Raw genomic sequence first — 57413 nt, forward strand, 5'->3', positions numbered from 1 at the left:
CGCCCCGCTCCTCGCCGCCGGCCTGCTCGGTGCCCTCGGGCGCCGGCGTCGCCAGGCGCTGTGGCAGTCGGCGCTCGGTGCCGTCGGCGGACGGCGCGGCATGGAGCCGCCCACGCCGACCGGGGACGCCCAGGACGTGCAGGACGCGCTGCTGGTCGGCGCCGACCCCGAGGGCGTACGACTCCTCGACCGGTCGCTGCGCGGCCTCGCCGCCTCCCTCGCCGCCGAGTCCCGCGCCCTGCCCGTCGTCTACGCCGCCTGGCTGAGCAACGGCGACCTGCACCTCCAGCTCGCCCAGCCCGCCGGCAAGCCGCCCACGCCCTGGCAGCTGGGCCAGGACCAGACGTTCTGGCTGCTCGCCCGGTCCGACGCCGAGCGGTACGAGGACGTCGACACCGCGGCCCCGTACCCCGGTCTCGTCAGCCTCGGCACCATGGACGACTCGCGGCTGCTCCTCAACCTGGAGGCCGTGCCCGGCCTCGTCTCCCTGAGCGGACGCGAGGCCGACCGGGCCGCCGTGTTCGCCTCCGTCGCCGCCGAACTCGCCACCAACGGCTGGTCCGACCGCATGACGATCACCCTCGTCGGCTTCGGCGAGGACCTCACCGCGCTCGCGCCCAACCGGCTGCGCCACCTCGACGGCATCGAGGCCCTCCTCGAAACCATGGAGGCGGAGACGCGGCAGCGGCGCGGTGCGCTCGGTGCCGCCGGGCACGACTCGGTCCTGACCGGCCGAACCGGGCCCGCCCAGCACACCCGTTGGGCCCCGCACCTCGTCCTGCTCGCCGCCCAGCCGCCCGCCGAGGACGCGGTCAGGCTCGCCGAACTCGCCGCCGACGCGAGCCGGCTCGGCATCGGCTACCTCGTCGGCGCCGAGAGCGGCGATCTGCCCGGCGCCGCCTGGGAGATGGAGATCACGGCCGCGGGCAAGCTGCTCGCCCCGCTGCTCGGCCTGGAGCTCGACGCGCAGCTCCTGCCCGCCACCCAACAGCGCGCCGTCGTCGAGCTGTTCGTCGAGGCCGACCCCGAGCGGGACCCGGACGGGCCCACCAACGCCCCGCCGTTCCTCGTCGACATCAGCGAGCAGGGGCGGCCCGCGGTGTACGCGCGCCTGGTCGGCCCGTACGAGATCATCGGCCTCGACACCCCGGACGGCGAACGCAGCGCCCTGCTCCACGAGGCGCTCGCCCTGCTGCTCCTGCACCGCGAGGGTGTGCACCCGCGGGTGCTCGCCTCCGCGCTGTGGCCGCGCGGGGTCACCGAGGACGTACGGGACGCGCTCGTCGAGCGGCTGCGCGCCTGGCTCGGCGCCGACCCGGACGGCACGCCCCGCCTCACCACCGACGAGACGGGCCGGCTCACGCTCGCCAAGTCCGTCGTCTCCGACCTGGACGTGCTGCGCTCCCTCTACTACGAGGCCACGCAGGGCAAGGGCGTCGACAACCGTGCCGTGCGCGGGCGGACGCTCACCGACGCGCTGGTCCTGGTCCGCGGACCGCTGCTCGCCGGCCGGCCCGAGGGCCGCTACCGCTGGCTCACCCACGAGATCATCGACGCCCAACTCCCGATGCTGGTCGCCGACATCGGCCTCGCCCTGTCCGCGTTCCACCTGGAGAAGGACCGCGCCGAGCGGGCGATCGAGGCGCTGAACGCCGCCCTGAACTCCGCCCCGGCCGACGAGCGCCTGTTCAACGAGCTGCTGCGCGCCACCCACGCCACCGGCGACACCGACCGGCTCCGCTCGCTCGCCGCCGACCTCGTCGGCCGCAGCGGGGCGCGCGGCCTGCCGCCGCGCACGGAGGCGCTCCTCGACGAACTGCTCCCGACCTGGCGCGACAGCGTCGCCGCGGCCGGATGACCGACCTGCTGCCGGTCGTCGCCGCCGCGCTGTGGGGCGCGGTGGCCGGCGCCCTCCTGCTGCCTCGGGCCGCCTACCGTCTCTCGGTCCCTGCGCAGGAGCCGTGGCGGGACCAGTGCCCGGGCGGGCATCCGGTCCGCGGGTGGATCGGCCCGGCACGATGCGGGCAGTGCGACGAGGCCTCGTACGGCCCGAACGCCCTCCTCCTCGCTGCGGCCACCGCCCTGGTGTGCGCCGCCCTCGCCGCCGCCACCGGCACCCGCCCCGAACTCGCCGTCTGGCTGCTGCTGTCGCCCGTCGGGGTGCTGCTGGCGGCCGTGGACTTCCGGGTGCGGCGGCTGCCGGACCCGGTGACGCTGCCGCTCGCGGCCGCCGCCCTCGGCCTGCTCGGCCTGGCCGCCCTGCTGCCCGAGCACGCCGGCGACTGGTTCACCGCGCTGTACGGCGCCCTCGCCCTCGGCGCGGGCTACTTCGTGCTGTTCCTCATCAACCCCGCCGGCATGGGCTTCGGCGACGTGAAGCTGGCGCTGGGGACGGGCGCCGCCCTGGGCTGGTACGGCTGGCCGACGGTGATGCTCGGCACCTTCGCCGGGTTCCTGCTGGGCGCGCTGTACGGGGGCGCCCTCGTCGCCCTGGGCCGGGCCGGCCGCAAGACGGCGATCCCGTTCGGCCCGTTCCTGATCGCGGGCGCGTTCGTGGGGGTCCTGATCGGCGCGTACACAGCCTGAGGTCGGACGGTTGAACACCCTGGCGTAGGCTGGTTCGGTCCGTCCACAACCCTTGACGAAAGGGACGCCCCGGTGACCGAGAAGGCCGACCTCCAGTCTGTGCTCGACCGTGCCGCAGCGGGCGGACGCATCACGCCCGAGGAGGCGCTCGACCTCTACCGCGACGCCCCGCTGCACGCGCTGGGCGCCGCCGCCGACGCAGTGCGCCGCCGCAAGTACGCCGGCACCGAGCACATCGCGACGTACATCATCGAGCGCAACATCAACTACACGAACGTGTGCGTCACGGCGTGCAAGTTCTGCGCCTTCTACGCCGCCCCCAAGGACACCGCCAAGGGCTGGACCCGCGACCTCGACGACATCCTGCGCCGCTGCGCGGAGACCGTCGAGCTGGGCGGCACGCAGATCATGTTCCAGGGCGGCCACCACCCGGACTACGGCGTCGAGTACTACGAGAAGCACTTCGCCGCCATCAAGAAGGAGTTCCCGCAGCTCGTCATCCACAGCCTGGGGGCGAGCGAGGTCGAGCACATGGCCCGGATCTCGAAGGTGCCGGTCGAGGAGGCCATCACCCGGATCCACCGGGCCGGTCTGGACTCCTTCGCCGGCGCCGGTGCCGAGCTGCTGCCCGAGCGCCCGCGCAAGGCCATCGCCCCGCTGAAGGAGAGCGGTGAGCGCTGGCTGGAGATCATGGAGATCGCGCACAAGCTGGGTGTGGAGTCGACGTCCACGATGCTCATGGGCACCGGCGAGACCAACGCCGAGCGCATCGAGCACCTGCGGATGATCCGGGAGGTGCAGGACCGCACGGGCGGCTTCCGCGCCTTCATCCCGTACACCTACCAGCCCGAGAACAACCACCTGAAGGGCCGCACGCAGGCCACGCTCTTCGAGTACCTGCGGATGATCGCGATCGCCCGGCTCTTCCTGGACAACGTCCAGCACATCCAGGGCTCCTGGCTGACCACGGGCAAGGAGGTCGGCCAGCTGTCGCTGCACTACGGCGCCGACGACCTCGGCTCGATCATGCTGGAGGAGAACGTCGTCTCCTCGGCCGGCGCCAAGCACCGCTCCAACCGCCTGGAGATCATCGACCTGATCCGCAAGGCGGGCCGGGTCCCGGCGCAGCGCTCGACGACGTACGAACACCTCGTCGTCCACGACGACCCGGCGAACGACCCGGTCGACGAGCGGGTGATGTCGCACATCTCGTCCACGGCGATCGAGGGCGGCACGGCGCATCCCGAGCTGAAGCTGCTCGCGTCCAACTAGAGCCGATCAGGGGTTCCGTGCTGACACTTCACGTCGCCGCGCAGTCGCCCGAGGCGGCGGTCCTGGTCGACGGGGCGTCCGTCGCCGCCGTCGGCCCGTACCAGGAACTGGCCGACGCCCACCCGCAGGCGAGGGTGCGGCGGTGGCCCGGCATCCTCACGCCCGGACTGCTGAACCCGTACGGCCCGGAGCTCCTCGAGGCCACCTACCATCCCGACCCGCGCGAGGCCGATGCCCTCGGCACCGAGCCCATCGGCGGACCGCGGGCCCGGGAGATCTTCCGCGCCGACCCCGCACGCCTCGGCGCGAGCGCGCGGCGCGGGATCCAGCGGATGCTGGCGCACGGAACGGTCGCGGTGGCCGGGGAGTTGCGGTCCCGGGCGGTGGTCGACGCGGTGCGCAGGGCCGGACTCGCGGTCGGACAGCGGCCGGACCGGCTCCCGGGCCCGGCGGCGCTCTCCCCGACCCCGCTGATCCTGCTGCCGCGGCTGGTGCCGGGCGGTCCCGCCCGGTTCGCCGTCTTCGACGTCGCGGACCGCGCCGAACTGGTCCGGCGCGGCGCCGGGACCTGCGTGGCGACCGTGATCGGCGGGCGGCTGGTGTACCGGGGCCGCTGACCGGGTTCAGCCGGACAAGCTCCGCCCGAAGGCGCCCGAACTCTGTTTCACGCCGCTGCAGTTGGTCGCCGGGTCGTCCCGCCCGGACCGTCCGTGCGCGCACTGCCGGTCGCGGAAGGAGGACCACATCGACACCCAGGCGATCTCCTTCTCCTCGGCGAACGCCCGCACCTGGGCCGCGTCGGAGAGCGTGAACGTCTCGCCCGCCACGTCGTTGACGCCGATCATCGAAGTGAGCGCCATGCCCCGCCAGGCGTCCGCGTCGGACAGTGCGAAGACCTTCTTCAGCTGGGCGTGGGTGGCCCTGGCCGAGGTGAGGGCGTAGCCGCCCATGTCGCCGTCGTACGACTCGGCGTAGTTCATCGTCATGATGTTGACGGTGGAGACCTGCACGTCGTACGTGTTCGCGGACTCCAGCAGCGCGAGGCCGTCGGAGTCGAGGCCGGACGGCATCACGGGCAGGGTGAAGCTGACCTCCAGGTCCGGGCGGTCCCGTTGGAGCTCCGCTATCGCCTTCGACCGCAGGGCGACCGAGTCGGAGTCGGTCAGCGTGGCGCCCTCGATGTCGAAGTCGGCCAGGGCGGAGCCCGCAGCGTCCAGCGCCTTGCCGTAGGCCGCCGCCAGCTCGGACGCGGAGTCGCAGGCCTGCGCCAGCTCCTTGCCGGACGCCCCGCCGAAGGACACCCGCACCGTCGCGCCGTCCCGTTTCAGCCGCGCGATACGGGACTGGACCGCCGGGTCGCCGATGGCCTCCGACCCGTCCCACTTCGGCGTGCAGCCGCTGCCGTCCGAGATCACGAAGGCCAGGTTGTACGTCGCCGGGGAGCCGGCGGAGTCGGTGGCGGACGCGTCCGTGGCACTGACGTAGGGGGCGTACGACGTGCCGCCGGAGGCGTGCGACGTGCCGCCGGAGTCCGCGGAGCATCCCGTGACCGCCAGTGCGAACGTGCAAATGAGCCCGGCCGCCGGCCTCAGGAAACCCCTCATCGCGTACGTACCCGCTCTCGTCGTCTCTGGCCCAGGACGGAACCGCCTCGCATCTCCCGGAGGGAAATGTTGCCAGGGGCCGCCGGGGGGCTGCCCGGGGCCCGCGCCGTGACGATGCCGAGGGGGCTGCCCGGGCGTCGTACCCCCTGCTGCCACAATGGGCGGGTGACCCGCGCATCCCTGGACAAGCAGCCGCACGAAGTCGCCTCGATGTTCGACAACGTGGCGGAACGGTACGACCTGACGAACGACGTCCTGTCGCTCGGCCAGGACCGGCGGTGGCGCAAGGAGGTCGCGAGGGCGGTCGACGCGCGCCCCGCGCAGAAGATCCTGGACCTCGCCGCCGGCACGGGCACCTCGTCGCTGCCCTTCGCGCAGACGGGCGCGTACGTCGTCCCCTGCGACTTCTCCCTCGGCATGCTCCAGGTCGGCAAGAAGCGCAACGCCTGGCTGCCGTTCACGGCCGGCGACGCGACCCGGCTGCCGTTCAAGGACGGCACCTTCGACGCGGTGTCGATCTCCTTCGGGCTGCGCAATGTGCAGGACACGGACGCCGCGCTGCGCGAGTTGTACCGGGTGACCCGCCCCGGCGGGCGCGTGGTGATCTGCGAGTTCTCGCACCCGACGTGGGCGCCCTTCAGGACCGTCTACACCGAGTATCTGATGCGGGCCCTGCCGCCGGTCGCGCGCACCGTCTCCTCCAACCCGGACGCGTACGTCTACCTCGCCGAGTCCATCCGCGCCTGGCCCGACCAGCCCGCGCTGGCCGAGCGGCTGCGCGGGGCGGGCTGGTCGAAGGTCGCCTGGCGGAACCTCACCGGCGGGGTGGTCGCCCTGCACCGCGGCTTCAAGGAGAGCTGAGCCCCCGGCTCACCGGTTGATCATCTCGAAGGCGTCACCGGGCTCGTCGAGCTCGCGTCGCAGCCCGCCCCGGGGCGGCCGCGGAATGCGTGGCTCGCGGATGCCTCCGCCGCCCTCTCCCTCACCGAAGTCGAACCACACGTAGACCATGGAGTCCCGCGGCACCTCGGCACCGGGCTGCGGGTACTGGCGGACGACGTAGTCGACGACGGTGTGGTGGAAGTCCGGCCGGTCCGGCGCGTTCAACGACAGCCCCCACGCCTGGGCGGTCTCGCGCGCGTCCACGGCCATCAGGCCGACAAGGCGTGGTACGCGCACTTCGGGCGTTTTGGGTGTTATAAGCACAGATGTCACCCCCAGCGGTACTGGAAGGGTAACGCCGCCGCGCCAACAGCCGGAAGCGGCAGGTGCCTTTCTGTGACAGATCGTCACTTTGAGTTACGAGTCACAGATCAAGGCGGTAGCAGTGCCCCTGCCGCGCTCTCTGCCGTTCCGTCTCCGGCGTCACGTACGTCTGCGCGAGACGCATCCCCAGCCGCCGGGTGACCGCGATGGAGCGCTCGTTACGGGCGTCCACCATCGCCACCACGCTCGGCACGCCCGCCGCCCGCAGCCGCTCCAGGGTCTCCCGCGCGGCCGCCGTCACATACCCCTTGCCCCAGTGCGCCCGCCCGAGCCGCCAGCCGACCTCGATCTCGCCCGTCGGGCCCCACTTGCGCTCCCACGGCTGGGCGCCCGTGAAACCGATGACCTCGCCGCTCTCGTCGAGCACGGACCACAGGCAGAAACCGCGCTCCGCGTCGTGCCGGCGCTGGCGGGCGGTGAGCTCCTCGTAGACGGACAACTCCGCGGCCCTGCCGCCCTGGAACTCCATGACCTGCGGGTCGGCGAAGGCCCGGTGCCAGGTGAACGCGTCCTCGTGGGTGGGGACACGCAGCCGTACTGCGGGGAGAGCTCGTTTCACGGGGGCAGCCCTTCAGCCGGGTGATCAATTCTGCTGAATAGACTGCCCATGTCCAGTGCCCGTCAGCACGCAGATTTCGAACTCAGGGGAGATCCCGCCGTGACCGAGCCCCTCTCCGACCACACCGCCGATGTGATCGTCGTGGGCGCGGGGCCAGCCGGCTCCGCGACCGCTTACCACCTCGCCCGGGCCGGCCTCGACGTACTCCTGCTGGAGAAGACCGAGTTCCCGCGGGAGAAGGTCTGCGGCGACGGCCTCACCCCGCGCGCCGTCAAGCAGCTCGTGGCCATGGGCATCGACATCTCCGAAGAGGCCGGCTGGCTGCGCAACAAGGGCCTGAGGATCATCGGCGGTGGCTCCCGGCTCCAGCTGGACTGGCCTGATCTTGCCTCGTTCCCCGACTACGGACTCGTCCGCAAGCGCGACGACTTCGACGAGCAGCTGGCCCGCAACGCCCAGAAGGCGGGCGCGCGGTTGTACGAGCGCTGCAACGTCTCCGGCCCGATCGTCGACGACCGCACCGGCCGCATCACCGGCGTCACGGCCAAGCTCGGCGAGGAGAAGCGGGAAGTCACCTTCCACGCGCCCCTCGTGGTCGCCGCCGACGGCAACTCCACCCGGCTGTCCCTGGCGATGGGCCTGCACCGCCGCGAGGACCGCCCGATGGGCGTCGCGGTCCGTACGTACTTCACCTCCCCGCGCCACGAGGACGACTACCTGGAGTCCTGGCTGGAGCTGTGGGACCGGCGCGGCGCCCAGGACCGCCTGCTGCCGGGCTACGGCTGGATCTTCGGCATGGGCGACGGCACGTCCAACGTCGGCCTGGGCGTCCTGAACACCTCCGGCTCCTTCAAGGAGCTGGACTGGCGCGAGGTTTTGAAGGCCTGGTGCGCCTCCATGCCGGAGGACTGGGGCTACACCCCGGAGAACATGACCGGCCCCATCCGCGGCGCCGCGCTCCCGATGGCCTTCAACCGCCAGCCGCACTACACCAAGGGCCTGCTGCTCGTCGGCGACGCGGGCGGCCTGGTGAACCCCTTCAACGGCGAGGGCATCGCCTACGCCATGGAGTCCGGCCAGATCGCCGCCGACGTCATCGTCCAGGCGCACGCGCGGGCGACGGCGGGCCAGCGCGAACTGGCCCTGCAGCGCTACCCGCGCGTCCTCAAGGACACCTACGGCGGCTACTACACGCTGGGCCGCGCCTTCGTGAAGCTCATCGGCAACCCGAAGGTCATGCAGATCGCCGCCCAGCGCGGCCTCACCCACCCGCTCCTGATGAAGTTCACCCTCAAGCTCCTGGCCAACCTCACCGACCCGACGGGCGGCGACGCGATGGACCGGATCATCAACGGCCTGAGCAAGGTGGCACCGAAGGCCTGACCCGCCACGTGCCCTGGGCCTGTCGTTCGACGACAGGCCTAGCCGCTCAGCGCCTCGGTGTTGGCGGCCCGGCGGGCGAACACCTCGTCGCGCCGGTCCGTCACCTGCCGCAGCGCCTGCGCGCGCTCCCGCCGGGACAGCCGGTCCAGGTACACCTGCCCGTTCACGTGGTCGGTCTCGTGGGCGAGGCAGCGGGCGAAGTACCCCGTGCCCTCGATCACGAGCGGCCGGCCGTCCCTGTCCTGCCCGCGCACGACGGCCCGGTCGGGGCGCGGTACGTCCATGACCGCGCCCGGCACCGACAGGCACCCCTCGCCCTCGTCGAGCAGCCGGCGCCCGGCCGGGTCGAGCGGGTCCAGGACGGGATTCACGATGTGCCCGACATGCCGGACACCGTCGTCGTCGGGGCAGTCGTACACGAACAGGCGTAGATCGACCCCGACTTGGTTCGCCGCCAGTCCCGCGCCGTCGGCGACGTACATGGTCAGGAACATGTCGTCGATGAGCGCGGCGAGATCGGGCCCGAACTCGGTGACGTCCCGGCACGGCTTGTGCAGGACCTCCTCGCCGACCTCGGTGATGCGCCGCACCGACCCGCGCCGGGCCTCCGGGGCGAGCGGGGGATAGGACGCGACGGGCCGGCCCTGGACGAACACGCTTGGCATCACTGTCTCCTTGTGATTGTGAGGATGCTGTGGGTGACGGGTAAACCGGGTTCCGGCATCCGGAGCCCCTCCCTACCCTCCGGGTCTCATGACAGCAGAACTCGCGCAGCAGTCCCAGGAGCACGTCGGACACTCCCGCAGACGCATCCTCGCGACCGCCGGCGGAGCGGTTGCCGCGGGAGCGGTCGGCGCCACCACCTCGGCCGCCGCCGCGCACGCGGCCGGAGCCTCTTTAGGGGGCAAGCGGGTCGCGGTGCTCGGCGGCGGCGTCTCCGGCCTCAGCGCCGCCCACGAACTCGCCGAACGCGGCTACGCCGTCACCGTCTACGAGTACTACGACGTCCTCGGCGGCAAGGCCCGCTCGATGGACGTCCCCGGAACGGGCACCGACGGCCGGAGGCCGCTCCCCGGCGAGCACGGCTTCCGCTTCTTCCCCGGCTTCTACCGGAACCTGCCCGACACCCTGCGCCGCATCCCGTTCCCCGGGAACGCGGGCGGCGTCCACGACAACCTCCGCAGCGGCACCGAGGTCCTGTTCGCCCGCGCCGCCGGCCGCCCGGACCTGCACTTCCCGCTGCGCAGGGCGACGACCCCGCCCGCTCCCGGCGACATCACGCCGTCCTGGCTCCGTGACCAGATCCTGTCCGTGCTCGACCTCGGCACCCGGCTGCCCGCCCACGAGGTCGCCTATTTCGCCAATCGCCTCCTGGTCCACCTCACCAGCTGCGACGCCCGCCGCGAGGACCAGTGGGAGAAGACGGCGTGGTGGGACTTCATCCGCGCCGGGCAGATGAGCACGGAGTACCAGGTGCTCCTCGGCATCGGCCAGACCCGCAACCTGGTCGCCACCCGCGCCGAGATCGCCTCCACCCGCACGGTGGGCCGCGTCATCATCGAGGCCCTGCTGCTGTGGGGCCTGCTCGGCCGGGGCATGGACGGCGACGCCGAGGTCGACCGCGTCCTCAACGCCCCGACGAGCGAGGCCTGGATCGACCCCTGGGAGACGCATCTGCGCTCCCTCGGGGTCCGGTTCGCGCTCGGGACACAGGTGCGGGAGGTGGTGTACGAGGGCGGGCGGGTGACCGGCGTACGCGTCTCGGCCCGCGACGGCGGCCAGGAGCGCGTGATCACCGCCGACCACTACGTCAGCGCGATGCCCGTCGAGCACGCCCGCGCGACCTGGGGCCGGGCCCTGCGCGCGGCCGACCCGCAGCTCGGCCGGTGCGACGCCCTGAAGACGGACTGGATGACCGGCGTGATGTTCTACCTGCGCACGCCCACACCCGTCGTGCACGGGCACATCAACTGCCTCGACTCACCCTGGGCGGTGACCGGCATCGGCCAGTCCCAGTTCTGGGACGTCAGGGACTTCTCGCGCGATTACGGAGACGGCCGGGCCCACGAATGCCTGTCCACGATCATCTCCGAGTGGGACAAACCCGGCATCCTGTACGGCAAGACGGCCCGCGAGTGCACAAAGGACGAGATCGTCGCCGAACTCTGGGCCCAGCTGAAGGACGGGCTGAACGACTCCGGCAAGACGACCCTCACCGACGAGGACCGGCTGGGCTGGTTCATGGACCCGGCCGTGACGGGCCTGGGCGGCCCCGACCCGCAGAACCGCGAACAACTCCTCATCCACCCCACGGGCACCCTCTACAACCGCCCCTCGGCCCGTACGAAGGTGCCGAACTTCTTCCTCGCGGGCGACTACGTCCGCACGGACGTGGACCTGGCGACGATGGAGGGCGCCAGCGAGTCCGCGCGCCGCGCCGTCAACGCGCTCCTGGATGCGGACAATTCGGGCGCCGAGCGATGCCGCGTCCTGGACCTTTTCCGACCGCCGGAGCTGGAGCCCCTGAAGCGGGTCGACGAACTGCGCCACCGGCTCGGACTGCCCAACACCTTCGACCTGGGATGAGCCCGAAGCGCCCGGAATGGTCCTGAACGTCCCGGGATGTGCCCGAAGGGCCGCTGCCCCCGAGCGGCTGCGGCCCTTCACGCGTCGAGACTCGGTGCTCTCAGAGCACCCGTACCGCGCCGGTCGGCGGGTCGTAGGAGAGGGGCTTCTCCACGACGCCGGTGGACGGGTTCTGCGCACCGACGAACATACCGTCGCCCACGTACACCGCCACGTGGTACGCGCTGCCCGCGCTGCCCCAGTAGAGGATGTCGCCCGGCTGCAGGTTGCTCAGCGAGACCTGGGTGCCGGCGGTCGACTGGTCCTGCGAGACGCGCGGCAGGCTGATGCCGACCTGCTTGAAGGCGGCCTGCACCAGGCCGGAGCAGTCCCAGGTGTTCGGGCCGGTGCCGCCGGAGATGTAGGTGTCGCCGATCTGGGCCTTCACGAAGGAGACGATCGCCGCGGCCGAACCGGTGGCCGTCGACGAGCCCGTGGAGGTGCTGGAGCCCGCGTGGGCGGTCGTGCTGGTGGTGCTGAGGGTCGTCCGCGCGGTGCTGCGCGAGGCGCGCTCGGCAGCGGCCTTGCGGGCGGCCTCGGCGGCGGCCTTCTTCCGGGCCTCCGCCTTCTTCTTCGCGTCGGCCAAGTCCGACTTGGCCTGCTTCGCGGCCTTTGTGGCGGCCGCGTCACGCTCGGCCTGCAGTTGGTAGTTCGCGGCCGCCTGCTGCGTGGCGTCCGCGGACTGGGCGACCTGAGCGGACAGGTCGGCCGTCAGGGTGGGCAGTTCGAGCGTCTGCGTCACCGGCTCGGCGGCGTTCGCCGACGCCGACGCGCCGGCAGCGGCGAGGCTGAGGACGCCACCGGCTACTCCGGCCCGCATCGCGATGGTCGACGCGCTGCGGTTGCGGGGCTTCCGGTGGCTGCGTATGTGAGCGGTGTGGGGCATGAGAACAACCGGTATCAGGGGCTCCTTCATATCTTCAAGAAACGTGTGCTGCGCCACAGTTGTTCAATCGAGACCGTGAATCCCGGGCGCGTCGTTCTTTATTGACGCCGTAACGGACATAGCGGACGTGGGTGATCAAGCCCATGATCACGGGTTTTCATCATTACGCCCGAATTGCCCTCCGCTTACCACCGGTTGCGGTCGGTGGCCAAGCCCGGTTCTCAGACGGTTCTCATGGATGTGGCGGAGGTCACGGAACGGTCACCGGAGGGGCGGCGTCTCGCGCGTGACCGACTTCGTGAACGCGTGCACGCGTCCACACCCCGCCCGGGATCTCCTCCTGATGTGTGAACGGGCTCCTCTAGCAGGACGTGGCACCCGATGCCAATTTGCATGCAAGGGAAGCCTCTTGGTATGGAGGCACGCCCTCTGGCCTGCGGCGTTGAGCGAAAATGTCACTTCTGGTGATCAGGTGAACGCTTCGCGTACGAAGATCACTGCTCATCCGACTTCATGATCCTTCGTCAGGTGGTGGAGATCACAAAGCTTGTGTAATACCCCGTGTCGCAGATCACAGAGCGGCGGGCATAAGATGCGAGGCAGTTGGGCTTGTGACCTGCTTCACATGTTCTCGATCTTCGCCCGTGACGCGCGGGGCTCGTGGGACCGATGGGGCGGAGTGGGCCCGACATGACCGCCACCAGTCAGTGCCGACTGAGAGGAGCGAGGAGCGGTGAACGCCTATGCGCCCATCCTCGTACTGGGAGCCCTCGGGGCAGGCTTTGCGATCTTCTCCGTGGTCATGGCCACGCTGATCGGTCCGAAGCGGTACAACCGCGCCAAGCTCGAAGCCTACGAGTGCGGCATCGAGCCGACCCCCACGCCGGCCGGCGGCGGGCGCTTCCCGATCAAGTACTACCTGACGGCGATGCTCTTCATCGTCTTCGACATCGAGATCGTCTTCCTCTACCCCTGGGCCGTCACCTTCGACGCCCTGGGTGTTTTCGGGCTCGTGGAGATGCTGCTCTTCGTGCTCACCGTCTTCGTCGCGTACGCGTACGTATGGCGGCGCGGCGGCCTGGAATGGGACTGAGGGGCCTAAGGACATGGGACTCGAAGAAAAGCTGCCGAGCGGATTCCTGCTGACCACCGTCGAGCAGGCCGCGGGCTGGGTGCGCAAGGCGTCCGTCTTCCCTGCGACGTTCGGCCTCGCCTGCTGCGCCATCGAGATGATGACGACCGGCGCCGGCCGTTACGACCTGGCGCGCTTCGGCATGGAGGTCTTCCGCGGCTCACCGCGGCAGGCGGACCTGATGATCGTCGCGGGTCGGGTGAGCCAGAAGATGGCGCCGGTGCTGAGGCAGGTCTACGACCAGATGCCCAACCCGAAGTGGGTGATCTCCATGGGCGTCTGCGCCTCCTCGGGCGGCATGTTCAACAACTACGCGATCGTCCAGGGCGTCGACCACATCGTCCCGGTCGACATCTATCTCCCCGGCTGCCCGCCCCGGCCCGAGATGCTGATGGACGCCATCCTCAAGCTCCACCAGAAGATCCAGACCTCCAAGCTCGGCGTGAACGCCCAGGAGGCGGCCCGCGAGGCGGAGGAGGCGGCGCTCAAGGCCCTGCCCACCATCGAGATGAAGGGGCTGCTGCGGTGAGCGACGCGAACGGCACCAACGGCGCGAACGGGTCCTCGAACGGGGTGAACCCCGAGAAGGACCTCTCCGCCTCCAACCTCCCCGGCCAGCGCGGCCAGGGCGGCGAGGAGATCCGCGTCCAGCGCGGCATGTTCGGCGCCGACAACGGCGGCGACACCTCCGGCTACGGCGGCCTGGTCCGCTCGGTCCGACTCCCGGGACCGGCGAACCGCCCCTACGGCGGCTGGTTCGACGAGGTCGCCGACGAGCTGGAGGGCGCCCTGGAGGAGCAGGGACTCCTCCCCGAGAACGTCGTCGAGAAGACGGTCGTCGACCGCGGCGAGCTCACCTTCCACATCGAGCGCGAGCACCTGCTGCGCGTCGCCCAGACCCTGCGCGACGACCCCGCCCTGCGCTTCGAGCTCTGCACCGGCGTCAGCGGCGTCCACTATCTCCACGACAAGGGACGCGAGCTGCACGCCATCTACCACCTGCGCTCGATCACCCACAACCGGCTGATCCGCCTCGAAGTCAGCGCCCCCGACAGCGACCCGCACATCCCGTCGCTGGTCTCCGTCTATCCGACGAACGACTGGCACGAGCGCGAGACCTACGACTTCTTCGGGATCGTCTTCGACGGTCACCCGGCCCTGACGCGGATCATGATGCCGGACGACTGGCAGGGCCATCCGCAGCGCAAGGACTACCCCCTCGGCGGCATCCCCATCGAATACAAGGGTGCCCAGATCCCGGCTCCGGACCAGCGGAGGTCGTACTCGTGAGCAGCACGCAGTCAGCAGCCGCGGCCGCCTCGGCCCGCGAGACCACCGAGGGCACCGTATATACGGTCACCGGCGGCGACTGGGACGAGGTCGTCGAGTCCGCGACCCGTGCCGACGACGAGCGCATCGTCGTCAACATGGGTCCTCAGCACCCGTCCACCCACGGAGTGCTCCGGCTGATCCTGGAGATCGACGGCGAGACGGTCACCGAGGCCCGCTGCGGCATCGGCTACCTCCACACCGGTATCGAGAAGAACCTCGAATACCGCACGTGGACGCAGGGCACCACGTTCGTGACGCGCATGGACTACCTGACGTCCTTCTTCAACGAGACCGCCTACTGTCTCGCCGTCGAGAAGCTCCTCGGCATCGAGGACGACATCACCGAGCGCGCCAAGATCATCCGGGTGCTCCTGATGGAGCTGAACCGGATGTCCTCCCACCTGGTGTGCATCGCCACCGGAGGCATGGAGCTCGGCGCCACCACGATCATGATCTACGGATTCCGTGATCGTGAAATGATTCTCGACATCTACGAGCTCATCACGGGCCTCAGGATGAACCACGCGTACATCCGGCCCGGCGGACTCGCCCAGGACCTGCCGCCCGGCGCGGTGGACCAGATCCGCGAGTTCGTGAAGAAGATGAAGAAGAACCTCCCGGAGTACGACAAGCTCGCCACCGGGAACCCCATCTTCAAGGCCCGCATGCAGGACATCGGCTATCTCGACCTGGCCGGCTGCATGGCCCTCGGTGCCACCGGCCCGATCCTGCGCTCCACCGGCCTGCCGCACGACCTGCGCAAGGCGCAGCCGTACTGCGACTACGAGACGTACGACTTCGACGTCCCGACCGCCGACAGCTGCGACTCCTACGGCCGCTTCCTGATCCGCCTGGAGGAGATGCGCCAGTCGCTCAGGATCGTCGAGCAGTGCCTGGACCGGCTCCAGCCCGGCCCGGTCATGGTCGCCGACAAGAAGATCGCCTGGCCCGCCCAGCTCGCCCTGGGACCGGACGGACTGGGCAACTCCCTCGACCACATCAAGAAGATCATGGGCACCTCCATGGAGGCCCTGATCCACCACTTCAAGCTGGTCACCGAAGGCTTCCGCGTCCCGCCGGGACAGGTGTACGCGGCCGTCGAGTCGCCCAAGGGCGAACTCGGCGTGCACGCCGTCTCCGACGGCGGCACCCGCCCCTTCCGGGTCCACTTCCGTGACCCGTCCTTCACCAACCTGCAAGCCATGGCGGCGATGTGCGAGGGCGGCCAGGTCGCCGACGTCATCGTCGCCGTCGCGTCCATCGACCCCGTGATGGGAGGCGTCGACCGGTGACCACCAGTTCTTCGGAGCAGGGCGTCAGCCTGGGCATGCCCGAGCTGCCCGCGCCCGGCTACCCGGACGACGTCCGAGCCCGGCTGGAGACGGACGCGCGCGAGATCATCGCGCGCTACCCGGACTCCCGCTCGGCCCTGCTGCCGCTGCTGCACCTCGTGCAGTCGGAGGAGGGCCACGTCACGCGCACCGGGATGCGGTTCTGCGCGGACATGCTGGACCTGACCACGGCCGAGGTGACCGCGGTCGCCACCTTCTACACCATGTACCGGCGCAAGCCCTCCGGTGACTACCAGGTGGGCGTCTGCACCAACACGCTGTGCGCGGTGATGGGCGGCGACGCGATCTTCGAGCAGCTCCAGGAGCACCTGGGCGTCGGCAACGGCGAGACCACCGACGACGGCAAGGTCACCCTGGAGCACATCGAGTGCAACGCGGCCTGCGACTACGCGCCGGTCGTGATGGTCAACTGGGAGTTCTTCGACAACCAGAATCCGGCGAGCGCCAAGCGTCTGGTCGACGACCTGCGCGCCGGACGCCCCGTCGAGCCCACGCGCGGGGCACGGCTGTGCACCTTCAAGGAGACCTCCCGGATCCTGGCGGGCTTCCCCGACGAGCGGCCCGGGGCCGTCGAGGAGAGCGGCAGCGCGGGACCCGCTTCGCTGGTGGGTCTTCGCCTGGCGAGGGGAGAGACCGCACCCGCGCGCGTGGTGCATCCGCGTGCCCAGGAGTCCCAGGGATCCCAGGACGCGCCGTCCGCGGGCCAGGTCGCAGAAGAGGAGGGGGAGTGATGACCGTGGCAGCCGAACTCAAGGACACGAGCCCGGAGAAGCTGCTCGCACCCGTGCTGTCGGCCTTCTGGGACGAGGACAGGTCCTGGACGCTGGACGTCTACCGGAGGCACGAGGGGTACGAGGGGCTGCGCAAGGCGCTCGCCATGTCGCCGGACGACCTGATCGCGTACGTCAAGGACTCCGGTCTGCGCGGGCGCGGCGGCGCGGGATTCCCGACCGGAATGAAATGGCAGTTCATTCCTCAGGGTGATGGGAAACCGCACTATCTAGTTGTCAACGCCGACGAGTCGGAGCCGGGAACCTGCAAGGACATCCCGCTCCTCTTCGCGAACCCGCACAGCCTCATCGAGGGCATTGTGATCGCGTGCTATGCCATCAGGTCGTCGCATGCCTTCATCTATCTGCGTGGTGAAGTCGTCCCCGTTCTGCGGCGGTTGCACGAGGCCGTGCGCGAGGCCCACGCGGCGGGCTACCTCGGCGAGAACATCCTGGGCAGTGGACTCGACCTCCAGCTCACCGTGCACGCCGGCGCCGGCGCGTACATCTGCGGTGAGGAGACCGCACTGCTCGACTCGCTCGAAGGCCGCCGTGGTCAACCGCGGCTCCGTCCCCCCTTCCCTGCTGTCGAAGGGCTCTATGCCTGCCCGACTGTTGTGAACAACGTCGAGTCGATCGCGTCGGTTCCCGCCATCCTGCAAAACGGCAAGGAATGGTTCAGGGCGATGGGAAGCGAGAAGTCTCCCGGCTTCACGCTCTACTCGCTCAGCGGCCACGTCGCGAGCCCCGGCCAGTACGAGGCGCCGCTCGGCATCACGCTCCGCCAGCTCCTCGACATGAGCGGCGGCATGCGCCCCGGGCATCGCCTCAAGTTCTGGACGCCGGGCGGTTCCTCCACGCCGATGTTCACCGACGAGCACCTCGACGTCCCTCTTGATTACGAAGGAGTGGGTGCCGCGGGTTCCATGCTGGGCACGAAAGCCCTGCAGTGCTTCGACGAGACCACCTGCGTCGTGCGCGCCGTGACCCGCTGGACCGAGTTCTACGCCCACGAGTCCTGCGGCAAGTGCACGCCCTGCCGCGAAGGCACCTACTGGCTCGTCCAGTTGCTGCGTGACATCGAGGCCGGCAAGGGCGCCATGGCCGACCTCGACAAGCTCAACGACATCGCCGACAACATCAACGGCAAGTCCTTCTGCGCCCTCGGCGACGGCGCCGCCTCGCCGATCTTCTCCTCGCTCAAGTACTTCCGCGAGGAATACGAGCAGCACATCACGGGCCGGGGCTGCCCCTTCGACCCGGCAAAGTCGACGGCCTGGGCCGACCGCCCGGAGGTGAACGCATGACCGTGACCACCAGCGCTCCCTCCGGAGGGGGAGAGGCGGCGGTCCCGCCGGAGGACCTCATCACGCTGACGATCGACGGCGTGGAGATCAGCGTGCCCAAGGGCACCCTGGTCATCCGGGCCGCCGAACAGCTCGGCATCGAGATCCCCCGCTTCTGCGACCACCCCCTCCTCGATCCGGTCGGCGCCTGCCGCCAGTGCATCGTCGAGGTCGAGGGCCAGCGCAAGCCCATGGCGTCCTGCACGATCACCTGTACGGACGGGATGGTGGTGAGGACTCAGCTCACCTCCCCGGTCGCCGAGAAGGCCCAGCACGGTGTGATGGAGCTGCTCCTCATCAACCACCCGCTGGACTGCCCGGTCTGCGACAAGGGCGGCGAGTGCCCGCTGCAGAACCAGGCGATGTCGCACGGCAACGCCGAATCCCGCTTCGAGGGCCGCAAGCGCACGTACGAGAAGCCCGTCCCGATCTCCACGCAGGTGCTGCTCGACCGTGAGCGCTGCGTGCTGTGCGCCCGCTGCACCCGCTTCTCCAACCAGGTCGCGGGCGACCCGATGATCGAGCTGCTGGAGAGGGGCGCGCTCCAGCAGGTCGGCATCGGCGAGGGCGACCCCTTCGAGTCGTACTTCTCCGGGAACACCATCCAGATCTGCCCGGTCGGCGCGCTGACCTCGGCGGCGTACCGTTTCCGTTCCCGTCCCTTCGACCTGGTGTCCTCGCCCTCGGTCTGCGAGCACTGCTCCGGCGGCTGCGCGACGCGCACGGACCACCGGCGCGGCAAGGTCATGCGCCGGCTCGCCGCCAACGACCCCGAGGTCAACGAGGAGTGGATCTGCGACAAGGGGCGCTTCGGGTTCCGGTACGCGCAGCTGAAGGACCGGCTGGAGACGCCCCTGGTGCGCAACGCCGAGGGTGAGCTCGAACCGGCTTCCTGGCCGGAGGCGCTGCAGATCGCCGCGCAGGGACTGCTCGCCTCGCGCGGCAGGACCGGTGTCCTCACCGGCGGGCGTCTGACGATCGAGGACGCCTACGCCTACAGCAAGTTCGCGCGCGTGGCCCTCGACACGAACGACATCGACTTCCGCGCGCGCGTGCACAGCGGCGAGGAGGCCGACTTCCTGGCCGCCCGGGTCGCCGGACACGGCCGCGACCTCGACGGTACGGGCGTCACGTACGCCTCCCTGGAGAAGGCGCCCGCCGTCCTGCTGGTCGGGTTCGAGTCCGAGGAGGAGGCGCCCGGCGTCTTCCTGCGGCTCCGCAAGGCCTGGCGCAAGCACAAGCAGCGGGTGTTCTCGCTGGCCACACACGCCACCCGGGGCCTGGAGAAGGCGGGCGGCACGCTGCTGCCGGCCGCTCCCGGCACCGAGCCCGAGTGGTTGGACGCCCTCGCGAGCGGCGTCGGCCTGGAGGAGGGCGGAGGGCAGGCGGCCGAGGCGCTGCGCGCCGAGGGCGCGGTGATCGTCGTCGGCGAGCGTCTGGCCGCGGTCGCCGGTGGCCTCACCGCCGCCGTACGGGCCGCCACCGCGACCGGCGCCCGGCTGGTGTGGATCCCGCGCCGGGCCGGGGAGCGCGGTGCGATCGAGGCGGGGGCGCTGCCCTCGCTGCTGCCGGGCGGCCGCCCGGCCACCGATCCCCGCGCGCGCGAGGGGGTCGCCGCGGTCTGGGGCGTGGCCGAACTCCCGGTCCGCTACGGCCGCGACACCGACCAGATCGTCGAGGCCGCCAGGAGCGGTGAGCTCCAGGCGCTGCTGATCGCCGGTGTGGAGGTCGCCGACCTGCCCGACCCGGCACGCGCGCGTGAGGCACTGCGCGAGGTCGGCTTCCTGGTGTCGCTGGAACAGCGGCCGGGCGAGATCACCGAGCTCGCCGACGTCGTCCTGCCGGTCGCCGCCGTCGCCGAGAAGGCGGGCACCTTCCTCAACTGGGAAGGCCGGGTCCGCTTCTTCGAGGCCGCGCTCAAGCCCGACCAGATGACCCGCCGTGTGTCGCCGACCGACGCGCGCGTGCTGCAGATGGTGGCCGACGCGATGGACATCCACCTGGGTCTGCCGGATCTGCGCACCACGCGCGCGGAGCTCGACCGGCTGGGCGCCTGGGACGGTCCGCGGGCCACCGATCCGCTGGAGACCTCCGGTGTGCCGCCCCGGCCGGCCGTCGGGGAGGCCGTGCTCGCCGGACACCGGCTGCTGCTCGACCAGGGCGCCCTCCAGGAGGGCGACGAGGCGCTCGCCGGAACCCGGCACGCGGCACACGCACGCGTGTCGGCCGCGACCGCCGCCGAGGCGGAGGTGGCGGACGGCGACCTCATCGCCGTGACCGGCCCTGCCGGAACGGTCGAACTCCCGCTGCGCATCACCGAGATGCCCGACCGCGTGGTGTGGCTCCCGCTGAACTCCGTAGGCGGCGGCGTCGCCTCCGACACCGGGTCGCGGCCCGGCTCCCTCGTCCGCATCGGCCCGGCGGCACATGCCGGTGAGGCCCCCAAGGAGGTGGAGGCATGAGCCCGTACCTCGCCGCTGAAGACCTCTCGATGTTCGGCACCGACCCCTGGTGGCTGGTCGTCATCAAGGCGGTGTTCTGCTTCGCCTTCCTGATGGTGACGGTGCTGTTCTCGATCGTCTGGGAGCGCAAGGTCGTCGCCTGGATGCAGCTGCGCATCGGCCCGAACCGGCACGGCCCCTGGGGCATGCTCCAGTCGCTCGCCGACGGCATCAAGCTGATGCTCAAGGAAGACATCATCGTCAAGCGCGCGGACAAGGTGGTGTACGTCCTCGCACCGATCGTCGCGGCCATCCCGGCCTTCATGGCGATCGCGGTGATCCCCTTCGGGCCCGCCGACGACGAGATCTCGATCTTCGGCCACCGCACCGCGATGCAGCTCACCGACCTGCCGATCGCGATGCTCTACATCCTCGCGGTCGCCTCGGTCGGCATCTACGGCATCGTGCTCGCGGGTTGGAGTTCCGGATCCACCTACCCGCTGCTCGGCGGCCTGCGCTCCTGCGCGCAGATGATCTCGTACGAGATCGCCATGGGCGCTTCCTTCGCCTCCGTGTTCCTCTACTCGGGGTCGATGTCGACGTCGACGATCGTCGCGCAGCAGGAACACCGCTGGTACATCCTGCTCCTGCCGGTCTCCTTCATCCTCTACATCGTCACGATGGTCGGCGAGACCAACCGCGCCCCCTTCGACATGCCGGAGTCCGAGGGCGACCTGGTCGGCGGCTTCAACACCGAGTACTCCTCGATCAAGTTCGCGATGTTCATGCTCGCCGAGTACGTGAACATGGTGACGGTGTCGGCCGTGTCGACCACGCTCTTCCTGGGCGGCTGGCGGGCACCGTGGCCGATCAGCGGCTTCTGGGCGGGCGCCAACCACGGCTGGTGGCCGCTGCTCTGGTTCGTGATCAAGGTCCAGCTGCTGCTGTTCTTCTTCATCTGGCTGCGCGGCACGCTCCCGCGCGTCCGCTACGACCAGCTGATGAAGCTCGGCTGGAAGGTCCTCATCCCGGTCTCCGTGGCCTGGCTGATGCTCGTCGCGACCGTGCGGACCCTCAGGAACGAGAACTACGACTTCGCCGACATCGCCCTCTACGTCGGCGGCGGTGTCCTGGCCCTGCTGCTCCTGTCCTTCGTCGTCGACATGTTCCGCGACAAGGCGAAGCCGGCCGAGCCGGTCGCCGCCGAGCAGGCCGCCGCCGAGCCGGCCGGCTTCGATCCGATGGCCGGCGGCTTCCCCGTACCGCCGCTGCCCGGACAGGAGTTGCCGCCGGTGCCGAGGCGCCGCTCGCGCCACGAGCGGGAGCTGATTGTCAGTGGTGGGTCGGACACTGTCAGTGACGGATCTTCGGATGGAAAGGAGGCGTCCGATGGCTGAGGAGCCTCAGGAGGCCGGGCAGACGAAGCCCGGTTTCCAGAACCCCGTGGCCGGCTTCGGCGTGACCTTCAAGGCCATGTTCAAGAAGCGGCTGACCGAGCAGTACCCGGAGCAGAAGAAGACCACGGCTCCCCGGTTCCACGGACGGCACCAGCTCAACCGCCATCCGGACGGCCTGGAGAAGTGCGTCGGCTGTGAGTTGTGCGCCTGGGCCTGCCCCGCCGACGCCATCTATGTGGAGGGCGCCGACAACACGGACGAGGAGCGCTACTCGCCCGGCGAGCGGTACGGCCGCGTCTACCAGATCAACTACGCCCGCTGCATCCTGTGCGGCCTGTGCATCGAGGCGTGCCCCACGCGCGCGCTCACGATGACCAATGAGTTCGAGCTGGCCGACTCCAGCCGCGCCAACCTCATCTACACCAAGGAGCAGCTGCTCGCCGGTCTGGAAGAGGGCATGGTCGACACACCCCACGCGATCTTCCCGGGGATGGACGAGCAGGACTACTACCGGGGACTCGTCACCGAGGCCGCGCCCGGCACGGTCCGCCAGGTCGCCCTCTCCAAGGGAGAGAAGCCCGAGGAACAGGGGGCCGACGCATGAGCCCGCAGCTCGCCGCCTACACGACCTCCACCGGAGAGGCCTTCCAGTTCTGGGTCCTCGGTACGGTCGCGGTGATCGGCGCCCTGTGCACCGTCTTCATGAGGAAGGCCGTGCACAGCGCGCTCTGCCTCGCCGGGACCATGATCATCCTGGCGGTGTTCTACCTCGCCAACGGTGCCTACTTCCTGGGCATCGTGCAGATCGTCGTCTACACCGGCGCGATCATGATGCTGTTCCTGTTCGTGGTGATGCTCGTCGGCGTCACGGCCGCGGACTCGCTGAAGGAGACCATCGCCGGCCAGCGCTGGCTGGCCCTGCTGTGCGGGGTCGGCTTCGGCGTCCTGCTGTTCGCCGGCATCGCGAACGCCTCCCTGAAGGAGTTCGCCGGCACCGGCAAGGCGAACGCGAACGGCAATGTGGAGGGCCTCGCGGCCCTCATCTTCACCAAGTACGTCTTCGCCTTCGAAATCACCGGCGCTCTGCTCATCACGGCGGCCGTCGGCGCCATGGTGCTCACCCACCGCGAGCGTACCGAGCGGGCCAGGACCCAGCGCGAGCTGGCCGAACAGCGGGTCCGCGAGGGCAAGAACGTGCCGCCGCTGCCCGCGCCCGGTGTGTACGCCCGGCACAACGCCGTGGACATCGCGGGCCTGCTGCCCGACGGCACCCCGTCCGAGCTCACGGTCAGCAAGACGCTGCGCGAGCGCGGCCAGGTCCGTGACGTGTCGACGGAGGCGCTCAACGACCTGCGGGCCCTGGAACAGCGCGCCGAGGAGCGGCTGGAGCGGACCGAGATCGAGCCGGCCAACCTCAAGCGGGCCGAGGAGGCGTCGAAGTGAACCCCGTCAACTACCTCTACCTGTCGGCCCTGTTGTTCACGATCGGCGCCACCGGCGTGCTGATCAGACGCAACGCGATCGTCGTGTTCATGTGCATCGAGCTGATGCTCAACGCCTGCAACCTCGCGTTCGTCGTCTTCTCCCGGATGCACGGCAATCTCGACGGCCAGATCATCGCCTTCTTCACGATGGTCGTCGCCGCCGCGGAGGTCGTGGTCGGGCTCGCGATCATCGTGTCGCTGTTCCGTACCCGCCACTCGGCCTCGGTCGACGACGCCAGCCTGATGAAGCTGTGAGGGGTCGCTGAATCGTGGAGAACCTGATTGCGCTGCTGATCGCGGCGCCCCTGCTCGGAGCGGCCGTCCTGCTGGTCGGCGGCCGGCGTCTGGACGCCGTCGGTCACTGGATCGGCACGCTCCTGTCGACCACGTCCTTCGTGTTCGGCGTGATCCTCTTCGCCGACCTGCTCGGCAAGGACGCCGAACACCGCACGCTCACCCAGCACCTGTGGACGTGGATCTCGGTCGGCAGCTTCCAGGCCGACGTCACCTTCCGCCTCGACCAGCTGTCGATGACGTTCGTCCTGCTGATCACCGGCGTGGGCTCGCTGATCCACCTCTACTCGGTCGGGTACATGGAGCACGACGAGCGGCGCCGCCGCTTCTTCGGCTACCTGAACCTGTTCCTCGCGGCGATGCTGCTGCTCGTCCTCGCCGACAACTACCTGCTGCTGTACGTCGGCTGGGAGGGCGTCGGTCTCGCCTCGTACCTGCTGATCGGCTTCTGGCAGCACAAGCCCAGCGCCGCGACGGCCGCGAAGAAGGCCTTCATCGTCAACCGCGTCGGCGACATGGGCCTGTCCATCGCGATCATGCTGATGTTCACGACGTTCGGGTCCTTCGCCTTCGGGCCGGTCTTCAGCCACGTCGGCGACACCTCCGAGGGCAAGCTCACCGCCATCGGCCTGATGCTGCTGCTCGCCGCCTGCGGCAAGTCCGCCCAGGTACCACTGCAGTCCTGGCTCGGGGACGCGATGGAGGGCCCGACCCCGGTCTCGGCCCTCATCCACGCCGCGACGATGGTGACCGCGGGCGTCTACCTGATCGTCCGCTCCTCCGCGATCTTCAACGCCGCCCCCGACGCGCAGCTGGCCGTCACCGTGGTCGGCGCGGTCACGCTGCTGTTCGGTGCGATCGTCGGTTGCGCGAAGGACGACATCAAGAAGGCGCTGGCCGGCTCGACCATGTCGCAGATCGGCTACATGGTGCTGGCGGCAGGCCTCGGCCCCATCGGCTACGTCTTCGCGATCATGCACCTGGTGACGCACGGCTTCTTCAAGGCCGGGCTGTTCCTCGGTGCCGGTTCGGTCATGCACGGCATGAACGACGAGGTCGACATGCGCAGGTACGGCGGCCTGCGGAAGTACATGCCGATCACGTTCATCACGTTCGGCCTCGGCTACCTCGCCATCATCGGCTTCCCGGGCCTGTCCGGCTTCTTCTCCAAGGACAAGATCATCGAGGCGGCCTTCGCCAAGGGCGGCACCGAGGGCTGGATCCTCGGCGGCGCGGCCCTGCTGGGCGCCGCCATCACCGCGTTCTACATGACGCGCGTGATGCTGATGACGTTCTTCGGCGAGAAGCGCTGGCAGCCGGACGAGAACGGCAACGAGCCGCACCCGCACGAGTCGCCCAAGGTCATGACGATCCCGATGGTCGTGCTGGCCTTCGGCTCGGTCTTCGCGGGCGGCCTGTTCAGCTTCGGCGACCGCTTCCTGGACTGGCTGGAGCCGGTCACCGGGCACAGTGAGGGCGACTCGCCGCTCAGTGCCGGGACGGTCACCGGCGCGACCATGGTGTGCCTGCTCATCGGCGTCGGCCTCGCGTACGCGCAGTACGGCCGCAAGCCCGTCCCGGCCGTCGCCCCGCGCGGGTCGCTGCTCACCCGGGCCGCCCGCCGCGACCTGCTCCAGGACGACTTCAACCACGTCGTCCTCGTCCGCGGCGGAGAACACCTCACGCGCTCCCTGGTCTACGTCGACCACACCCTGGTCGACGGGGTCGTCAACGGCACGGCGGCCACCTTCGGCGGCCTCTCCGGTCGGCTGCGCAAGCTGCAGAACGGCTTCGCTCGCTCCTACGCGGTCTCGATGTTCGGCGGCGCGGCACTCCTGGTCGCCGCGACCCTGCTGATGAGGGCGGTCTGATACCGATGTCCTTTCCTCTGCTGACAGCGACCGCGGTGCTCCCGGCCGTCGGTGCCGTCGCCACGGCCGCGGTACCGGCCTCGCGACGCACCGCCGCCAAATGGCTGGCGCTGCTGGTCACCCTCGCCACGCTGGCCCTGGCGATCGTCGTCCTGGTCCGCTTCGACCCGGACGGCGCCCGCTACCAGCTCACCGAATCCCACGCCTGGATCAAGGCGTTCGGGGTCCGCTACGAACTGGGCGTGGACGGCATCGCGGTCGCCCTCATCGCACTGACCGCCCTGCTGATGCCGTTCATCGTCCTCGCGGGCTGGCACGACGCCGACCCGCTGGAGACGGGCAGCCGCCGCTGGCGGCCGACACAGGGCTTCTTCGCCCTGATCCTGGCCGTCGAGGCGATGGTGATCATCTCCTTCGAGGCCACCGACGTCTTCCTCTTCTACATCTTCTTCGAAGCCATGCTGATCCCGATGTACTTCCTCATCGGCGGCTTCGGGGACCGTGCCCACGAGCACGGCGAGGAGGTGGCGTCGACGCAGCGGTCGTACGCCGCCGTGAAGTTCCTGCTCTACAACCTGGTCGGCGGTCTGATCATGCTGGCCGCGGTGATCGGCCTCTACGTGGTCGCCGGGAACTTCAGCCTCCAGGAGATCGCGCAGGCACGGGCCAACGGCTCGCTGGACATGGCGACGAACACCGAGCGCTGGCTGTTCCTGGGCTTCTTCTTCGCCTTCGCGGTGAAGGCGCCCCTGTGGCCGCTGCACACCTGGCTGCCCAACGCGATGGGGGAGGCCACCGCTCCGGTCGCCGTCCTCATCACCGCGGTCGTCGACAAGGTGGGCACCTTCGCGATGCTCCGCTTCTGCCTCCAGCTCTTCCCGGAGGCCAGCAAGTGGGCGACGCCCGCCATCCTCGTCCTGGCGCTCATCAGCATCGTCTACGGAGCGCTGCTCGCCGTCGGCCAGCGCGACATCAAGCGGCTGGTGGCGTACGCGTCGATCTCGCACTTCGGCTTCATCATCATGGGCATCTTCGCGATGACCACCCAGGGCCAGTCCGGCGCGACGCTCTACATGGTCAACCACGGCATCTCGACCGCCGCGCTGATGCTGGTGGCGGGCTTCCTGATCTCCCGGCGCGGTTCGCGGCTCATCGCGGACTACGGCGGTGTCCAGAAGGTCGCCCCGGTGCTCGCCGGCACGTTCCTGATCGGCGGCCTGGCGACGCTGTCCCTGCCCGGACTCGCGCCGTTCGTGAGCGAGTTCCTGGTCCTGGTCGGCACGTTCACGCGCTATCCGGCGATCGGCATCATCGCCACCTTCGGCATCGTGCTCGCCGCGCTCTACACCCTCGTCCTCTACCAGCGGACGATGACGGGCCCGGTGAAGCCGGAGGTCTCCGCGATGCCCGACCTCAGGGTGCGCGAGCTCGTCGTCGTCGCCCCGCTGGTCATTCTGCTGATCTTCCTGGGCGTCTACCCGAAGCCCGTCACGGACATCGTCAACCCCGCGGTCAAGCAGACCATGTCCGACGTACACAAGACCGACCCCAAGCCCTCGGTGGAGGCGGCCAAGTGAGCGCAACAGCCGTCCACAGCCTGTGGACAACCGCGGCCGAGCCGATCTCGAAGATCCCGACGCCGAAGATCGAATACGGACAATTGTCGCCGACCCTGATCATCGTCGGCGCGGCGGTCGTCGGGGTACTGGTCGAGGCGTTCGTGCCGCGCAGGTCCCGCTACTACGCCCAGGTGTTCGTGTCCGTCGTCGCGCTCTGCGCCGCCTTCGCCGCGGTGGTCGCCCTGGCGGCCGACGGCTACGGCACGACGAAGGCGCACATCGCGGCGATGGGCGCGATCGCGGTCGACGGGCCGTCGCTGTTCCTGCAGGGCACGATCCTGCTGGCCGGCCTGGTCGCCCTGTTCACCTTCGCCGAGCGGCGCCTGGACCCGGAGGCGCACGGCAACCGGGTCGACTCGTTCGCGGCGCAGGCCGCGTCCGTGCCGGGCAGCGAGGGCGAGAAGGCCGCGGTCAAGGCCGGGTTCACCACCACCGAGGTCTTCCCGCTGCTGCTCTTCGCGATCGCGGGCATGCTGGTCTTCCCCTCGGCCAACGACCTGCTGACCCTCTTCGTGGCCCTGGAGGTCTTCTCCCTCCCGCTGTACCTGCTGTGCGCGCTGGCCCGCCGCAAGCGGCTGATGTCGCAGGAGGCCGCGGTCAAGTACTTCCTGCTCGGCGCGTTCGCCTCCGCGTTCACGCTGTTCGGCATCGCGCTGCTGTACGGGTACGCGGGCTCGGTCTCCTACGGCACGATCGCGCAGGTCGTCGACGGTTCGGTGACCAACGTCGACCCGGCGCTGGCGAACACCATGGGCAACGACGCGCTGCTGCTCGTCGGCACCGCGCTGGTGGTGATGGGCCTGCTGTTCAAGGTCGGCGCGGTGCCGTTCCACATGTGGACGCCCGACGTCTACCAGGGCGCGCCGACTCCGGTGACCGGCTTCATGGCGGCAGCCACCAAGGTGGCGGCGTTCGGCGCGCTGCTCCGCCTGCTGTACGTCGTCCTGCCCGGCCTGCGCTGGGACTGGCGGCCGGTCATGTGGGCGGTCGCGGTCCTCACGATGCTGGGCGGTGCGATCGTCGCGATCACGCAGACCGACATCAAGCGGCTGCTGGCGTACTCGTCGATCGCGCACGCGGGCTTCATCCTCGCGGGTGTCATCGCGACCTCGAAGGACGGCGTGTCCTCCGTCCTCTTCTACCTGGCCGCGTACTCCTTCGTGACGATCGGCGCGTTCGCTGTGGTCACCCTGGTGCGCGACGCCGGCGGTGAGGCGACGCACCTGTCCAAGTGGGCGGGTCTCGGCCGCCGCTCGCCGCTGGTCGCGGCCGTGTTCGCGGTGTTCCTGCTGGCCTTCGCGGGCATTCCGCTGACCTCCGGGTTCGCCGGAAAGTTCGCGGTGTTCAAGGCGGCGGCGGAAGGCGGCGCGGCTCCGCTGGTGGTGATCGGTGTGATCTCCTCGGCGATCGCGGCGTTCTTCTACATCCGCGTGATCGTGCTGATGTTCTTCAGCGAGCCCCGTCCGGAGGGACCGACGGTCGCCGTACCGTCACCGCTCACCATGGCGGCGATCGGCGTCGGCGTGGCGGTGACGCTGGTACTCGGCGTGGCCCCGCAGTACTTCCTGGACCTGGCGAATCAGGCGAGCGTGTTCGTGCGCTGACGAACACGCGGCGATGCGTGACTGCCCGGCACCTCAGTGAGGGGTGCCGGGCAGTGGCATGCGAGACCACTCCCGTCGGTCACTGAATGCCGGTGACCGATTACGGCAGGGAATGAGCTCTCCCTGTGGATAACTCCGGCGCTGTCGGTGCGGAGCCCTATCGTGGACGCAGTGGTCGAGGGACGACGTACGGGGGACACGACGATGGGTGGGACGGGCGGGATCAGCGAGATGCCAGGGGCGACCGAGAGCGAGGCGCTGGCCACACTGCACCGGGTCTTCGGGTACGAGGCCTTCCGCGGTGAGCAGCAAGCCATCATCGAGCACGTGGTCGCGGGCGGCGACGCCGTCGTCCTCATGCCGACCGGCGGCGGAAAGTCGCTGTGCTACCAGATCCCGGCCCTGGTCAGACCCGGTACGGGAGTCGTGGTCTCCCCGCTCATCGCGCTGATGCAGGACCAGGTCGACGCACTGCGGGCACTCGGCGTGAACGCCGGGTTCATCAACTCCACCCAGGACTTCGACGAGCGGCGGGTGGTCGAGGCGGAGTTCCTGGCGGGCGAGCTGGACCTGCTCTACCTGGCGCCCGAGCGGCTGCGCCTGGACTCCACGCTGGACCTGCTGTCCCGCGGCAAGGTCGCCGTCTTCGCGATCGACGAGGCGCACTGTGTCTCCCAGTGGGGCCACGACTTCCGCCCCGACTACCTGGCCCTGTCCCTGCTGGGCGAGCGCTGGCCGGACGTCCCGCGGATCGCGCTCACGGCGACGGCCACCCGGGCGACGCACCAGGAGATCACGCAGCGGCTGCACATGCCGACGGCCCGCCACTTCGAGGCGAGCTTCGACCGGCCCAACATCCAGTACCGGGTCGTGCCCAAGGCCGACCCCAAGAAGCAGTTGCTCGCCTTCCTGCGCGAGGAGCACGCGGGCGACGCGGGCATCGTGTACTGCCTGTCGCGGAACTCGGTGGAGAAGACAGCCGAGTTCCTGAGCCGCAACGGCATCGAGGCGGTGCCCTATCACGCGGGCCTCGACGCGGGCACGCGCGCGGCGCACCAGTCCCGGTTCCTGCGTGAGGAGGGCCTGGTCGTGGTCGCCACGATCGCCTTCGGGATGGGCATCGACAAGCCGGACGTGCGGTTCGTCGCCCACCTCGACCTGCCGAAGTCGATCGAGGGCTACTACCAGGAGACGGGCCGCGCGGGCCGCGACGGGCTGGCCTCCACGGCCTGGATGGCGTACGGCCTCAACGACGTCATACAGCAGCGCAAGCTGATCCAGTCCGGCGAGGGCGACGAGGCGTTCCGCCGCCGGGCAGCCGCGCACCTGGACTCGATGCTGGCGCTGTGCGAGACCGCCCAGTGCCGCCGCGGCCAGCTGCTCGCCTACTTCGGCCAGGACCCGGACGCGGCGGGCTGTGGCAACTGCGACACCTGTCTCACACCGCCCGAGACGTGGGACGGCACGATCGCCGCGCAGAAGGTGCTGTCGACGGTGGTGCGGCTGCAGCGGGAGCGCGGGCAGAAGTTCGGCGCGGTGCAGATCGTGGACATCCTGCTCGGCAAGCGCACCGCGAAGGTGATCCAGTTCGACCACGACCAGCTGTCCGTGTTCGGTATCGGCGAGGACCTGGCCGAGGGCGAATGGCGGGGCGTCGTCCGGCAGTTGCTGGCACAGGGGCTGCTCGCGGTCGAGGGGGAGTACGGCACGCTGGTGCTCACCGAGGCGAGCGGGGCGGTGCTGCGGCGGGACCGGGAGGTGCCGCTGCGCAAGGAGCCGAAGAAGCCGGCGCGGGCGGCGTCGTCCTCCTCCGGCTCGTCCGGCCGGGGCGAGCGCAAGCCCAAGGCCGCCGTGGCCGAGCTGCCCGACGAGCTGCTCCCCGCCTTCGAGGCACTGCGCGCCTGGCGCGCCGAACAGGCCCGCGAGCAGGGCGTCCCGGCGTACGTCATCTTCCACGACGCCACGCTCAGGGAGATCGTCACGACGTGGCCCGGGTCGGTGCGGGAACTGGGCACGATCAGCGGGGTCGGCGAGAAGAAGCTGGCGACGTACGGCGACGGCGTGCTCGGGGTGCTGAACTCCCTGGACGCCCCGACCCAGGGCACGGCCGCCCAGGCACCGAACGCGGCCGCCCCGGCACCGGCGGGTGCCCAGGCCCCGGACGACGACTGGCCCGAGCTGGACGAGGAGCCGGAACCCGACGACTGGATATAGCCCGCTCGCTCCCGGGGGCGGCACCCCGCCCCCCTGGGGGGGTCAGGACAGCGCCGTCAGTCCCGGGGCGAAGGTGATCAGCAGCGGCAGGAGCGGGACCAGCGCGGCCACCGTCGTCGTCAGGGCGCGCTGCCTGCGCAGCAGCCTCGGCGGGGGCTCCAGGAGGCGGTCGACGCGTTCGCCGAGCAGGCGGCGGCTGGAGGCGCAGGAGAGGACTCCGCGGTGCTGGTTCAGCTCGATCAGCGCCAGGGCGGTCGTGAGGTGACCGCAGCGGCGGGAGGCCTCGTCGTCGGCGGCCAGTTCGACCAGGCGGTGGGTCTGGTCGCAGAAGTGGGCGAAGAGGGGGATGCGCGGGAAGCCCGTGGCCAACGCCGTCGAGAGGTGCAGCAGCCAGTCGTGGTGGGCGCGGGCGTGACCGCGCTCGTGGGTGAGGACGGCGTCCAGCTGGTGGTCGGTCAGGCGGTGCAGCGCACCGGTCGTCACGACCAGCTGCGGCGGGTGGCCCGGCATCCACCAGGCGTCCGGGTACTCGTCCTCCAGCACCAGCATGGGACCGCGCGCGGCAGGCAGGCCCGCGGGCAGGTCGGGGGCGCGTTCGCGCAGGTGCGCGCGGGTCTGTCCGCGGCGGCGGCGCGCCTCGGCCAGCTCACGGGCGAGCATCGCCGTCGTCCACGCGGCGCCGCCGGCCAGCAGCACGGTCAGGGCGACGGCCCAGACCGGCGCGGCGGAGAGGTCGTAGGCGGCGGTGACGGCGGGCGGCGCCGGGGCGAAGACATGGTCGCGCACGGTGTGGAAGACGGCCGCGGCGCCCAGGACCAGCGCGGCCAGGCAGCACAGCAGCACGGTGGCGACCAGGCACTGCCACACCCACAGCCCGACCACGGGTTCCCGCTCGGGCCACACGGCCCGGGTCAGCGCACGCGGCGCCGGGACGGCGGCCAACAGAGCGACGACGCTCAGCAGGAGCAGGCAGACGGTCATGCCGGGGGCTCCGGTTCCTGGTCGGAGGTGGGGGAGGGGCGTTCTTTGGTGCGGATGTGCGGGGTGTGCGGGGTGTGCTGGACATGCGAGGTGCGCGGGGGTGGTGCGAGTGGTGCTGGGGTGGTGCGGTGGTCCTACGGCGGGTGGTGCGCCGCCCAGTCGCGCGTGCGGTGCTGCGGCGGTCGTCCACCGGGTTCTGCGGCTCGTGGTGCTGTGCCCCGTCAGTATGACGGTGTCGGGCCGCGGGAGTCAGGAATCGGCGGAGAACCGGCCCCACATCCGCATCCGCTCCACCGCCGCTCCGCCGATCCCTCGCGTTTTCCCGATCGCACCGGCCGCTCGATCCGGCCCCTCGGGCCCGTCCCCGCCCTCCCTTGTTCCTCCGACTCCTCCTATGCCCCGACTCCTCCGACACCTGGTTACTCCTCCAACACCTGGCGCACCGCCCCCAGCACCGTCCCCGCGTCCGCCCCCATCGCCCGCGCCTCCGTCACGAACCGTCGTGCCAGTGTCGTCAGTTCGGCCGGATCCGGGCGCCGTGCCGGAGTCGGCAGGGGAGCCACCCGCGTGCCCGCGCCGCGCCGGGTGCGGATCAGGGAGGCCGATTCCAGCTCGCGGTAGGCCCGGGCGACCGTGCCCGCGGCCAGGCCCAGGTCGGACGCCAGCTGCCGTACCGTCGGCAGGCGTTCGCCCTCCGGCAGGCGCCCGGTGGTGATCAGTGCCGCGAGCTGGGCGCGGATCTGCTCGTACGGCGGGACGGGGCTGTCCGTGTCGACCCGCACGGCCGGGCCGCTCACCGGCGGGCTCCCTGGCGGTCTTCCTGGGGGGCGCGATGCTCGGAACGGCGGACCGCGCGCTGCGACCAGGTCGCCCGGGGCGAGCACACGGTGAAGAGCGTCCACGGCACGGTGACCAGCGCGACCAGGGCCAGCGGCCACAGCACCGCGTTGGCCACGGTCCCCACCGTCCCGTCGCAGGTCATGTTCAGCAGTGCGCCGGACGCCGTCGATGCCGCCCCCAGCAGGGAGGACGAGACCACGAGCCCCCAGGCCGCGACGATCGCGAGGGCGCGGTCGCGGCGGGACGCGTCGTCGCCGGGACGGGTGGCGATCCGCCGCAGGGACCAGCCGCAGGCGCCGGTGGCGACGGCGAGGGAGGCGAGCATCGGCAGGCCGTAGTGCAGCCCGGGCCAGGGGCCGTACGACTGGGTCACGCCCCGGCAGGTCAGGGTGAGGGCGCGGCCCGCCCGTCCGAGGTCGTCCGGCGAGGCCACCACGGCGGCCACGCCCAGCACCACCACCAGCGCACCCGCGAGCGCGATCAACAGCCAGGTCATCCGGGGCGGTACGTAGTCACGGACCCGGCGCGGCGTGAGGCCGGCCGTGCGGACGGCTCCCCGGGCCGGGGCGGTCAGCGCGTCCCCGACCAGCACTCCGGTCACCGCGCACAGCCCGAACGCCGGAATGGCGTACAGGATCCCGTCCCCGGCGTCGAGCGGGGACAGCAGGCGGGCCGCGAGCGCCCCGATCAGCAGGCCGCCCCAGCGGGCGTACCGGTCGAGGGGCGCGCGGGACGCCGTTGAAGGCAGAGGTGAAGGTGAATCGTGTACATCCATGACAAACCCCCCGATAAAGAAGCGTCTCGCACTCACCGCTTGTATCAAGCGGTGAGTACAAGATGCGGTCCCCGGCGGGCTTGTGTCAACTACTTGCTACAAGTGGCCGGTGCTTGTCGCAAGCGCCGGGTCAGCCGGCCACGATCCGCCCGGTCACCTCGCCCAGTCCGACCCGGGCCCCGTCCGGTCCCGGCGCCCACGCGGAGAGCGTCACCACGTCGCCGTCCTCCAGGAACGCCCGCTTCCCGTCCGGCAGTTCGAGGGGGTCCCGCCCGTTCCAGGTCAGCTCCAGCAGCGAACCGCGCTCGCGCTCGGTCGGCCCGCTCACGGTCCCCGACCCGTACAGGTCCCCGGTGCGCAGCGAAGCCCCGTTCACGGTCATGTGCGCGAGCTGCTGCGCGGCGGTCCAGTACATGGTGGAGAACGGCGGCTCGGACACGACGTGACCGTTGATCGCGACGGAGATCCGCAGGTCGTACCCGCCGGGCTCGACGCCGGAGCCGGTGTCGTCCAGGTACGGCAGCAGCGCGTGGGTCCGCTCCGGCGGCGCCACCCGCGCCTCCTCCAGGGCCTCCAGCGGGGTGATCCACGCCGACACGGACGTGGCGAAGGACTTGCCGAGGAACGGGCCGAGGGGGACGTACTCCCAGGCCTGGACGTCCCGCGCCGACCAGTCGTTCAGCAGGCACAGCCCGAACACGTGCTCCCGGAAGTCGCCCAGCGCCACCGGCCTGCCCATCTCGGACGGCACACCGACCACGAAGCCGACCTCGGCCTCGATGTCCAGGCGGACGGACGGGCCGAACACGGGAGCCGGGTCGCCGGGACCCTTGCGCTGCCCGGACGGCCGTACGACCTCCGTGTCCGAGACCACGATCGTGCCCGAGCGGCCGTGGTAACCGATCGGCAGGTGCTTCCAGTTGGGGGTCAGCGAGTCCTCGGCGTCCGGGCGGAAGATCTGGCCCACGTTCCGGGCGTGGTTCTCGGAGGCGTAGAAGTCGACGTAGTCGGCGACCTCGAAGGCCAGGTGCAGGGTCACCGAGGCCAGGGGGTGGAACAGCGGCTCGATCGTCTCGCGGTGCGAGGGCACCGTGACCCACGCGGTCAGCGCCCGCCGCACGTCCGACCAGGCCGTGCGGCCCGCCGCCAGCAGCGGGTTGAGGGTGGGGCGGGCGAGCAGGGAGGCGTACGGCGAGCCGAGCGCGGCGGCCGCGGCGCCCGCGTCGAGCACGTGGTCGCCGAGCCGGACGCCGACCCTCCGCTCCGGTGAGCCGGGGAGCGAGAACACGCCATAGGGAAGGTTGTGCGGCCCGAAGGGGTCGCCCTCGGGAACATCGAAGGGGGGCATGGGGTACTGCCTCACTCTCATCCGAGCCGTGCACGGCCCAACATTCCATGTGGTCGCGCCACACGTTACGGCCGAGTTGCGTGTCTTGGGCAGTGTCTAAAGAGTTCGCAATGTCCGAATAGGCCTTGTCGGAGGGTCTAATTCCGGCTTAGCGTCCTTTGGGGGACACGGCCGGGGTGAGTCCGGTCCGTTGGGGGACACGTGGGGGGACCCGTGGCCGGAAATGCCGTCAGTGTGCCTTTCGCGGCCGACCGTGATGTGCCGGGCCTGATCGTGAAGTTCGGCGACTACCCGCTGCACCACGGTGGCGTCGGAGCGATCCGCAGCCTGGGCCGTCTGGGCGTCCCCATGTACGCGATCACGGAGGACCGCTACACACCCGCGGCCTCCTCCCGCTATCTCAAACGCGCGTTCGTGTGGCCGACGAGCGGGGCCGAGGAGCCGGAGTACCTCGTCGAGGGGCTGCTCCGGATCGGCCGCCGCATCGGCCGCCCCACCGTCCTCGTCCCCACCGACGAAGAGGCCGCCGTCCTGATCGCCGAGCACCAGGACGCGCTCGGGACCCGGTTCCTCTTCCCGCGACTGGAGCCGGGCCTGCCGCGCCGCCTGGCCAGCAAGCAGGGGCTGCACGAGCTCTGCGTGGAACACGGCATCCCGAGTCCGACCTCGGCCTTCCCGCAGTCGTACGACGACATCGCCGCCTTCGCCGAGAAGGCATGCTTCCCGGTCGTGGCCAAGAACCGGGAGGCGTTCGTGCGGCGGAAACGGCCCGCCGTCAACGGGACCACGAGGATCGCCACCCGCGAGGGACTGCTCACCCTCGCCCGCGACTGGGGCGAGCAGCCCGGCGTCATCCTGCAGGAGTACCTGCCGAGGGAGCAGGCCGAGGACTGGATCGTCCACGCCTACTTCGGCGCGGACTCCACCCCGCTCGCCATGTTCACGGGCGTCAAGGTGCGCTCGTGGCCGCCGCACGCGGGGATGACGGCGAACGCGTACGTCGTCGACAACCCGGAACTCGCGGACCTCGCCGCGCGTTTCGTCAAACAGATCGGCTTCAGCGGCATCGTCGACCTCGACCTGCGCTTCGACCGCCGCGACGGCCGGTACAAACTCCTCGACTTCAACCCGCGCGTGGGCGCCCAGTTCCGGCTCTTCGAGAACGAGTCGGCGGTGGACGTCGTACGCGCCATGCATCTGGATCTGACCGGACGGACCGTTCCGGAGGGGGAACAGCGGGCCGGCCACCGGTACGTCGTGGAGAACATCGACCTCCCCGCCCTCCTCGCCTACCGCCGCAGCGGCTATACGACGCCGCACGCGCCGGCCCGGGCGAGCGGGACGGAGCTGGCCTGGCTGGCGGGTGACGACCCGCTGCCGTTCCTCACGATGCTGGCGCGCTTCGTGCGACCGGGCGCGAAGCACCTGTATCAGCTGTGGCGCACCAACCGCCGCGGCAGCAGTACCTCCACGAAGTAGGCACATCCGTCCTGGGGAGGGACTTCGTGATCGAACCGGTAGCAGTCATCGGCGCCGGACCCTTCGGCCTGTCCACCGCCGCGCACCTGCGAGGGCGCGGCATTCCGGTACGCGTCTTCGGCGATCCCATGGTGAGCTGGCGCGACCACATGCCCGCGGGCATGATCCTGAAGTCGACCCCGGCGGCCTCCAGCATCGACGCACCGCAGCCCGGGCACACCCTCGCCGACTACTGCGACGCGGCCGGCGTCCGCCGCCTGGTGACGGACGAGGACCTGATCTCCGTAGAGACCTTCATCGCCTACGGCGAGTGGTTCCAGCAGAAGCTGCTGCCCGACCTGGAGCGGGTGCGGGTCGTCTCGGTGGACCGCCGCACCGGCGGCGGGTTCGAACTCAAGCTGGACTCCGGCGAGTTGTTCGCCGCCCGCGCGGTCGTCGTCGCGACGGGCCTGTCCGGCCTGGCCCACCTCCCGGTGGAGCTGGCCGGCGCGGCGGTGGACGGACCCTCGGCCACGGGCCCGGTGTCCCACAGCTCCCAGCACCACGACCTCACCCGGTTCGCCGGCAAGGAGCTGATCGTCGTCGGCGCCGGACAGTCCGCGCTGGAGACGGCGGCGCTGGCCGCGGAGGCGGGCGCGCAGGTCCAGGTGGTCTCGCGCGGCCGGAGCAGGGTCGCCTTCGGCGCCCCGCCGTGGAGCCAGCCGAGGCTGCGCCCCGAGTCCCCGTTCGGCCGCGCCTGGTCCCTGTGGGCGCTCAGCTACTACCCCCACCCCTACCGCTATTTCCCGGCTCAGGTCCGCCACTACCTGGTCCGCCGCGTCCTCGGCCCGCTCGGCGCCTGGTGGCTGCGCGACCGCTTCCAGGACAAGGTGCGGGTCGAGGAGGTCGAGAGCGTGCTCGGCGCGGACGCTCCCGACGGCGCCCCGGTCCTCACGGTCCGCACCCACGCCGGCGCCACCCGCCAGCTGGCCGCCGACCACGTCATCGCGGCCACCGGCTACCGCGTCGACATCGCGGCGATGGACTTCCTCGGCCACGAACTGCGCACCCGGCTCGCCGTCAGCCGCGGTGCCCCGAAGCTCGGCGCCGGCTATGTCTCCTCGGTCCCCGGCCTCTACTTCACCGGTCTTCCGGCCGCCGCGTCCTACGGCCCGGTGATGCGCTTCGTCTGCGGCACGGAGTTCGCCTCCGGCCGGCTGTCGAAACACCTGGCCGCGGCGCACGGCTGAGCGCAGGCGGTGCGGGCGGGGCCGCGGTCTCGTCGTCCGGGGCGTTCTCGCGACCGGCGCCCTCGAACCACGGTCCGGGCCCCTCGCACACCGCCATCTCGGAGTCATCGGGCCTCACTTGGGGCCGAAACACACCGTGAGTCCCGGGGGCGTGGTGTCCGTATTCTCTGATCATGGCCGTACTCCCTGCTTATGCACTCATCGCCACCGACCTGGACGGGACGCTGCTCCGCGGCGACGACACCCTCTCCGACCGGTCCCGTGCCGCGCTCGCGCGGGCGACGGAGGCCGGTGCGCGGCACCTCGTCGTGACGGGGCGCCCGGCGCCGCGCGTACGGCCGCTGCTCGACGACCTCGGCAGCACGGGGCTCGCGGTGTGCGGACAGGGCGCGCAGTTGTACGACGCCGGCGCGGGCCGGCTGCTGTGGTCGGTCACCCTGGACCGGGAGCTGGCCGAGACCGCGCTCGGCAAGATCGAGGCCGAGGTGGGTCAGGTGTACGCGGCCGTCGACCAGGACGGGGTGGACGGGCTCACGCTCATCGAGCCCGGGTATCTGATGCCCCACCCGACCCTGCCCGCCGTGCGGGTCGGGCGGCGCGACGACCTGTGGTGCGCGCCGATCAGCAAGGTCCTGCTGCGCCATCACGCCCTGTCCGACGACGAGTTGGCGCGGACGGCACGCGCGGTGGTGGGTTCGCTGGCCACGGTCACCATGTCGGGGCCGGGGACCGTGGAGCTCCAGCCCTGCGGCATCACCAAGGCGACCGGCCTGGCGCTGGCCGCCGAACACCTCGGTCTGAGCGCCGAACGGGCCATCGCCTTCGGGGACATGCCCAATGACATCCCCATGTTCCGCTGGGCGGCTCACGGCGTGGCGATGGCCAACGCCCATCCCGAACTCAAGGCGGTGGCCGACGAGATCACGAAGTCGAACGAGGACGACGGCATCGCCGTCGTCCTCGAAAGGCTCTTCGCGTAGCTCTACCGCTTCGGGTGGACGCGTCAGTACGCGCTGTTGACGTTGTCCATCGAGCCGTACCGCGCGGCCGCGTAGTTGCAGGCGGCGGTGATGTTCGCGATCGGGTCGTAGATGTCGAACGACGTGCCGGCCACGTGGTACGTGTTGAACGTCGGGTCGATGACCTGCAGCAGGCCCTTGGACGGGATGCCCTTGGCCGCGTTGGAGTCCCACAGGTTGATGGCCCGCGGGTTGCCGGACGACTCGCGCATGATGTTGCGGTAGATCCCGTTGTACGAGCCCGGAATGTGCTTCTCCGCCATGATCGCGAGGGACTCGCGGATCCAGCCGTCGAGGTTGTTCGGGTACCCGGCGAGCGTCGTGGAGGGGGTGGTGGCCGTGGGGGCGGCCGAGGCGGCGGTCGCGCCGACGAGCGGGACGGCGAGCACCGTGACACCGGTGCCGACGAGGGCGACCTTGCGGATGAGGCGGGACGAGCGGGTGCTGGTGTGCTGAGCGGCAGCAGACATGGCGAAGTTCCTCTCCGTCGCCTACGAGGTGAGCTGTCGGGTTCGGGCGGGGAGGTGCCCGGCCGTACCACCGTGAGGTGGCACGGACTTCACCCCGAGCCGTTCCGGTGCGACATGTGCCGACCGGTCCGGCGACTTACCTGGGTTCCCCCGCTCCTGCCTACGGCGAATGAGTTCGTCGATGGGTGCGTAGGGCGGCGGCAGGATTCGGCGTTCCGCCCGACAGCCCGGAAGCTATGCGAGAGCACATGTCGGGAACAAGACTCGGAATCACACAACGCACCGATTGACCTTGATCTGAGGCGTATGGGGTGCTTGATCCTTTGCGGTTGCCAAGCCTCAACTGGCCGACGCGGCAAGGTGAAATGGGTCAAAGGGGGCTCTGGCGGCCCGATGGGGCAGAGTGACCCAATTCACGGAATAAGGCCGGAATAACATTCACGGCAAAGCGGACATGAGGGTCGGAAGGGGGTTTCGTGAGAACGACGGAAGAGTTCTTTTCCCGCGTTCGGCGGAATGGGCCCACCACCCCTTGTGAGTCGTTTTGTCCGATACCGGAAGTGGTCCGTATCACAGGCGCGCCGCGCCTGCGGTCGCTCGGGTTGGGCCGGACGGCGGACGGTGCCGCCGTTTGCTCCGACGGGTGAGTCGGTGGGTGGGGTGGAGCGACGGATGGGCCGACGGGCGGACCGGAAGGTGAGCGGGGGCGTGAAGGGGGTGAGGCCCTCCGGATGGTGGAACCCGCCGGGCGGGGCCCGTCGTTGTCCTGATGGTCGCCGCCGGAGCGGGCCCCGGCGGCCGCCGTGAGCGGCTCGGACATGAGGGCCGTCATTCGGACGAATGGGTAAGTAGACGGACAAAGAGTGTCGCATCGACTGGAGTCGATAAATATTTGGTCATATCGACTGATCGAAAACATACCGGTCGTGCTCCGATAGCGCCCGGGCTGGACGGGTGGGCGCTATCGGTGATCGAAACCTGACCGGATACGCTGACTTGAGTGATGGCAGCGACCTATCGACAAACCGCGTAACCGCCAGCAGACACCAGCAGACAGGAGACCCCTCGTGACCGTCGTCGGGCCGTTCGGGCTGAGCGTGCGGGACCAGGCTCTGGAAGCCGATGTCCAGGCCGGATTGGCGGCTGTCGAGGAAGGCTTGCTCGAAGCCACCAAGAGTGAGGTCCCGTTCATCACGGAGGCCGCGCAGCACTTGGTGCGGGCCGGCGGGAAGCGGTTCCGGCCGCTGCTCGTGATGCTCGCGGCCCGGTTCGGTGACCCGTACGCGCCGGGCATCGTGCCCTCGGCCGTGGTCGTCGAGCTGACCCACCTCGCGACCCTGTACCACGACGACGTGATGGACGAGGCGCTGGTGCGCCGCGGTGTGGACAGCGCGAACACCCGCTGGGGCAACTCGGTCGCCGTCCTCACGGGTGACTTCCTCTTCGCCCGCGCCTCCCAGATCCTCGCCGACCTCGGCCCCGAGGCGGTCCGGGTCCAGGCCCTCGCGTTCGAGCGGCTCGTCACCGGGCAGATCCTGGAGACCGCGGGACCGACGGACGGTCGGGATCCGGTCGAGCACTACCTGGACGTACTGGGCGGCAAGACGGGCTCGCTGGTGGCCGTGTCGTGCCGGTTCGGCGCCATGATGTCCGGGGCCGACGAGACGGTGGTCGACGTCCTCACCCAGTACGGCGAACGGCTCGGTGTGGCCTTCCAGCTGGCGGACGACGTGCTCGACATCGCCAGCGACTCGCACGAGTCCGGGAAGACGCCGGGGACGGACCTGCGCGAGGGTGTCGCGACCCTGCCCGTGCTGCGGCTGCGGGAGCGGGCCGCGCGGCTGGGGCTGGCCGAGGACCTCGCGCTGTGCGAGCTCCTCGCCTCCGACCTCACCGACGACGCGCGGCACGCGGAGGCGCTGGCCGCGCTCCGCGTCCACCCCGCGCTGGAGCAGGCCCGGCGGGACACGGTGCGGTACGCGGAGGACGCGCGGGCGGCGCTGGCGCCGCTGCCGGAGTGCGACGCGAAGGCCGCGCTGATGGAACTCTGCGACGCGGTGGTGCACCGGGCCGCGTGAGGCCGCTCGCCACGGGGCCGGGTGAGTGTCACTCGGCCCCTATCTCGTCGTCGTAGCCGCTTGACCAGCCTTTCTCCCTTCTGTGACCCAGGTCACATTCCTGGACTGAGTCTAATCTCGGATCCCTTCGTACTCATGCCCAGAAGCTGACGCAGGGGGCGTCAGCCGCATACGGGGAGAAAACCGAATCATGGGTATGAACCGATCCTTCTTCGCGCGCCGCAACGGTCTCGTCGCCACCGCCGTCACGATCGCCGCGTGCGCCGGTGTCGTCGGCGCGGTGGCGCCGGCCTCCGCCACCGAGAACACCGGCAATACCGGCAAGGAAGCGACCGTCCTCGTCGCGAGCCTCCGCGGCGCCAACGAGGTCCCGGTCAAGGGCGGCCCCGCCGTGGGGGACAAGGACGGCGCGGCGCTGGAGTTCATCAAGGTCAAGGGGGACAAGGTGTCCGTCGCCGTGGCCTGGCGCGGCACCGGCAGGCCGACCGACCTGCACATCCACCAGGGCGCCAAGGGCACCAACGGCGGCGTCAAGATCGACTTCGGCAAGGTGCTGAAAGAGGGGCACAAGGGCCGGTACTCCGTGTCCGGGAGCGTCCGGGTGACCGACGCCGCCCTCCTCAAGCAGCTCACGAACGACCCCGGCGCGTTTTACGCCAACCTCCACACCGCCGAATTCCCGGGCGGAGCCGTCCGCGGACAGCTCCACAAGGTCACCACCGCCATGGACTTCCGGCACGCGCTCGGCGGCTTCCAGGCCTCCGTGGTCAAGGGCAAGCAGATCTACGAGTGCAAGCCCGCCGAGGGCGGCGGCTACGCCTTCGGGCAGCGCGACGTCAGCGCCCTGCTCGGCGGCCACATCCGGCACTCCTTCGTGAAGCCCAACTCCGGTACCCCGCAGTGGGTCGCGCCGGACGGAAGCGCCGTCACGGGCGCCGTGATCACCAAGACGCCCAACGGGGCCGGCAACATCCCCGAGCTGGACCTCAAGGCCACCCGGTCCGGAAAGCACCACGGGCTGCTCGCCGGCACCACCGAGATCCTCCGGCTGAACACGGTCGGCGGAGTCGCCCCGACCGGCTCCTGCGCGCCGGGCACCATCGCCGCCGTGCCCTACCAGGCGGACTACGTCTTCGTGCAGCACTGAGCCCGCACGCCGGTCTCCGACACCCGGCGGCGCCTCCCCGTACGACCCGTACCCCTACGGGTCGGGGGAGGCGCCTCCTCCTCGTGTCATACCGCAGGCGTACACGGAGTTGGCTCCGCAGTCTGACGCTTCCTCACGGCCGATTTGGTCAGATGGAAACCACGGAAATCACCACTGCTCACCGATTCGGGTGAGAATGGCGGCTCAGGGTGGGACAGAGCGTGAGGACAGCCGCCGCCGACGACGGAGGTAAGGCACACATGGCACCGTACGAATCCGACGACAACACGGGCGCGCCGGAGGCCGACGAGCTCCCCACCGGACGGCGCAAGGCCGCTCGGTACGCCGTGCCGGTCGCGGTGGTGGGGCTGGCGGCTGCGACCATCGGGCTGGTCCCGGCACTCGCCGACTCCGGCGACCCCGACCTGCCGAAGATCACCGCGCAGCAGCTCATCGAGAAGATCGCCAAGTCGGACGTGGAGCAGTTGTCCGGCACCGTGCGGATCAACACGGACCTTGGTCTGCCCAACCTCGGCGGCCTGGAGAGCGGCCTGGTCTCGGGCGCCACCCGGTCGGGCGACGGCTCGTCCGCCGACCCGACGGCCAAGCTCACCGAGCTCGTCTCCGGCTCCCACACCCTGCGTGTCGCCACGGACGGCCCGGACCGGCAGAAGCTCTCGCTGATCGAGAGCGCCGCCGAATACAGCCTCATCCACAACGGCAAGGACGTCTGGGGCTACGACAGCAAGTCCAACGAGGTCTACCACGGCACGGCCGAGGAGGCGGGCAAGGACCACCGCGGCCAGGAGCCGCCGGCCACGCCCAAGGACTTCGCCGACGAGGCGCTGAAGTCGGTCGACGACACCACGTCCGTGACCGTCGACGGCACCGCGCACGTCGCCGGCCGGGACGCCTACAAGCTGCTGATCAAGCCCAAGCAGTCCGGCACCACGGTCGGCGCGATCAGCATCGCCGTGGACGCGAAGACGGGCATGCCGCTGAAGTTCACGCTCACCCCGGCCGCCGGCGGCGCCGCCGTGTTCGACACGGGCTTCACGCAGGTCACCTTCGCCAAGCCGGCCGCCTCGACCTTCGACTTCACTCCGCCCAAGGGTGCCAAGGTCACCGAGGAGGGCGATGCCTCGAAGGCGCCCGGGTCGGACAAGGGCCTCCCGAAGGCCGGCGACGACCTCGGCGCGGGGCTCGGCGAGAGCTTCGGCAAGGACTTCGGCAAGGGCACGGACGGCAGCGACGGCTTCAAGGTCCTCGGCAAGGGCTGGAACTCGATCGCCACCTTCGACACCGGCTCCGAGGGCGGCATACCGTCCGGCGCCGGCGCCGGCGGCGGTGACCTGGGCGGCTTCCTCGGCTCGCTCGGCGACAAGGTGAGCGGCAAGTTCGGCAAGGGCACGGTCTTCTCCACCCGCCTGATCAACGCCCTGATCACGGACGACGGCAAGGTGTACGTCGGTGCCGTGACCAAGAACGCCCTGGTCGAGGCGGCGAACGCGGCGAAGTAGGTACCCCTGGCGCACGACGAATCGAGGGAGCCGATGGACGAAGTGTCCGCCACGGAGCCGGATCCGGGCGCGGGCGACGCGGAGCACGGCGTCATCCAGACCCGCGGCCTCACCAAGCGCTACCGCGGCGGACAGCTCGCCGTCGACGGTCTCGACCTGACCGTCCCGGCGGGCAGCGTCTTCGGCTTCCTCGGTCCGAACGGCTCGGGCAAGACCACCACCATCCGCATGCTGATGGGCCTCATCGAGCCCACCTCGGGCACGGCGCGGTTGCTCGGCCGTCCCATGCCGCGCGCCTCCCGCGCCGTGCTGCCGCACGTCGGCGCGCTCATCGAGGGACCCGCGCTGTACGGCTTCCTGTCCGGCAAGGACAACCTCCTGCGGTACGACGCCGCCGACCCGACCGCCGACCCGCGCACCCGGCGCGCCCGCGTCGCGGCGGCACTGGACCGGGTGGGGCTGACGGCCGCCGCGGGCAAGAAGGCGAAGGCCTACTCCCTGGGCATGAAGCAGCGCCTGGGGCTGGCGGCCGCGCTGCTCCAGCCGCGCAGACTGCTCGTCCTCGACGAGCCGACCAACGGGCTCGACCCGCAGGGCATGCGCGAAATCCGGTCGCTGGTGCGGGAGCTGGCCTCCGACGGCACGACCGTCTTCCTCTCCTCCCACCTCCTCGACGAGATCGAGCAGGTGTGCACGCACGCGGCGGTCATGGCACAGGGACGGCTCATCACACAGGGCGCGGTGGCCGACCTGGCGGCGGGGGCGCGCGGCCGGCTGGTCGTGACCACGCCGGACACCGGGGACGCGGCCCGGGTACTGAAGGAACAGGGAGTCGCCGACGTCGTGGTGGCCGAGGACCGGGTGACCGCGGAGCCGCCCGAGGGCGAACTCGCCGAGCTGAACGCCGCGTTGGTGACGGCGGGCGTCCGGGTCCGCGGCTTCGTGGTCGAACGGGCCTCGCTGGAGGACGCGTTCGTGGCACTGACCGGGGAGGGTTTCGATGTCGCGGGCTGAGACGCCGATGCGACAGGCCGGGGCCGAGCCGCCGGAGGTGGCCGCGCCCGGGGCCGTGCGCGCCCCGAGCCCGCTGTGGACCTTCGGTCTGCTGCGCAACGAGCTGGTCACCACGTTCCGGCGCTGGCGCACGCTCGCCCTGCTGGGCGTGCTGGCGGCGGTACCGGTGCTGGTCGGGATCGCCGTGAAGATCGAGACACGGGACGGGTCCTCGGCCGGCGGGGGCGGCGGCGCGGGACCGGCCTTCATCGCGCAGATCACCAACAACGGTCTGTTCCTGGTGTTCACGGCGCTCGCGGCCACGCTGCCGTTCTTCCTGCCCATGGCGATCGGCGTCGTCGCGGGCGACGCGATCGCGGGCGAGGCCAACGCGGGGACCCTGCGCTATCTGCTGGTCGCCCCCGCCGGCCGCAGCCGCCTGCTGCTCACCAAGTACGCGACGGTGATGGCCTTCTGCCTCGTGGCCACCCTCGTCGTCGCCGTCGCCGCGTTGATCATGGGTGCGCTGCTCTTCCCGCTGGGCGAGTTGACGACCATCTCCGGCACCCGGATCAGCTTCGCCGACGGCCTCGGCAGGGCGCTGTTGATCGCCCTGGTCGTCGCGGCGTCACTGACTGGAATCGCCGCCCTCGGCCTGTTCATATCGACCCTGACCAACAGCGGGATCGCGGCGATGGCGACCACGGTGGGCCTGCTGATCACCGTCCAGATCCTCGACCAGATCCCCCAGCTGCACGCGCTCCAGCCGTACTTCTTCTCCCACTACTGGCTGTCCTTCGCCGACCTGATGCGCGAGCCCGTCTACTGGGACAACCTCGTCAACAACCTCGGCCTGCAGGCCCTGTACGCCGGGGTGTTCGGCTCGGCGGCCTGGGCGCGCTTCACGACGAGGGACGTCACCGCGTAAGACTCAGACGGCGGGCGCCACGGCGTCGTACGGGAATCGCGCGAGCGGCGCCTCCCGGGCGAAGAAGGTCTTCGCACGCGCCAGCGCCTCCGCGTCCCGCAGGACGTCCCCGGGCGCGCTGCCGTTGCCCAGCAGCACCCCGCCGAAGCGCATCCGTAGGTAGGCGGCCGAGTGGTTGAGCGTGCCGATCAGCGGGTCGGCCACCTCCGGCTCCCGGTGGGCGAGCGCGGTGACGCCCCACAGCGTGCGCCCCGCCAGGGTCGCCTTGAAGTCGGCGCCGGGAGTGCGCAGCCAGCCGGACCAGTGGTCCAGGTAGCGCTTGGTGAGGGCGGACACCGAGTACCAGTACAGCGGCGAGACGATCACTATGTCCGTGGCCGCGAGCGTGGCGTCCAGATACAGGCCGGCGGTGCTGTTCGAGGGCGGCCGGACGTGGTCGCTGTCGTGCCGCAGGTCCACGAAGTCGGGCAGCGGGTGCTCGGCCAGGCTGATCCACTGCTGCTCCACGTCCGCGGGCAGCTGCTCGGCGGCCTTTTGGGCCAGCAGCTCGGAGTTGCCGTCGGTGCGGGCGCTGCCCAGAACGAACAGGAAGCGGCGGGTCATGTGGTCCCCCAGACGGATCGGCGTACGCGAACCTCGAATGCAAGCGTGTGCATTATATGCATACGCAAGAAAATCGCGCGAGAGGGCCGAGGCCGCCACGGCTTTCTCAGAACGGGCGTCGCCCGGCCGCCCGCCCGGCCCCCGTCAGCCGCAGCAGCGCGTCGGTCCCGCGGGGCGCCCCGCCGCTGAGATCCCCGAGGCGCCAGTCCTCCACCCACGGCACGCGGTACACGTCGACGACCGACTCGATCGCCCCGACCTGCCGGTCGAGCGGCTTCGGCAGCCGCCCCGGCGCGTCCGCGACCAGGACGACGGCGTCCAGATCCAGGCCGAGCGGTGCGCCACCCCGGCGGAACGCCTCCACGGCGTACACGGCGGAGGTCAGCCCGGCCGCGTGCGTACGGGCGACGAGCAGCACCGAGGGCGGGGCGCCGGGACCCGGCCAGTCGCGTCCGCAGTCCTGGCCGCCGTACACCGCGGCGAGGGTGCTGGTGCCCGCGCCGCCGTGGGTGCCGACCCAGGAGTAGTGCCGGACGGAGACGGGGACCTGGGCGGACGGGGCGAGGGAGCCCCACCTCGCTTCTCGCTCCCGCTCGGCGACCGGTCCGCGGATCCAGATCTCCGGCCCCGGACGCGGATCCGGTTCAGGGTTCGGCCTCTGCCGACCGCGTGGCTGCATGCCGGCGCTCCTTCCTGGTGCGAGTCTGTGACGTCGCGGTTACGTGGGAACCGTAGCGAGCGGAGAGACTCGACAGTACGCACGTGTACGACCGGATCGTGACGCCGGGGAGTGAGGGGACCGATGTCTCGACTCAGCCGCGAGAAGCGGGAACAACAGGGGGCTGCGTGCCCGGCGGCACCGGTCGAGGTCCGGGTCTCGGGTTCGGGCGCGTCGATCGGCGGCGTGGCCGTCGTGGCGGCGCCCGGCGAGGAGATCCAGCATGCCGTCCTGAACCACCTCCATCGCCTCGTTCTCACCAGTGGCCATCCTGTCCTCGCCACGGTCCACGACGACCGCATTGGGTACGTGGTCGCCCTCCAGATCGACGCGGACGGCTCAAGCCGGTTCACGGGGGAGCCCGTTCCGGTTCCGGTGACTCCGTCGCTCGGGCAGGGGGAGCCCGGGGAGTCCGTGAGCGGAGGCGCGCGGGAGACCGGCGGGCGGGACAAGCCCACCCATCTCCTTTCCGCGGTCGCCGAGCCGGTGCGCGACGTCGCTCCCACGTTCCAGCTGAGGGCCGTGCCGGAGCCGACGCCGGTCGCGGAATCGGCGCCCGGCCTCTTGCCGAGCGTCGTGGCGGACGTGGTTCCCGGGACGGTCCAGGCGCCCACGGGGGTGTTCGGACCGCCGCCGACCATGGACACCGCACCGGGGCACACCGCGGCGCCGGCGCCGATGGCTTTGCCGGGGCCCATGGCCTTGCCGGGACCGATGGCCTTGCCGGCGCCGATCGCGGCGCCGGGTTCCGGCGCCGGGGCGGATCCCGTTGCCGGACCGGCGTTCCGTGCCGGGTCGGATTCCGTTGGCGGGCCGACTTTCATCGCCGCGCCGCAGCCGATCGCCGGACCGGGTCTCGACGCCGGGCCGTATCGCGCCCCCGCGCCGTACCTCGACACCGAGCCGCGGCCGCTCGCGCCCGCACCGGCCGAACTCCCTGCGACCTCCACAGCTTCCTTGGCCGGAGGCCCTTCGGCCGCCACGGCCGGAGTCTCCTCAGCCCCCAAGCCCGCGCTCGCCCCGGTCCCCGCACCCGAAGCCATCCCCGCCCCGACCCCGACTCCTCGCCGTACCCCTGTCACCGACTTCGTCGCGGAGACCGAGCCCGAGCCCAGGCCCACGCCTGCCCGGGGTTTCGACGCCGTGGCCGAGGCGGTACTGGGGGACGGGCCCGCGACCGTGACCGAGGAGGGGGCCGCGTTGCTCGGGGAGCCGATGACGCGGATCAACGAGGCGGTGAAGTCGGGGCGCCTCGACACCGCGGCCGAACTGGCGGAGCGCACCGTCGCCGAGGCCGCCGCCCTGCTGGGCCCCGGCCACCCCGAGGTGCTCGGGCTGCGCGAACTGACCGCCTACATCGCCTACCTGGCCGGCGACCCGCTCCGCTCCTTCCACCTCTCCCTCGACCTGGCTCGCCGGCGCCACCGCACCCGGGACACGGAGGCCGCCTACGGCAACGTCCAGAGCGCGGCCACCGCCTGGCGCGCCGTCCGCGACCCCGAGCAGGGCCTGAACCTGGGCCACGAACTGATCGCCCTGTGGACGGAACTCACCGCGGAGGAGGGCCCGGCGGCCGACGACATCGAGGAGTTGGAGTCCGCCCACGCCCGCATGGTCCGCCTCACGGAACGCGCGCGGCGGGCACGAGCCCAGGGCTGACGCGAAGGCGGCCGGAGTCGGCACTGCCGCGTCGACTCCGGCCGCCCTCGCGTCACCTACTGCACGCAGAACTCATTGCCCTCCGGGTCCGCCATGATCACCCACGCCCCGGCCGGCTCCGTCACCCGCCGCACGACGCTCGCGCCCAGCCCCTGAAGCCGTTCGACCTCGCTGTCCCGCAGCCCCTCACCGGGGTGCAGGTCGAGGTGGAGCCGGTTCTTGGCGGTCTTGGCCTCGGGGACGCGCTGGAACAGCAGCCGCCGTCCCAGCCCGGTGCCGCGTTCCTTGTCGTACGGGTCGTCGGGGTGCCGTACGGCGATCAGGTCCCGGAAGGCCGGGCGGCCGTGGAACTCGACGGTGGCCGCGCCGGGCAGCGCGCCCAGTTCCAGCAGCCGCTCGACGAACGCGCTGTTGTCCTCGACCTCGTAGTGCAGCGCGGCGGCCCAGAAGTCGGCCTGTGTGTGCGGGTCGGCGGCGTCGATGACGAGCTTCCAGTGCAGCGGGGCGGGCGCGGCCGCCGGAGTCTGTGTCATGCCGACCACTTATAGCCGACCTGGACGGACCTGACAGCGGAACCGGGGCCCGGCCGCCCGGCGGCTCTAGCCCTTCGCCTCCAGCGGGCCCTCCGGCGCCGCTGACACGTCCTCCACCTCTCGTACGGCCACCTCTCGTACAGCCACCTCCGGCGCCGTCTCCACCACGCCGGCCGGCCGCCCGTTCCGCGGCGCCGGGATCCCGGCCGCGAGGGCCTTCGACGCGCGGTGCGCGGTGCGCAGGGCGTCACCGGTGAGCAGGGCCAGGGCCAGCCAGACCAGCGCGAACCCGGCCCAGCGCTCGGGCGGCATGGCCTCGTGGAAGTAGAGGATGCCGATCAGGAACTGGAAGACGGGGGCCAGGTACTGCAGCAGGCCGAGCGTGGAGAGCGGTACGCGGATCGCCGCCGCCCCGAAGCAGACCAGCGGGAGCGCGGTGACGATGCCGGTCGAGGCGAGCAGCGCCGCGTGTCCGGCGCCGCCGGTGCCGAACGTGGACTGGCCCTGCGCGCTCAGCCACAGCAGATAGCCGAGCGCGGGCAGGAACTGGATGGCGGTCTCGGCGGCCAGCGACTCGATGCCGCCCAGGTTGACCTTCTTCTTCACCAGCCCGTAGGTGGCGAAGGAGAAGGCGAGGCAGAGGGAGATCCACGGCGGACGGCCGTACCCGATGGTCAGCACGACCACGGCGGCGAACCCGACGCCGACCGCCGCCCACTGCGTGGGCCGCAGCCGCTCCTTCAGGATCAGCACGCCCATCGTGACGGTGACCAGGGGGTTGATGAAGTACCCGAGCGAGGCCTCCACCACGTGCCCGGCGTTCACGGACCAGATGTAGACGCCCCAGTTGACGGTGATCACCGCGGCCGCGAGCGCGATCAGGGCCAGCCGGCGCGGCTGCCGCAGCAGTTCGCCGGCCCAGGCCCAGCGCCGTACGACGACGAGCGCGACGGCGACGAAGACGAGGGACCACACCATCCGGTGGGCGAGGATCTCGACCGAGCCGGCGGGCTTGAGCAGGGGCCAGAACATGGGGACGAGGCCCCACATCCCGTAGGCCGCGAAGCCGTTCAGCAGACCTGTCCGCTGCTCGCCCTTCGCCGCCCCGTCGCCCCTCGATATCCCGTCACCCTTGGATGTCCCGGCCACGGGCCCCTCCTGCTCACGTCGCGCCTGCTCGCCGGGACGACGGTAGCGCCGAGCACCCCCATCTGTCATGCCCGTATCGCCATACGGTCATGACAGGTGGGGGTGGGGTGCGTTCAGGCGTCCGGAGAGGGCGGTGTCAGTCCTTGAGCGCGGCGGCGATGGCCTCGGAGAACGGGGTCGTCGGGCGGCCGGCCAGGCGGGACAGATCGCCGCTGGAGACGACCAGTTCGCCCTTCGCGATGGACGCGTCCACGCCGACGAGGATCTCGGCGAACGGCGCGGGCAGCCCGGCGCCCGCCAGGATGTCCTTCAGGACCTCACCGGGAACGTTGTTGTAGGTGATCTCCTTGCCGGTCCGCGCGCTCAGCTCGGCCGCGTACTCGGCGAAGCCCCACGCCTCGTCGCCGCCCAGCTCGTAGGTCCGGTTCTCGTGGCCCTCGCCGGTCAGCACGGCGACGGCGGCGGCCGCGTAGTCGGCGCGGGCGGCGGAGGAGACCCGGCCCTCACCGGCCGCGGCGACGACGGCGTCGTGCGCCAGGACCGGGGCGAGGTTCTCGGTGTAGTTCTCGTGGTACCAGCCGTTGCGCAGCAGCGCGTAGGGCAGGCCGGAGGCGAGCAGCGCCTCCTCGGTGGCGCGGTGGTCGTCGGCGAGGGCGGCCGTCAGGCTGCCGGGGGCGCTGGTGTAGGCGAGCAGCGCCACGCCGGCCGCCTTCGCGGCGTCGATGACGACCTTGTGCTGCTGGACCCGGCCCTTGTCGAACTCGTTGCCGGAGATCAGCAGCACCTTGTCGCCGGCCGCGAAGAGTCCGTCGAAGGTCCCGGGCGCGTTGTAGTCGGCGACGGCGATCCGTACCCCGCGGGCGGCGAGGTCGGCGGCCTTGGCCTTGTCGCGGACGACGGCGGTGACCTGGTCGGCGGGGACCTTGTCCAGCAGCTGCTCCACGACGTGGCGGCCGAGGTGTCCGGTGGCTCCGGTGACGACGATGCTCATGTCTGCGATCTCCTTGTGGGGTGTGTATGTCACTAACCCTAGGAGTGGCACTAACTCAACGAAAGTACCCACTTTGAAGTAAGGTACTGGCATGGCAGTAAGTAACCTCAACGCCAAGAAGCGCGCCGAGGCCGAGGGGATGTGCCCCTACCGCCTCGTGCTGGAGCACGTCACCAGCCGCTGGGGCGTCCTCGTCCTGATCCGGCTCCTGGACCGCTCGTACCGCTTCAGCGAACTGCGCCGGGCGATCGCCGAGATCGCCCCGGTCAGCGAGAAGATGCTGACCCAGACCCTGCAGATCCTGGAGCGCGACGGCCTCGTCCATCGCGACGCCAAGCCGGTCATCCCGCCCCGCGTCGACTACTCCCTCACCGGCCTGGGCCGCGAGGCCGCGGAACAGGTGCGGGCTCTCTCGCTGTGGACCAGGGAGCGGATGGCGGACGTCGAGCGCGCCCGCCTGGCATACGACGAGGCCCGGGCGGAACAGACCCGGGCCTCGTGAATCGTCGACTGCGCCGGCCGGCCGTCGTCCGACGGCCTCAGCCGACCACCGTCCAGGTGTCGCCGCCGGCCAGCAGCGCCGCCAGGTCTCCCTTGCCGTGCTGTTCGACCGCCTCGTCCAGCTGGTCGGCCATCTGCGTGTCGTAGACCGGGCGCTCCACCGACCGGAACACCCCGATCGGCGTGTGGTGGAGGTTGTCCGGGTCGGCCAGCCGGGACAGGGCGAACGCCGTGGTGGGCGAGGCCGCGTGGGCGTCGTGGACGACGAGCCGCGCCTCGTTCTCCGGGGTGACCGTGACGACCTCCAGGTCGCCGGTGGCCGCGTTGCGGACGACGCCGCGCGTGCCGTCTGCGCCGAAGCGGATCGGCTGCCCGTGTTCGAGGTGGATCAGCGCCTCCTCGGCGGACTGCCGGTCCTTCAGGGCGTCGAAGGCGCCGTCGTTGAAGATGTTGCAGTTCTGGTAGATCTCGATCAGCGCCGTGCCCTGGTGGGCCGAGGCCGCGCGCAGCACCTGCGTCAGGTGCTTGCGGTCGGAGTCGATCGTGCGGGCCACGAACGACGCCTCCGCGCCCAGGGCCAGGGACACCGGGTTGAAGGGCGCGTCCAGCGACCCCATCGGCGTCGACTTCGTGATCTTGCCGACCTCGGAGGTCGGGGAGTACTGGCCCTTGGTGAGGCCGTAGATCCGGTTGTTGAACAGCAGGATCTTCAGGTTCACATTGCGGCGCAGGGCGTGGATCAGGTGGTTGCCGCCGATGGACAGCGCGTCGCCGTCACCGGTGACCACCCACACACTCAGGTCCCGGCGGGTGCTGGCCAGGCCCGTCGCGATGGCGGGGGCGCGGCCGTGGATCGAGTGCATGCCGTACGTGTTCATGTAGTACGGGAAGCGCGAGGAGCAGCCGATGCCCGAGACGAAGACGATGTTCTCCTTCGCCAGGCCCAGCTCCGGCATGAAGCCCTGCACGGCGGCGAGGATCGCGTAGTCACCGCAGCCGGGGCACCAGCGCACTTCCTGATCGGACTTGAAGTCCTTCATGGACTGCCTGGCCTCGGCCTTGGGGACGAGCGAGAGCGCCTCGATCGTGCCCGTGCCTTCCGTGGACGTCTCAGCCATCGATGGCCTCCTTGAGCGCCGTGGCGAGCTGCTCAGCCTTGAACGGCATGCCGTTCACCTGGTTGTACGAGTGGGCGTCCACCAGGTACTTCGCCCGCACCAGGGTGGCGAGCTGGCCGAGGTTCATCTCGGGGATCACCACCTTGGGATAACGCTTCAACACCGTGCCGAGATTCCGCGGGAAGGGGTTGAGGTGGCGCAGATGGGCCTGCGCGATGGACTCCCCGGCCGCACGCAGCCGCCGTACCGCGGCCGTGATCGGGCCGTACGTCGAGCCCCAGCCCAGCACCAGTGTCTCGGCCCCGTGCGGGTCGTCGACCTCCACATCGGGCACGTCGATGCCGTCGATCTTGGCCTGGCGGGTGCGGACCATGAAGTCGTGGTTGGCCGGGTCGTAGGAGATGTTGCCCGTGCCGTCCTGCTTCTCGATCCCGCCGATGCGGTGCTCCAGACCCGGGGTGCCGGGGACGGCCCAGGGGCGGGCCAGGGTCTTCGGGTCGCGCTTGTACGGCCAGAACACCTCGGTGCCGTCGGCCAGCGTGTGGTTGGGACCGGAGGCGAACTGCACGCTCAGGTCCGGCAGCTCGTCCACCTCGGGGATGCGCCAGGGCTCGGAGCCGTTGGCCAGGTAGCCGTCCGACAGGAGCATCACCGGCGTGCGGTACGTCAGCGCGATCCGGGCCGCCTCCAGCGCCGCGTCGAAGCAGTCGCCGGGCGTGCACGGCGCGATCACCGGGACCGGGGCCTCGCCGTTGCGGCCGTACATCGCCTGGAGGAGGTCCGCCTGCTCGGTCTTGGTCGGCAGACCCGTCGAAGGCCCGCCGCGCTGGATGTCGACGATCAGCAGCGGCAGCTCCAGCGACACCGCGAGGCCGATCGTCTCCGACTTCAGCGCCACACCGGGGCCGGAGGTCGTGGTCACCGCGAGGGAGCCGCCGAACGCCGCGCCCAGCGCCGCGCCGATCCCCGCGATCTCGTCCTCCGCCTGGAAGGTCCGCACACCGAAGTTCTTGTGCTTGGACAGCTCGTGCAGGATGTCCGAGGCCGGAGTGATCGGGTACGAGCCGAGGAACAGCGGCAGATCGGCCTGCCGGCTCGCGGTGACCAGGCCGTAGGACAGGGCCAGGTTCCCGGAGATGTTGCGGTAGGTGCCGACCGGGAACGCCTTGGCGGCCGGCGCCACCTCGTACGACACCGCGAAGTCCTCGGTCGTCTCGCCGAAGTTCCAGCCCGCGCGGAACGCGGCGATGTTGGCCTCGGCGATGTCCGGCTTCTTCGCGAACTTCGACTTCAGGAACTTCTCGGTGCCCTCGGTCGGCCGGTGGTACATCCAGCTCAGCAGGCCCAGCGCGAACATGTTCTTGCTGCGCTCAGCCTCCTTGCGGGAGAGGTCGAACTCCTTGAGGGCCTCCACCGTCAGGGTCGTCAGCGGGACCGGGTGGAGGTTGTAGCCGTCGAGCGAGCCGTCCTCCAGCGGGCTGGACGCGTAGCCCACCTTCTGCATGGCGCGCTTGGTGAACTCGTCCGTGTTGACGATGATCTCCGCGCCGCGCGGGAGGTCGCCGATGTTCGCCTTCAGGGCGGCCGGGTTCATCGCGACCAGGACGTTCGGCGCGTCACCCGGGGTGAGGATGTCGTGGTCGGCGAAGTGCAGCTGGAAGGACGAGACGCCCGGGAGGGTGCCGGCGGGCGCGCGGATCTCGGCGGGGAAGTTCGGCAGCGTCGAGAGGTCGTTGCCGAAGGACGCCGTCTCGGACGTGAACCGGTCTCCGGTGAGCTGCATGCCGTCACCCGAGTCCCCCGCGAACCGGATGATGACCCGGTCCAGGCGCCGGACGTCCTTCACCCCGCCCGGTTTGCGCTGCTCTCCCACAACGGTCCCGTCGGTCTGCTCCGCTGGGCTGCTGACCTGGCTGGTCACTGAACTTGACCTCCTTCGAGGCGGCTGTCCGGGTGTGGTCGTCCCACGGACCATCCCAGGATCAACCCTACGTCGGTTAGGGTCGCCTTCCCTCGGCCATTCGCATGATGGACGGCATTCCGAGACGACCCGTTGCCCTGTGGTGTCATGCTTACTCGCCCCCCTGGAGATGCGGTGGAAGACGCTTCCCGCTCGTTTCCCGGTTCTGGGTCCGCTGCTTTGCTGACACAGTGTCAGGCCATCATGAGTTCAGGTAGGTGAGGACGGCCAGAACACGCCGGTGGTCCCCGTCGCTCGGCGACAGGCCGAGCTTCAGGAAGATGTTGCTGACGTGCTTCTCCACCGCTCCGTCGCTGACCACCAGCTGCTTGGCGATCGCCGAGTTCGTCCGCCCCTCGGCCATCAGCCCCAGGACCTCGCGCTCGCGCGGGGTGAGGCCTGCCAGCACGTCCTGCTTGCGGCTGCGCCCGAGCAGCTGCGCGACCACCTCCGGGTCCAGTGCCGTACCGCCCTGGGCCACCCGGACCACCGCGTCCACGAACTCCCGGACCTCGGCCACCCGGTCCTTGAGCAGATAGCCCACGCCGCGGCTGGAACCGGCCAGCAGTTCGGTGGCGTAGCGCTCCTCCACGTACTGCGACAGCACCAGCACGCCGAGCCCGGGATGCGCCTTGCGCAGCCGCACCGCGGCCCGCACCCCCTCGTCTGTGTGCGTCGGCGGCATCCGTACGTCCGCCACGACCACGTCGGGCAGCGCGTCCTGCGCGTTCAGGTCGGCGATCGTCTTGATCAGCGCCTCCGCGTCCCCGACACCGCCCACGACCTCGTGCCCACGGTCGGTCAGCAACCGGGTCAGCCCCTCCCTGAGCAGCACCGAGTCCTCGGCGATGACCACCCGCACCCTGTCCTCCACGATCTTTCGGCCCCCCAGCCCGTCTTCCTTCCCGGTCCGTCCATACGGAAGTCCAGCATTCCAGCATTCGGACCGCACCGCCCCCGGGCCACGAGAATCAGGGCAGTACATGTCAGGTCCGCCACTCGGGACGGCCTGTGGTCGATCAAGGGTTGTGGTCGATCAACGGCTGGGGTTGATCAACGCTTGTTGATGTTCGTCGCCTGTCGGTGATCCCCGGGCATGCCACGGCCGCCCGCGCCCCGGTCCGCGGACCGAGGGGCGGGCGGCCGTGAAGCCGCGAGCCGTCACCGCCGCCAGGGGAGCTCCGCGGTCACGCGGGTGGGGCCGCCCCGGGGCGAGTCCACGACCAGGATCCCGTCGACCGCATCCAGCCGCTCGGCCAGTCCCGCCAGGCCCGAACCGGCCGACACGTCGGCGCCGCCGAGCCCGTCGTCCACCACCTGCAGCATCAGCCGGTCGTCCGACCGCCACACGTCCACCGACGCCCGGCCGGCCCCGGAGTGCTTGCTGATGTTCTGCAGCAGCTCGGAGACGGTGAAGTAGGCGATCCCCTCGATGGCCTGCGCGGGCCGCTCCACCAGGTCCACCTCGACCTGCACCGGCACCGTGCAGCGGGAGGCGACCGAGGACAGCGCGGCGTCCAGCCCGCGGTCGGTCAGGACGGCGGGATGGATCCCGCGGGCGAGATCGCGCAGCTCCTGGAGTGCCGTCTTCACCTCGCCGTGCGCCTCCTCGACCATCCGGGCCGCGGCGTTCGGGTCCTCCGTCAGCTTCTCCTTCGCCAGCCCCAGATCCATGGCCAGCGCCACGAGGCGTGCCTGCGCTCCATCGTGGAGATCCCGCTCGATGCGCCGCAGGTCCGCCGCCGCCGTGTCGACCACGATCCCCCGGTCCGACTCCAGCTCCACCACCCGCGTCGCCAGCCGCGACGGCCCGAGCAGCCCGTGCACCAGCACCCGGTCCACCGTGGTCAGCGCCCGCACGATCCATGGCGTGGCCAGCGTGAACAGCAGTCCGACCAGCGCCGTGACGGTGATCTCGAAGGGGTTGTCGAGATAGACGCTGTGGTGCGCGTCGCCGTACAGCTGAAGGCCGCCCTGACCGCCGTACATCGGGAACAGCCAGAACCACAGCGGGTACGTCAGCAGCGCCCAGCCGTACGCCCAGAAGTTCACCGCGACGACGAACGAGAACACCGCCCACGGGAACTGCAGCACCGCGTACAGCAGGTGCCGCCACGAGGTGCCGTTCTTCAGGACCGCGCCCATCCAGGCCATCACGCCCGGTTTCCGCTGGGGCAGCGGCTCCGGTTCGGCCACCTCCAGGCCGAGCAGCCCGCGCGCCCGCGCCCGCTCCAGCACGCCGAGCCCCCGGCACCCGGCCAGCCCCGCCGCCAGCACCGGAACCCCGAGGAACGTCACCAGCAGGCCCGCCCCGAGCGACATCATCGTGACGGCGTA

At 70.7% G+C, this 57413-nt stretch carries 51 protein-coding genes and 1 riboswitch (1 of these 52 running past the window's edge); of the genes, 32 read left to right on the plus strand and 19 right to left on the minus strand.

The genetic code is table 11. From position 1 onward, the window contains the following. From IPZ69_RS22510 to IPZ69_RS22525, 4 genes are all read left to right on the plus strand, one after another. Positions 1–1858: bacterial transcriptional activator domain-containing protein (locus IPZ69_RS22510; protein ID WP_235456075.1), on the plus strand; the 1858-nt coding region annotated here is incomplete at its 5' end. Next, positions 1855–2586 (plus strand): prepilin peptidase, encoded by a 732-nt coding sequence (locus IPZ69_RS22515; protein WP_235456076.1) that lies wholly within the window; start codon positions 1855–1857, stop codon positions 2584–2586. The genes IPZ69_RS22510 and IPZ69_RS22515, both read left to right, overlap by 4 nt. 72 nt (positions 2587–2658) lie before the next feature. Next, positions 2659–3858 carry a cyclic dehypoxanthinyl futalosine synthase gene (gene mqnC / locus IPZ69_RS22520; protein WP_235456077.1) on the plus strand — a complete coding sequence of 400 codons (1200 nt, stop codon included), beginning with the start codon at positions 2659–2661 and terminating at the stop codon, positions 3856–3858. Between the two features lie 17 nt (positions 3859–3875). Further along, positions 3876–4475 (plus strand): imidazolonepropionase-like domain-containing protein, encoded by a 600-nt coding sequence (locus IPZ69_RS22525; RefSeq protein ID WP_235456078.1) that lies wholly within the window; start codon positions 3876–3878, stop codon positions 4473–4475. 6 nt (positions 4476–4481) lie between these two features. Here IPZ69_RS22525 and IPZ69_RS22530 read toward each other — a convergent pair whose 3' ends face one another. Then, positions 4482–5462 carry a chitinase gene (locus tag IPZ69_RS22530; RefSeq protein WP_235456079.1) on the minus strand — a complete coding sequence of 327 codons (981 nt, stop codon included), beginning with the start codon at positions 5460–5462 and terminating at the stop codon, positions 4482–4484. 165 nt (positions 5463–5627) lie between these two features. Between IPZ69_RS22530 and IPZ69_RS22535 the strand changes: the two genes are divergently transcribed. After that, positions 5628–6323 carry a demethylmenaquinone methyltransferase gene (locus IPZ69_RS22535; protein ID WP_235456080.1) on the plus strand — a complete coding sequence of 232 codons (696 nt, stop codon included), beginning with the start codon at positions 5628–5630 and terminating at the stop codon, positions 6321–6323. Between the two features lie 9 nt (positions 6324–6332). Here the strand turns inward: IPZ69_RS22535 and IPZ69_RS22540 are convergent, their stop codons facing one another. Together IPZ69_RS22540 and IPZ69_RS22545 are read right to left on the minus strand one after the other, a co-directional pair. Then, complete coding sequence (locus tag IPZ69_RS22540) at positions 6333–6641, minus strand: PASTA domain-containing protein (protein WP_235456081.1); 309 nt, start codon at positions 6639–6641, stop codon at positions 6333–6335. A 127-nt stretch (positions 6642–6768) separates the two neighbouring features. Continuing rightward, positions 6769–7287, minus strand: a complete 519-nt coding sequence (locus IPZ69_RS22545; RefSeq protein WP_235456082.1) for a GNAT family N-acetyltransferase — start codon at positions 7285–7287, stop codon at positions 6769–6771. 48 nt (positions 7288–7335) lie between these two features. Between IPZ69_RS22545 and IPZ69_RS22550 the strand changes: the two genes are divergently transcribed. Next, positions 7336–8670: a geranylgeranyl reductase family protein gene (locus IPZ69_RS22550; protein WP_235456083.1), complete on the plus strand. Its 1335-nt coding sequence runs from the start codon at positions 7336–7338 to the stop codon at positions 8668–8670. A gap of 38 nt (positions 8671–8708) precedes the next feature. Here the strand turns inward: IPZ69_RS22550 and def are convergent, their stop codons facing one another. After that, complete coding sequence (gene def, locus IPZ69_RS22555; protein WP_235456084.1) at positions 8709–9335, minus strand: peptide deformylase; 627 nt, start codon at positions 9333–9335, stop codon at positions 8709–8711. 88 nt (positions 9336–9423) lie between these two features. Between def and IPZ69_RS22560 the strand changes: the two genes are divergently transcribed. After that, the gene (locus IPZ69_RS22560; RefSeq protein WP_235456085.1) at positions 9424–11256 is read left to right on the plus strand and encodes a hydroxysqualene dehydroxylase; all 1833 of its coding nucleotides are present in this window, start codon (positions 9424–9426) and stop codon (positions 11254–11256) included. Positions 11257–11356: 100 nt separating this feature from the next. On the opposite strand, the gene IPZ69_RS22565 is transcribed toward IPZ69_RS22560, so the two are convergent. Next, complete coding sequence (locus IPZ69_RS22565) at positions 11357–12181, minus strand: C40 family peptidase (protein WP_235456087.1); 825 nt, start codon at positions 12179–12181, stop codon at positions 11357–11359. A gap of 733 nt (positions 12182–12914) precedes the next feature. On the opposite strand from IPZ69_RS22565, the gene IPZ69_RS22570 reads away from it, so the two are divergent. The 15 genes from IPZ69_RS22570 to recQ all read left to right on the plus strand — a co-directional run bounded on the left by IPZ69_RS22570 (position 12915) and on the right by recQ (position 31037). Then, the gene (locus IPZ69_RS22570; RefSeq protein ID WP_007383963.1) at positions 12915–13274 is read left to right on the plus strand and encodes an NADH-quinone oxidoreductase subunit A; all 360 of its coding nucleotides are present in this window, start codon (positions 12915–12917) and stop codon (positions 13272–13274) included. Between the two features lie 13 nt (positions 13275–13287). Then, positions 13288–13842, plus strand: a complete 555-nt coding sequence (locus IPZ69_RS22575; RefSeq protein ID WP_235456089.1) for a NuoB/complex I 20 kDa subunit family protein — start codon at positions 13288–13290, stop codon at positions 13840–13842. Next, a complete protein-coding gene (locus IPZ69_RS22580) occupies positions 13839–14603 on the plus strand; it encodes an NADH-quinone oxidoreductase subunit C (RefSeq protein WP_235456091.1) in 765 nt (254 codons plus the stop codon). The genes IPZ69_RS22575 and IPZ69_RS22580 overlap by 4 nt, the downstream gene beginning before the upstream one ends. Then, positions 14600–15937 (plus strand): NADH-quinone oxidoreductase subunit D, encoded by a 1338-nt coding sequence (locus IPZ69_RS22585; protein ID WP_235456093.1) that lies wholly within the window; start codon positions 14600–14602, stop codon positions 15935–15937. The genes IPZ69_RS22580 and IPZ69_RS22585 overlap by 4 nt, the downstream gene beginning before the upstream one ends. Continuing rightward, positions 15934–16728, plus strand: a complete 795-nt coding sequence (gene nuoE, locus IPZ69_RS22590) for an NADH-quinone oxidoreductase subunit NuoE (protein WP_235456094.1) — start codon at positions 15934–15936, stop codon at positions 16726–16728. Before IPZ69_RS22585 ends, nuoE begins: the two co-directional genes overlap by 4 nt. Next, positions 16725–18074 (plus strand): NADH-quinone oxidoreductase subunit NuoF, encoded by a 1350-nt coding sequence (nuoF, locus tag IPZ69_RS22595; protein ID WP_235456096.1) that lies wholly within the window; start codon positions 16725–16727, stop codon positions 18072–18074. The genes nuoE and nuoF overlap by 4 nt, the downstream gene beginning before the upstream one ends. Further along, positions 18071–20575: an NADH-quinone oxidoreductase subunit G gene (locus tag IPZ69_RS22600; RefSeq protein ID WP_235456097.1), complete on the plus strand. Its 2505-nt coding sequence runs from the start codon at positions 18071–18073 to the stop codon at positions 20573–20575. Before nuoF ends, IPZ69_RS22600 begins: the two co-directional genes overlap by 4 nt. Further along, complete coding sequence (nuoH, locus tag IPZ69_RS22605; protein ID WP_235456099.1) at positions 20572–21951, plus strand: NADH-quinone oxidoreductase subunit NuoH; 1380 nt, start codon at positions 20572–20574, stop codon at positions 21949–21951. Before IPZ69_RS22600 ends, nuoH begins: the two co-directional genes overlap by 4 nt. Continuing rightward, on the plus strand, positions 21944–22555 hold the full coding sequence (gene nuoI, locus IPZ69_RS22610; protein ID WP_235456100.1) for an NADH-quinone oxidoreductase subunit NuoI: 612 nt from the start codon (positions 21944–21946) through the stop codon (positions 22553–22555). The genes nuoH and nuoI overlap by 8 nt, the downstream gene beginning before the upstream one ends. Then, positions 22552–23394: an NADH-quinone oxidoreductase subunit J gene (locus tag IPZ69_RS22615; protein ID WP_235456102.1), complete on the plus strand. Its 843-nt coding sequence runs from the start codon at positions 22552–22554 to the stop codon at positions 23392–23394. The genes nuoI and IPZ69_RS22615 overlap by 4 nt, the downstream gene beginning before the upstream one ends. Next, on the plus strand, positions 23391–23690 hold the full coding sequence (gene nuoK, locus IPZ69_RS22620) for an NADH-quinone oxidoreductase subunit NuoK (protein WP_066995480.1): 300 nt from the start codon (positions 23391–23393) through the stop codon (positions 23688–23690). Before IPZ69_RS22615 ends, nuoK begins: the two co-directional genes overlap by 4 nt. A gap of 14 nt (positions 23691–23704) precedes the next feature. Continuing rightward, a complete protein-coding gene (gene nuoL, locus IPZ69_RS22625; protein WP_235456103.1) occupies positions 23705–25600 on the plus strand; it encodes an NADH-quinone oxidoreductase subunit L in 1896 nt (631 codons plus the stop codon). 5 nt (positions 25601–25605) lie between these two features. Continuing rightward, a complete protein-coding gene (locus tag IPZ69_RS22630) occupies positions 25606–27177 on the plus strand; it encodes an NADH-quinone oxidoreductase subunit M (RefSeq protein WP_235456104.1) in 1572 nt (523 codons plus the stop codon). After that, positions 27174–28823 carry an NADH-quinone oxidoreductase subunit NuoN gene (nuoN, locus tag IPZ69_RS22635; protein WP_235456105.1) on the plus strand — a complete coding sequence of 550 codons (1650 nt, stop codon included), beginning with the start codon at positions 27174–27176 and terminating at the stop codon, positions 28821–28823. The genes IPZ69_RS22630 and nuoN overlap by 4 nt, the downstream gene beginning before the upstream one ends. 204 nt (positions 28824–29027) lie before the next feature. Then, entirely contained in the window at positions 29028–31037 is a 2010-nt protein-coding gene (recQ, locus tag IPZ69_RS22640; protein WP_235456145.1) for a DNA helicase RecQ, read from the plus strand. A gap of 42 nt (positions 31038–31079) precedes the next feature. Here the strand turns inward: recQ and IPZ69_RS22645 are convergent, their stop codons facing one another. The 4 genes from IPZ69_RS22645 to fahA all read right to left on the minus strand — a co-directional run bounded on the left by IPZ69_RS22645 (position 31080) and on the right by fahA (position 34981). Beyond that, complete coding sequence (locus tag IPZ69_RS22645) at positions 31080–32018, minus strand: M56 family metallopeptidase (protein WP_235456106.1); 939 nt, start codon at positions 32016–32018, stop codon at positions 31080–31082. A 419-nt stretch (positions 32019–32437) separates the two neighbouring features. Beyond that, a complete protein-coding gene (locus IPZ69_RS22650) occupies positions 32438–32815 on the minus strand; it encodes a GntR family transcriptional regulator (protein WP_235456107.1) in 378 nt (125 codons plus the stop codon). Continuing rightward, a complete protein-coding gene (locus tag IPZ69_RS22655; RefSeq protein ID WP_235456108.1) occupies positions 32812–33633 on the minus strand; it encodes a hypothetical protein in 822 nt (273 codons plus the stop codon). The genes IPZ69_RS22650 and IPZ69_RS22655 overlap by 4 nt, the downstream gene beginning before the upstream one ends. 130 nt (positions 33634–33763) lie before the next feature. Further along, the gene (fahA, locus tag IPZ69_RS22660; protein WP_235456109.1) at positions 33764–34981 is read right to left on the minus strand and encodes a fumarylacetoacetase; all 1218 of its coding nucleotides are present in this window, start codon (positions 34979–34981) and stop codon (positions 33764–33766) included. 234 nt (positions 34982–35215) lie between these two features. Here fahA and IPZ69_RS22665 point away from each other — a divergent pair, with 234 nt between their 5' ends. The 3 genes from IPZ69_RS22665 to IPZ69_RS22675 all read left to right on the plus strand — a co-directional run bounded on the left by IPZ69_RS22665 (position 35216) and on the right by IPZ69_RS22675 (position 38669). Continuing rightward, positions 35216–36460, plus strand: coding sequence for a carboxylate--amine ligase (locus tag IPZ69_RS22665; RefSeq protein WP_235456146.1), 1245 nt, complete (start codon positions 35216–35218; stop codon positions 36458–36460). Positions 36461–36486: 26 nt separating this feature from the next. Then, on the plus strand, positions 36487–37689 hold the full coding sequence (locus tag IPZ69_RS22670; RefSeq protein WP_235456110.1) for an FAD-dependent oxidoreductase: 1203 nt from the start codon (positions 36487–36489) through the stop codon (positions 37687–37689). 173 nt (positions 37690–37862) lie between these two features. Next, positions 37863–38669: an HAD family hydrolase gene (locus IPZ69_RS22675; RefSeq protein WP_235456112.1), complete on the plus strand. Its 807-nt coding sequence runs from the start codon at positions 37863–37865 to the stop codon at positions 38667–38669. A gap of 23 nt (positions 38670–38692) precedes the next feature. Here the strand turns inward: IPZ69_RS22675 and IPZ69_RS22680 are convergent, their stop codons facing one another. Next, positions 38693–39178, minus strand: a complete 486-nt coding sequence (locus IPZ69_RS22680; RefSeq protein ID WP_235456113.1) for a transglycosylase SLT domain-containing protein — start codon at positions 39176–39178, stop codon at positions 38693–38695. A 3-nt stretch (positions 39179–39181) separates the two neighbouring features. Beyond that, positions 39182–39356: riboswitch (cyclic di-AMP (ydaO/yuaA leader) on the minus strand. An 889-nt stretch (positions 39357–40245) separates the two neighbouring features. On the opposite strand from IPZ69_RS22680, the gene IPZ69_RS22685 reads away from it, so the two are divergent. From IPZ69_RS22685 to IPZ69_RS22705, 5 genes are all read left to right on the plus strand, one after another. After that, positions 40246–41256, plus strand: a complete 1011-nt coding sequence (locus tag IPZ69_RS22685; RefSeq protein ID WP_235456114.1) for a polyprenyl synthetase family protein — start codon at positions 40246–40248, stop codon at positions 41254–41256. 190 nt (positions 41257–41446) lie between these two features. Beyond that, on the plus strand, positions 41447–42403 hold the full coding sequence (locus IPZ69_RS22690; protein ID WP_235456115.1) for a CHRD domain-containing protein: 957 nt from the start codon (positions 41447–41449) through the stop codon (positions 42401–42403). A 260-nt stretch (positions 42404–42663) separates the two neighbouring features. Further along, positions 42664–43923, plus strand: a complete 1260-nt coding sequence (locus IPZ69_RS22695; RefSeq protein WP_235456116.1) for a LolA family protein — start codon at positions 42664–42666, stop codon at positions 43921–43923. Positions 43924–43956: 33 nt separating this feature from the next. Continuing rightward, positions 43957–44937, plus strand: a complete 981-nt coding sequence (locus tag IPZ69_RS22700) for an ABC transporter ATP-binding protein (RefSeq protein WP_235456117.1) — start codon at positions 43957–43959, stop codon at positions 44935–44937. Beyond that, the gene (locus IPZ69_RS22705; protein ID WP_374293684.1) at positions 44924–45844 is read left to right on the plus strand and encodes an ABC transporter permease; all 921 of its coding nucleotides are present in this window, start codon (positions 44924–44926) and stop codon (positions 45842–45844) included. The genes IPZ69_RS22700 and IPZ69_RS22705 overlap by 14 nt, the downstream gene beginning before the upstream one ends. 3 nt (positions 45845–45847) lie before the next feature. On the opposite strand, the gene IPZ69_RS22710 is transcribed toward IPZ69_RS22705, so the two are convergent. Next, on the minus strand, positions 45848–46447 hold the full coding sequence (locus IPZ69_RS22710; protein WP_235456118.1) for a flavodoxin family protein: 600 nt from the start codon (positions 46445–46447) through the stop codon (positions 45848–45850). Positions 46448–46553: 106 nt separating this feature from the next. Next, positions 46554–47126 carry a DUF6668 family protein gene (locus tag IPZ69_RS22715; RefSeq protein ID WP_235456119.1) on the minus strand — a complete coding sequence of 191 codons (573 nt, stop codon included), beginning with the start codon at positions 47124–47126 and terminating at the stop codon, positions 46554–46556. Positions 47127–47249: 123 nt separating this feature from the next. Here IPZ69_RS22715 and IPZ69_RS22720 point away from each other — a divergent pair, with 123 nt between their 5' ends. Beyond that, on the plus strand, positions 47250–48824 hold the full coding sequence (locus IPZ69_RS22720) for a tetratricopeptide repeat protein (RefSeq protein WP_235456120.1): 1575 nt from the start codon (positions 47250–47252) through the stop codon (positions 48822–48824). Between the two features lie 56 nt (positions 48825–48880). Here IPZ69_RS22720 and IPZ69_RS22725 read toward each other — a convergent pair whose 3' ends face one another. From IPZ69_RS22725 to IPZ69_RS22735, 3 genes are all read right to left on the minus strand, one after another. Further along, positions 48881–49357 (minus strand): VOC family protein, encoded by a 477-nt coding sequence (locus IPZ69_RS22725; RefSeq protein ID WP_235456122.1) that lies wholly within the window; start codon positions 49355–49357, stop codon positions 48881–48883. A 66-nt stretch (positions 49358–49423) separates the two neighbouring features. Further along, positions 49424–50407 (minus strand): EamA family transporter RarD, encoded by a 984-nt coding sequence (gene rarD / locus IPZ69_RS22730; protein ID WP_235456148.1) that lies wholly within the window; start codon positions 50405–50407, stop codon positions 49424–49426. A gap of 235 nt (positions 50408–50642) precedes the next feature. Continuing rightward, the gene (locus tag IPZ69_RS22735) at positions 50643–51497 is read right to left on the minus strand and encodes an SDR family oxidoreductase (RefSeq protein WP_235456123.1); all 855 of its coding nucleotides are present in this window, start codon (positions 51495–51497) and stop codon (positions 50643–50645) included. Between the two features lie 91 nt (positions 51498–51588). On the opposite strand from IPZ69_RS22735, the gene IPZ69_RS22740 reads away from it, so the two are divergent. Beyond that, positions 51589–51999, plus strand: coding sequence for a winged helix-turn-helix transcriptional regulator (locus tag IPZ69_RS22740; RefSeq protein WP_235456124.1), 411 nt, complete (start codon positions 51589–51591; stop codon positions 51997–51999). Positions 52000–52036: 37 nt separating this feature from the next. On the opposite strand, the gene IPZ69_RS22745 is transcribed toward IPZ69_RS22740, so the two are convergent. The 4 genes from IPZ69_RS22745 to IPZ69_RS22760 all read right to left on the minus strand — a co-directional run. After that, a complete protein-coding gene (locus IPZ69_RS22745; RefSeq protein ID WP_235456125.1) occupies positions 52037–53116 on the minus strand; it encodes a 2-oxoacid:ferredoxin oxidoreductase subunit beta in 1080 nt (359 codons plus the stop codon). Further along, positions 53109–55037, minus strand: a complete 1929-nt coding sequence (locus tag IPZ69_RS22750) for a 2-oxoacid:acceptor oxidoreductase subunit alpha (RefSeq protein ID WP_235456126.1) — start codon at positions 55035–55037, stop codon at positions 53109–53111. Before IPZ69_RS22750 ends, IPZ69_RS22745 begins: the two co-directional genes overlap by 8 nt. Positions 55038–55278: 241 nt before the next feature. After that, a complete protein-coding gene (locus tag IPZ69_RS22755) occupies positions 55279–55938 on the minus strand; it encodes a response regulator transcription factor (RefSeq protein WP_308407532.1) in 660 nt (219 codons plus the stop codon). A 299-nt stretch (positions 55939–56237) separates the two neighbouring features. After that, positions 56238–57413, minus strand: the 3' portion of a protein-coding gene (locus IPZ69_RS22760) for a sensor histidine kinase (RefSeq protein ID WP_235456128.1). Its footprint extends 168 nt past the window's final position; only the last 1176 of its 1344 coding nucleotides appear in the window; its start codon lies beyond the right edge, outside the window; its stop codon occupies positions 56238–56240.

The organism is Streptomyces olivochromogenes (genome assembly GCF_021538895.1).
Classification (GTDB): domain Bacteria; phylum Actinomycetota; class Actinomycetes; order Streptomycetales; family Streptomycetaceae; genus Streptomyces; species Streptomyces olivochromogenes_A.

Bases quoted from the DNA above. Each gene is read 5' to 3' on its own strand.
- IPZ69_RS22710 (WP_235456118.1), bottom strand. From the start codon at position 46,447: ATGACCCGCCGCTTCCTGTTCGTTCTGGGCAGCGCCCGCACCGACGGC.
- IPZ69_RS22565 (WP_235456087.1), bottom strand. From the start codon at position 12,181: ATGCCCCACACCGCTCACATACGCAGCCACCGGAAGCCCCGCAACCGC.
- rarD (WP_235456148.1), bottom strand. From the start codon at position 50,407: ATGTGGGGCCTCGTCCCCATGTTCTGGCCCCTGCTCAAGCCCGCCGGC.
- IPZ69_RS22740 (WP_235456124.1), top strand. From the start codon at position 51,589: ATGGCAGTAAGTAACCTCAACGCCAAGAAGCGCGCCGAGGCCGAGGGG.
- IPZ69_RS22645 (WP_235456106.1), bottom strand. From the start codon at position 32,018: ATGACCGTCTGCCTGCTCCTGCTGAGCGTCGTCGCTCTGTTGGCCGCC.
- nuoI (WP_235456100.1), top strand. From the start codon at position 21,944: ATGGCTGAGGAGCCTCAGGAGGCCGGGCAGACGAAGCCCGGTTTCCAG.
- IPZ69_RS22600 (WP_235456097.1), top strand. From the start codon at position 18,071: ATGACCGTGACCACCAGCGCTCCCTCCGGAGGGGGAGAGGCGGCGGTC.
- IPZ69_RS22575 (WP_235456089.1), top strand. From the start codon at position 13,288: ATGGGACTCGAAGAAAAGCTGCCGAGCGGATTCCTGCTGACCACCGTC.
- IPZ69_RS22690 (WP_235456115.1), top strand. From the start codon at position 41,447: ATGGGTATGAACCGATCCTTCTTCGCGCGCCGCAACGGTCTCGTCGCC.
- recQ (WP_235456145.1), top strand. From the start codon at position 29,028: ATGGGTGGGACGGGCGGGATCAGCGAGATGCCAGGGGCGACCGAGAGC.
- IPZ69_RS22735 (WP_235456123.1), bottom strand. From the start codon at position 51,497: ATGAGCATCGTCGTCACCGGAGCCACCGGACACCTCGGCCGCCACGTC.
- IPZ69_RS22655 (WP_235456108.1), bottom strand. From the start codon at position 33,633: ATGGATGTACACGATTCACCTTCACCTCTGCCTTCAACGGCGTCCCGC.
- IPZ69_RS22675 (WP_235456112.1), top strand. From the start codon at position 37,863: ATGGCCGTACTCCCTGCTTATGCACTCATCGCCACCGACCTGGACGGG.
- IPZ69_RS22725 (WP_235456122.1), bottom strand. From the start codon at position 49,357: ATGACACAGACTCCGGCGGCCGCGCCCGCCCCGCTGCACTGGAAGCTC.
- IPZ69_RS22715 (WP_235456119.1), bottom strand. From the start codon at position 47,126: ATGCAGCCACGCGGTCGGCAGAGGCCGAACCCTGAACCGGATCCGCGT.
- nuoH (WP_235456099.1), top strand. From the start codon at position 20,572: ATGAGCCCGTACCTCGCCGCTGAAGACCTCTCGATGTTCGGCACCGAC.
- IPZ69_RS22550 (WP_235456083.1), top strand. From the start codon at position 7,336: ATGTCCAGTGCCCGTCAGCACGCAGATTTCGAACTCAGGGGAGATCCC.
- IPZ69_RS22745 (WP_235456125.1), bottom strand. From the start codon at position 53,116: ATGGCTGAGACGTCCACGGAAGGCACGGGCACGATCGAGGCGCTCTCG.
- IPZ69_RS22700 (WP_235456117.1), top strand. From the start codon at position 43,957: ATGGACGAAGTGTCCGCCACGGAGCCGGATCCGGGCGCGGGCGACGCG.
- IPZ69_RS22705 (WP_374293684.1), top strand. From the start codon at position 44,924: ATGTCGCGGGCTGAGACGCCGATGCGACAGGCCGGGGCCGAGCCGCCG.
- IPZ69_RS22615 (WP_235456102.1), top strand. From the start codon at position 22,552: ATGAGCCCGCAGCTCGCCGCCTACACGACCTCCACCGGAGAGGCCTTC.
- IPZ69_RS22560 (WP_235456085.1), top strand. From the start codon at position 9,424: ATGACAGCAGAACTCGCGCAGCAGTCCCAGGAGCACGTCGGACACTCC.
- IPZ69_RS22530 (WP_235456079.1), bottom strand. From the start codon at position 5,462: ATGAGGGGTTTCCTGAGGCCGGCGGCCGGGCTCATTTGCACGTTCGCA.
- IPZ69_RS22720 (WP_235456120.1), top strand. From the start codon at position 47,250: ATGTCTCGACTCAGCCGCGAGAAGCGGGAACAACAGGGGGCTGCGTGC.
- IPZ69_RS22695 (WP_235456116.1), top strand. From the start codon at position 42,664: ATGGCACCGTACGAATCCGACGACAACACGGGCGCGCCGGAGGCCGAC.
- fahA (WP_235456109.1), bottom strand. From the start codon at position 34,981: ATGCCCCCCTTCGATGTTCCCGAGGGCGACCCCTTCGGGCCGCACAAC.
- IPZ69_RS22630 (WP_235456104.1), top strand. From the start codon at position 25,606: ATGTCCTTTCCTCTGCTGACAGCGACCGCGGTGCTCCCGGCCGTCGGT.
- IPZ69_RS22680 (WP_235456113.1), bottom strand. From the start codon at position 39,178: ATGTCTGCTGCCGCTCAGCACACCAGCACCCGCTCGTCCCGCCTCATC.
- IPZ69_RS22515 (WP_235456076.1), top strand. From the start codon at position 1,855: ATGACCGACCTGCTGCCGGTCGTCGCCGCCGCGCTGTGGGGCGCGGTG.
- def (WP_235456084.1), bottom strand. From the start codon at position 9,335: ATGCCAAGCGTGTTCGTCCAGGGCCGGCCCGTCGCGTCCTATCCCCCG.